Here is a 55,897-nt window from a genome sequence, read left to right on the forward strand (position 1 = left end):
GGTGATTGCCGGCGCCAACCAAGGTTGGCGTCTACCAAAGCTGGCCCGGGTAGAATGCCCCCATGAAGATCGCCTCGTGGAACGTCAATTCGCTCAATGTCCGCCTGCCGCACCTGGAGCAGTGGCTCAAGGACTTCGGCCCGGACATCGTCGGTATCCAGGAAACCAAGCTGGAGGACCACAAGTTCCCCGATTCGGCGCTGATCGCCGCGGGTTACCGCAGCGTGTTCGCCGGCCAGAAGACCTACAACGGTGTGGCGCTGCTGTCGCGTGAGCCGGCGCAGGACGTGCAGATCGGCATTCCCGGCTTCGAGGACGAGCAGAAGCGCGTCATCGCCGGCACCTTCGGCGACCTGCGGGTGATCAACCTGTACGTGGTCAACGGCCAGGACATCGGTACCGACAAGTACGACTACAAGCTGCGCTGGCTGGAAGCGGTGCATGCCTGGATCGCCGAAGAGCTGCAGCGCCACCCGAAGCTGATCGTGATGGGCGACTTCAACATCGCCCCGGACGCGCGCGACGTGCACGACCCGGAGGTGTGGAACGACAACCACATCCTCACCTCCACCGCCGAGCGCGGCGCATTGAACAAGCTGCTGCAGCTGGGCCTGCACGATGGCTTCCGCCTGCACAATGACGAGGCGGGCACCTTCAGCTGGTGGGACTACCGTGCCGCCGGCTTCCGCCGCAACCTGGGCCTGCGCATCGACCTGACCCTGGTCTCCGATGCGCTGAAGGGCGGTGCAGTGGCTTCGGGCATCGACCGCGAGCCGCGCACCTGGGAACGCCCGAGCGACCATGCGCCGGCGTGGGTGCAGATCGGTTGAACGAACGGGGCCCGGCATCGCCGGGCCCGTTCTGGAGGGCCGCCGGCCAGCGGCCGGCGCTACCGCCGCGTCAGCGTATGCTCTTGCGGGTGAACAGGTTGACGATCGCCAGCAGGATCACCGCACCGATCAGCGAGAACAGGAAGGTGCGAATGGTGATCGCCTCGTTGATGCCGCCGCCGAACAGCCAGCCGGAAATCAGCGCGCCGACGATGCCTACCACGATGTTGAGGATGATGCCCTGCTGGGCATCGCGCTTCATGATGATGCTGGCCAGCCAGCCTACGATGCCGCCGACGATCAGCCAGATGATGATGCCCATGATCGAACCTCCGGTGGGGAACAGTGACCAGTTGACGCGCAGGGCCGTGAACCCGTCGTGCAATCGTGTGACGGGCGCGTGCGCATGAGCCTGCCAGCCACCCTCGACGGCCCGTGGCGCTTCGGTCCGGTGACGGTCTGGCGGCGCCCGCACGTGCCCGGCCACCGCGGCGAACCGCAGGCACGCCAGGTGCTGGCGCAGGCCCTCGGGGCCGATCCGGAGACGCTGCCACTGGTCCGCGATGACAAGGGCCGGCCGGAACTGAGCGGCCCGTTGGCCCACTACGGCACCGGCTGGAGCCACAGCGGTGAGGTGCTGCTGGTGGCGCTGGGCGAAGGCGTCCGGCTGGGCGTGGACCTGGAGCTGCTGCGGCCGCGACCGCGCCTGCTGGAAATCGTGCGGCGCTTCTTCCACCCGCAGGAGGTGGCCTGGCTGGAACGCCTGGATGAGGCCGGGCGCGAGCACTGGTTCTTCCGCGTGTGGTGCGTCAAGGAGGCTATCCTCAAGGCGCATGGGCAGGGCATCTCGTTCGGCCTGCACCGCCTGCAGCTGGCGCCCGGGCCCGATGGCGCCCTGCACCTGCGCTGGTGTGACCCGGAACTGGGCGAGGCCGCGCGCTGGCACCTGCACGAGTGGCAGGCCAGCGGCCAGTTCCGCGCCGCATTGGCCTGGTATCCACACTGAAGCGGGGAATCGGCGCGCAAAACCGGCGATAATGCCGGCATGAGCGAACACCCACTTCCCGCCAGCGTGTCTGCCACGCTGGAACAGGGCCTGGCCAGCATGGGCCTGGACGCCGCGCTGGCGCCGCCGTTGCTGCGCTACCTGGCCCTGCTGCACCGCTGGAACGGCACTTACAACCTCACCGCCATCCGCGACCCGCAGGAGATGGTCACCCGCCACCTGCTCGACTCGCTGGCGATGCAGCCGTTCGTGGCCGACGGCAGCCTGGCCGACCTTGGCACCGGCCCCGGGCTGCCCGGCATCCCGCTGGCGATCGCCTGCCCGGGCCTGCAGGTCACCCTGGTCGAGAGCAACGGCAAGAAGGCGCGCTTCATGCGCGAAGCCGTGCGCCAGCTCGGCCTGGGCAACGCCCGCGTGGCCGAGTCGCGCGCCGAGGCGCTGGACGAGGCCGGCCGCTACGACCAGCTGACCGCGCGCGCGATGGACACCCTGGCCGGCATCGTCCGCGTCGGTGGCCACCTGCTGCGCCCCGGCGGCGTACTGCTGGCCATGAAGGGCGTCTACCCGCATGAGGAGATCGCGGACCTGCCGGCGGGCTGGCAGGTGCGTGAGGTGACCCCGTTGAGCGTGCCCGGCCTGGCCGGCGAACGCCACCTGGTCACTGTTACAGGCCCCTGATTCCCGCCGCCAGCCCCTTGTGGAACAACGGGTTGGCGATCCACGATTTCCGCAAGGGGCCGGTTGTACGCATAATGACCGGTCCCAGCACACGTCGACGAGGCACACCCGCATGGCCCGCATCATCGCCATCGCCAACCAGAAGGGTGGCGTCGGCAAGACCACGACCGCCGTCAACCTGGCCGCTTCCCTGGCCAACGCACCCAAGCGCGTGCTGTTGGTCGACCTGGACTCGCAGGGCAACGCGACCATGGGCAGCGGCGTGGACAAGCGTGAGCTGGCGGCCTCCACCTGCGATCTGCTGCTGGGCGAGAACAGCGCCGCCGATGTGCGCGTGCAGACCGCCGAAGGCTACGACCTGCTGCCGGGCAACATCGACCTGACCGCCGCCGAGATCCAGCTGATGGGCCAGAGCGAGCGCGAGCAGCGGCTGAAGCGCGCGCTGGCGCCGATCCGCGACGAGTACGACTACATCCTGATCGATTGCCCGCCGGCGCTGTCGCTGCTGACGCTCAACGCGCTGGCCGCCGCCGATTCGGTGATCGTGCCGATGCAGTGCGAGTACTACGCACTGGAAGGCCTGAGCGCGCTGGTGGAAACCATCGAAGCGCTGCGCACCAGCCTGAACCCCGCGCTGGAGATCGAAGGCGTGCTGCGCACCATGTTCGACGTGCGCAACAACCTGGCCAACGCAGTGTCGGCCGAGCTCACCGAGCACTTCGGCGACCGCGTGTTCCGCACCATCGTGCCGCGCAACGTGCGCCTGGCCGAGGCACCCAGCCATGGCCAGAGCATCGTCGGCTACGACCGCGCCTCGCGCGGTGGCGTGGCCTACCTGGGCCTGGCCGGCGAGATCATCCGCCGCAACAACGAACGCAACAAGGCCGGCAAGGCCGTGGAGACCGTCTGATGACCAGCAGCAAGCCGGCAGCCAAGAAGCGAGGCCTCGGCCGTGGCCTGGACGCGCTGCTGGGCCCGAAGGGCGCGGTCAGCCAGGTGCAGGCCACCACCGCGGTGATCGAGCCGCTGCCGGGTGAAGTGCTGCGCAAGTTGCCGGTCGGCCAGCTGCAGCCGGGCAAGTACCAGCCGCGCCGCGAGATGGACGAGGGCAAGCTGTCCGAGCTGGCCGACTCGATCAAGTCGCAGGGCGTGATCCAGCCGATCCTGGTGCGCCAGCTGCCGGCGGGCAACTACGAAATCGTCGCCGGTGAACGCCGCTGGCGCGCATCGCAGCTGGCCGGCCTGGACGAAGTGCCGGTGGTGGTGCGCGAGCTGGAAGACCGCACCGTCATCGCGATGGCGCTGATCGAGAACATCCAGCGTGAAGACCTCAACCCGCTGGAAGAAGCCGAGGCGCTGCAGCGCCTGATCAGCGAGTTCACCCTGACCCATGCCGAGGCCGCCGAGGCCGTCGGCCGCTCGCGCGCGGCGGTGTCCAACCTGCTGCGCCTGCTGGAGCTGCCGGTCGCGATCCGGCTGCTGCTGGAAACCCGCCGCCTGGAAATGGGCCACGCCCGCGCGCTGCTGACCTTGGCTCCCGAGCTGGCTGGCAAGCTGGCGCAGGAAGCGGCCGATGAAGGCTGGTCGGTGCGCGAGGTCGAGCGCCGTGCGCAGGCCTTCGCCGCCGGCAAGGTGCCGAGCAACCGCCCGGTGGCGACGCCGAAGGTGCAGCAGGCCGACATCGCCTCGCTGGAAACCGAACTGTCCGAAGCGCTGGGTGCCAAGGTGGCGATCAACCACGGCCGTGGCGGCAAGGGCAAGCTGATCATCCACTACACCGATCTGGACACCCTGGACGGCGTGCTGGAAAAGCTGCGTACGCGCCAGGGCTGAACCCGGCGCCACATCACGCCGGCCGACGCATCCCCGCGACGTCGGCCACGCCGATGGCAGCGGGGTGCTTTGATCGAGACCCGCGATGACCATCCTGCTTACCGGCGCTGCCGGCTTCATCGGTGCCTACACCGCCCGCGCGCTGCTGGAGGCCGGCCAGGCCGTGGTCGGCCTGGACAACTTCAACGATTACTACGACCCGCAGATCAAGCGTGACCGCGTGGCCGCGCTGTGCCCGGCGCTGGACCTGCGCACGCTGGACCTGACCGATAACGAAGGCCTGGCCGCGCTGTTCGACGAAGTGAAGCCGACCGCCGTGATCCATCTGGCTGCACAGGCCGGCGTGCGCTATTCGCTGGAAAACCCGCAGGCCTACGTCGACAGCAACCTGGTCGGCTTCGTCAACATGCTCGAGCTGTGCCGCCACCGTGGCGTGCAGCACCTGGTGTATGCCTCCAGCAGTTCGGTGTATGGCGACTCGGCCACGCCGCCGTTCTCCGAGGACCAGCGCGTGGACCAGCCGCGCTCGCTGTACGCGGCGACCAAGGCGGCCAACGAGCTGATGGCCTACACCTACGCACAGCTGTACGGCCTGCATGCCACCGGGCTGCGATTCTTCACCGTGTATGGCCCGTGGGGCCGGCCGGACATGGCACCGCTGCTGTTCTCGCGCGCGGTGCTGGCCGGTCGGCCGATTGACGTGTTCAACGAAGGCCGCATGCAGCGCGATTTCACACATGTCTCCGACATCGTGTCCGGTATCCTCGGCGCCCTCGCGCATCCGGCCGACGGCCCGGTGCCGCACCGGGTGTTCAACCTCGGCAACCATACGCCGGTCGAGCTGGAGCGCTTCATCAGCGTGATCGAGCAGGCGGCCGGCCGCCCTGCGCAGAAGGTCTACAAGCCCATGCAGCCGGGCGACATGGTGCGCACGATGGCCGATACCCGGCGCGCACATGACGCTTTCGGCTTCGATGCGGTGACCCCGATCGAACAAGGCCTGCCGCCTGTGGTGCTGTGGTGCCGCGAGTATTTTGGCGATCGCGCCTGAGGACGGATCCTCACGCCGCCGGGTTCATCTTCGGATAACCTCGGTTTCGGAGAATGCGCGGTCTTTGTCCCCCCTTTGGCCGAGTGCCTTATGAGCCAACCCGAGCTTTCCGTTGTCGTCCCGGTATTCAACGAGCGCGACAATGTCGCCCCGCTGGTCGCCGAAATCACCGCTGCGCTGCGTGGCCGGCTGCCGTTCGAGATCGTCTACATCGACGATCACTCGCGCGATGACACCCTGGCCGTGCTGCAGGGACTGAAGGCGACCACGCCGGAACTGCGGGTGCTGCACCACGTGAACCAGAGCGGGCAGAGCACCGCCGTGCGGACCGGCGTCAAGCATGCGCGAGCGCCGTGGATCGCCACCCTGGATGGCGACGGCCAGAATGATCCGGCCGATATTCCCAAGCTGCTCGCCGCACGCGACGCAGCCGATGCGCAGGTGAAGCTGTTCGCCGGCTGGCGCGTCAACCGCCAGGACAGCGGCAGCAAGCGCTGGGCCAGCAAGTGGGCCAACGCCATCCGTGCGCGCATGCTGCGCGACGACACGCCCGATACCGGTTGCGGCATCAAGCTGTTCGAACGCAGCGCGTTCCTCGACCTGCCGTACTTCGACCACATGCACCGCTACCTGCCGGCGCTGATGCAGCGTGCCGGCTGGAAGACCACCAGCGTGCCGGTCAACCACCGCCACCGTACCGCCGGGGTGTCCAAGTACAACAACCTCGGCCGCGCGCTGGTCGGCATCCGCGACCTGCGTGGCGTGGCCTGGCTGATCACCCGAAGCAAGCGCACCGCCGTGGAGGAGCGCTGATGGATCTGGAGCTGCATTGGCTCGACCAGCCGCTGACCTGGCTGTACTGGACCGGCCTGCATGTAACCGGCTGGAAGCTGATCGGTTACACCGGCGCACTGATGTTCGGCGGCCGCTGGCTGGTCCAGTTCATCGCCTCCAGGCGCGCCGGCAAGCCCGTCATCCCGCGCCTGTTCTGGTACATGAGCGTGATCGGCAGCCTGATGACGCTGAGCTACTTCCTGTTCTCGGCCAAGCAGGACTCGGTGGGTGTGCTGCAGAACCTGTTCCCGGCGTTCACCGCGCTGTACAGCCTGCACCTGGACATCAAGCACCGCGGCTGGAAGCGCGACAAGGCCAGCCACTGAAGCTGCGCCGGGATGCGGTCTGCCGTGGGTAGAGTCGACTGTCAGTCGACTTTCGCGCGGAGCGCGGGCTTTGCCACGTCTGGCCGAAGAGCAGCCGACTGACAGTCGGCTCTACCACGCGCCTGCGGCGCTGGGGCCCCGGCCTGCGGGCGGTTCCCGGTCCTGCCTGCTGCGCAGGCAGGACCTTCGTCCCATGCCGTGGGCGGTGGGCGGTGCCATCATCGGGGTCTGCCTTTCCGGGAACCTGTGCTCGTGAAAACCCGTCTTGCCGTTGCCCTGCTGATCGCCCTGTCCGCCCCCACCGTGGCCCTGGCCGCGCCGCCCGCCACCGCCGCACCGTCCGGCGTGGCCACTGAATCGCCCGCCGACGCCGCCTTCCGCGCGCTGTACGAGAAGGAATGGAAGTGGCGCCAGGATGGCGGCGGCGAGGCCAGCGAGGACGAGGACGCCCCGGCCAATGCCACCCGCATGCCCGACGTCGGCCCGGCCGCGCAGCAGGCGCGCCTGAAGGTGTGGGACGAGACCCTGGCCGCGCTGAAGAAGATCGACCCGAAGACCCTGTCGCCGGACAACCAGGTCAACTACGCGATCTACCACGACCAGGTGTTCAACCTGGCCGAAGAGACGCGCCTGCGCGGCTACGAAATGCCGTTCAACGCCGATTCCTCGTTCTGGTCCAACCTGTCCTTCATGGCCCGGCGCGAGATGAAGACCGTGCAGGACTACCAGAACTACATCGCACGGCTGAACGATGTGCCGCGCTATTTCGGGCAGCAGACAGAGAACATGCGCGCTGGGCTGAAGCGTGGCTTCAGCGTGCCGCGCGCGGTGCTCGATGGCCGCGAGGTGTCCATCGCCACCGTCGCCGAGTTGAAGGACCCGACCGAGTCGCCGCTGTACGCGCCGTTCAAGAAGCTGCCCAACACCATGCCGGCCGCAGAACAGGCCAGGCTGCAGGCGCAGGCGCGTGAAGCGATCAGCGGCAAGGTGGTGCCGGCGTTCCAGCAGCTGCGCACCTTCTTCGTCAACGAGTACGTGCCGCAGGCGCGCACCACCCTGGCCGCCGAAGCGATGCCCGACGGCAAGGCGTACTACCGGCAGCAGATCCACGAATACACCACGCTGGACCTGTCACCGGAGGAGATCCACCGCATCGGCCTGGAGGAAGTCGCTCGCATCCAGAGCGAGATGAACGACATCATCAAGCAGGTGAAGTTCAAGGGCAGCTTCGCCGAGTTCCTGGCCTTCCTGCGCACCGATCCGCAGTTCTATGCCAAGACACCGGAAGAACTGCTGTCGCGTGCCGCGTGGATCTCCAAGCGCGCCGATGGCCAGCTGGGCAAGTACATGACGTTGCCGCGCGCGCGCTTCACCATCGTGCCGGTGCCGCCGGACATCGCACCGTTCTGGACCGCCGGTCGCGGTGGCATGGGCACCTACTGGCTCAACACCTACAACCTGCCGTCGCGCCCGCTGTACAACCTGCCGGCGCTGACCCTGCATGAATCCGATCCGGGCCACGCGTTGCAGGGTGCCATTGCCGCCGAGCAGAAGAACCTGCCCGAGTTCCGCCGCAACGCCTACATCTCCGCCTATGGCGAAGGCTGGGCGCTGTATTGCGAGAAGCTGGGCGTGGAGATGGGCATCTACGAAACCCCGTACGAGGATTTCGGCCGCCTGACCTACGAGATGTGGCGCGCCGCGCGCCTGGTGATCGACACCGGCGTGCACAGCAAGGGCTGGACCCGCGAGCAGGCGCTGGCCTACCTGCGTGACCACACCGCGCTGAGCGAGCATGAAGTGACCACCGAAGTGGACCGCTACATTTCCTGGCCAGGCCAGGCGCTGAGCTACAAGCTGGGCGAGATCGCCATCGTGCGCCTGCGTGCGCAGGCGGAGAAGGAGCTTGGCGACAAGTTCGACATCAAGGGCTTCCACGACACCCTGCTCAAGCAGGGCTCGGTGCCGCTGCCGGTGCTGGAACAGCAGATCCAGGCCTACATCGCCGAACGCAAGAAGGCCTGACCGCACCAGGGGAGTGCCGGCCGCTGGCCGGCAACCTGCATGGACCGCAATCGTTCGGCATTGCCGGCCAGCGGCCAGCACTACCCCGGATCGGAAAACGGGGTCGGATCACAGGAACCGACCCCGTGGTCTTTCAGCCCACCGCCCGCGGTTTGGCCACCCGTGCTGCGAAGGTCGGCAGCACCAGCAGGGTCAGCACGGTGGCGGTGATCAGGCCACCGATCACCACCGTGGCCAGCGGCTTCTGCACCTCCGCACCGGAACCGCTGGCGATCGCCATCGGAATGAAGCCGACGATCGCCACAAGCGCCGTGGTCAGTACCGCACGGATACGGCTGGAGGCACCGTTGATCGCTGCCTGCAGCGGCACGTCACCGGCGTCCAGGCGTTCGCGTATCGCCTGCATCAGCACCAGGCCGTTCAACGTGGCCACGCCGGAGACCGCGATGAAGCCAACTGCCGCCGATACCGAGAACGGCATGCCTCGCAGCAGCAGCGCGAGGATGCCACCGACCAGCGCCAACGGCACGCAGCTGAACACCAGTACCGCTTCCTTGCCACTGCGCAGGGCCATGAACAGCAGACTGCCGATCAGCAGGAACACCACCGGTACCACCGTCGCCAGCCGCTTCTCCGCGCGCTGCAGGTTCTCGAACTGACCGCCCCAGGTCAGGTAGGCACCCGGCGGCAGTGCCACGTCGGCCACCGCTGCCTGTGCCTCGCCGACGAAGCCGCCCAGGTCGCGGCCACGCACATTGGCCTGCACCACCACACGGCGGCTGCCATTGTTGCGGCTGATCTGGTTCGGCCCTTCGCTCACCGTGATGCGCGCCACCGACGACAGCGGAATCACCAGCCCCGACGGCGTGGCGATCGGCAGTGAAGCCAGCTGGTCCGGATCGTTGCGCGCGGCATCGTCCAGGCGCACCACCACGTTGAAGCGGCGGTCGCCTTCGAAGATCTTGCCGGCGGCGGTACCGCCGATGCCGGTGGACAGTGCATCACTCACATCCGCTGCAGTCAGCCCGTACTGCGCCGCCGCCACATGATCGATCGCCACGTTCAGCGTGGGCAGGCCGGAGATCTGCTCCACCCGCACGTCGGCCGCGCCCTCCACCGCACGCAGCTTCAGCGCCACCTGGTCGGCCACCTTCTGCAGCTGGCTGAAGTCATCGCCGAAGATCATTACGGCCAGGTCGGTACGCACGCCGGAAATCAGCTCGTTGAAGCGCAGCTCGATCGGCTGGCTGAACTCGAAACTGTTGCCCAGCTGCTGCCCGGCCAGCTTTTCGAAACGGGCCACCAGCGCGTCCTTGGCCAACTTCGGATCAGGCCAGTCCTTGCGTGGCTTCAGCACGATCACGCTGTCGGAGATGTTGGTCGGCATCGGGTCGATGGCCGCCTCGGCGGTACCGGTGCGCGAGAACACGGTTTCCACTTCCGGCTCTTTGGCGATCGCCTTCTCCAGCGCCAGCTGCATCGCCAGCGACTGCTCCAGCGAAGTCGACGGCACGCGCAGGGCCTGCATCGCCACGTTGCCTTCGTCCAGCGTCGGCATGAACTCGCGGCCCAGCAGCGAGAACGCGCCGATGCCCACCACCACCATCATCACCGCACCGGCCAGCACCGTGCGCGGGTGCGCCACGGCCTTGCGCACCACCGGTTCGATGCGCGCACGCAGCACGCGGATCGGCCTGGTTTCGTGCTCGCCGTCGTCCGCATGCGCATCGCCGTCCTTCACCTTGGGCTCGCGCACCAGCAGCGCGGCCATCGCCGGCACGAAGGTGAAGGAGAACAGGAAGGCACCGACCAGGGCCAGCATGAAGGTCGCCGCCATCGGGTGGAACGTCTTGCCCTCCACGCCTTCCAGCGTGAGGATTGGTGCGAACACCAGCAGGATGATCAGCTGGCCGAACGCCGCCGGTCGCGCCATTTTCAGCGCTGCATCGGCGGCCACGCGCAGCCGTTCCATCGCGGTCAGCGCACGACCCAGTTCGGCGCGGCGCTGGCCCAGCATCAGCAGCGTCGACTCGACCACGATCACCGCACCGTCCACCAGGATGCCGAAGTCCAGTGCACCCAGGCTCATCAGGTTGCCACTGATGCCGAAGCGGTTCATGCCGATCACTGCGAACAGGAACGACAGCGGAATCACCAGGGCGGTGATCGTCGCCGCACGCAGATTGCCCAGCAGCAGGAACAGCACCACCACCACCAGCAGTGCGCCCTCGGTGAGGTTCCTGGCCACGGTCTTGATGGTGGAATTGACCAGCACGCTGCGGTCCAGCACCGGTGCCGCCACGATGTCGGCCGGCAGCGATTTGTTCACCTGTTCCAGGCGCGCCGCAGCGGCCTGCGCCACGGTGCGGCTGTTGCCACCGGCGATCATCAGCGCGGTACCCAGCACGGCTTCATGGCCATTGCGGCTGGCCGCACCCAGGCGCGGCGCGCGGCTCAGGTCGACGTCGGCCACATCGGCGACGCGCACCACCACGCCATTGCGGGTCGCGACCGGCGCCTGTGCCAGGTCGTCGGTGGTCAGCGCCAGGCCGTCGGCACGTACCACCAGGCCCTCGCCGGCACGCTGCACGAAACCGGCACCGGCCTGCACGTTGGAACGCTGCAGGGCAGTGACCAGGTCGGCCAGGCCGAGGCCGTGCGCGGCCAGCTTGGCGCTGTCCGGATGCACGCCGTACTCCTTGACGTAGCCGCCAACCGTATCGACCCCGGCCAGCCCCGGGCTGGAACGCATCTGCGGCGCGATGATCCAGTCCTGCACGGTGCGCAGGTAGGTCGCACGTTCTTCGGGCGTACGCAGCAGGTTGCCTTCCGGCGTGCGGTAGACCTCGCCGGCCTGCCAGCCCGCTTCACCGGGCTTGGCCACCTTGGCCGGGTCGAACGCGGCGAAGTCCACCGTCCACATCAGCACCTCGCCAAGCCCGGTGGTGACCGGCGACAGCATCGGCGATGCACCGTCGGGCAGGTCTTCGGACGCCTCGCGCATGCGCTCGGCCACCTGCTGGCGGGCGAAGTAGATGTCGGTGGCATCGGTGAAGATCGCGGTGACCTGCGAGAAGCCATTGCGCGACAGCGAACGCGTGGTGGTCAGGCCGGGAATGCCGGCCAGCGCGGTTTCCAGCGGATAGGTCACCTGCCGCTCGATCTGCTCCGGGGTCAGCGCCGGTGCCACCGTGTTGATCTGCACCTGGCGGTTGGTGATGTCCGGCACCGCGTCGATCGGCAGCTTGCCCAGCTGGAACAGGCCCACGGCGGCGATCAGCGCGGCCATGAACACCACCAGCCATCGGTGTCGCACCGCTGTTTCAATGATCAGCTTGAACATGGTCGCCTCCTCAGTGGCCGTGCTCGGCTTCGCCCTTGGCCAGTTCGGCCTTGAGCAGGAAGGCATTGGCACCGACGATGCGCTCGCTGCCGGTCAAGCCACCAAGGATCTCGATGCGGTCACCGGCGCGGCGCCCGGGCAGCACCGGCTGCGCCTTGAAGCCGCCTTCGACGGCGACGAACACCGCGCTGCTGCCATCGACGTTCTGCACCGCATCGGCCGGCACGTTGAGCGAACCGGCCTGGCCTTCGGTGACGACCACGGCCGATACCGGCGAACCGGCCGGCGGCAGCGCCGCATCCACCGGCGCGGCGCGGATCACCGCGACACCGCCCTGCTGCCGCACATCGGCGGCCGAACCGGTGACGGTGGCGGTGAAGCTGCCACCCGGCGCGCTCACTTCCAGCGTCATGCCCGGCGTGACCTGTGCCGCCAGCGCTGGCGGTGCTGTGAACACCAGTTCGTTCATCGTCGGGTCGGCGACATCGGCCACCGCGCTGCCGGCGGCGACTACGCCACCCGGGGTGACCTGCACGTTGCCGACGATGCCGGCCACCGGACTGGTGATGCGCACACGGCCGCTGCTGTCCGGCGAACCATTGGCGGCGGCCTGGGCCTGCGCGGCGGCGGCCTGGGCCTGTGCCGCCAGCGAACGTGCGCGCGAGGCTTCCAGCTCTTGGCGGGCGACCACGCCCTGGTCGACCAGTGCCTTGTCGCGGCCATAGGCCAGCCGCGCGGCTTCGGCTTCGGCCGCTGCGGCCAGCGCATTGGCGCGGAACACCGCCGCTTCGCCGCTGACCACGATCGCCAGCGTCTGGTTCTGCTTCACCGCGGTGCCCGGCGCGACCAGCACGCGCTCGACGCGGCCGGTCACCGTGGAGGCCACCGACGCGCGTGCGCCGACCGACGGTTCGACCCGGCCGGACAGGCGCGTGGAACCACCGCCACCGCGACCGATCGCGACCACTTCAATACCGGAGGCCTTGATCTGCTCCGGGGTCAGCTGCACCACGCCTTCGTCGGCGTCAGCAGCTGCCTTCGCGGTTTCTGCCTTGGCTTCCTTGCTGCCGGCGGCATGGCCGTGGCCATCGTCGGTGCCGGCCTTGGCCGCAGCCGGGTCTTCATTGGCAGGTGTCTGCGCGTTGCCAGCGCAGCCGGCCAGCAGCGCGGCCAGCAGCACGCCGCCGATCAGCGGGAAAGTACGGGAGAGCGTCATGGGACCTCCACAAAAGGTGCGCGCCCTTCCAGGCGGGCAAGATCGATTTCCGCGCCGACGCGCGACAGGCGCGCATCCACGGCGGCGGCGCGGGCGGCGATAAGGGCGCTGCGCGTGCTGCGCAGTTCCAGCTGCGAGATGCGTCCGGCGTCGAAGCCGATGCGGGCCAGGCGATACGCCTCTTCGGCGGCGACCACGCTTTCATCGGCGGCGCGGGTGCGGCTGCCGGCCGCCTTCAGTCCGGCCACGGCGGAGAGGCGTGCGGCCTCGCTGTCGCGGCGCTGCTGGTCCAGGCGTGCTTCGGCTGCGCGCTGGTCGGCATTGGCGGCGCGGATGCCACCGCGGTTGCGGTCGAACAGCGGGATGCTGAGGCTGACGCCGAGGTTGTAGGCACGCTCGCCCCCCTCGCGGAAGCGGGTCTGCGCGGCGGTGACACTGAGGTCGGGCAGGGCACGCTTGCGCTCCACCTCGACCAGTTTGCCCGCCGCATCGGCTTCGGCTTCAGCGATGCGCACCGCCAGTGCGGTATCGGTGGCGTCGCGCGGCAGCGGCGGCGCACGGTCGAGCAGGCTGTCATCGATCGACTGCACCGGTGCATCCAGCAGTGCAGCACCGGCCAGGCGGGCCAGCGCGGCATCGCGGAACGCCTGCGCTTCATCCAGCGCGGCGCTGGCGTTGGCCACCTCGCTCTGCGCCTGCACCGCGCGCAGCTGCGGCTCGCGGCCCTGCTTGACCATCGCGTTGACGGCGTTGGCGTCAGCGCGGGTGAGGGTCAGCGCTTCTTCGGCCAGGGTGTAGCGGCGCAGTGCACTTTCCGCCTGTGCGTAGACCACCGCCAGCTGGCTGGCCACGTCGCTACGGCTTTGGGCACCACGCAGGTTGGCGGCCTGTGCTTCGGCCCGGGCTGCACGGACGCGCGCACCACGCTGGCCCCAGACCTCCAGCGGCTGGGACAGGGTGAGCACGCTGTCGGCCTTGCCCATGCCGCCATAGGAGCCGGTACCCCAGGCGTTCTCGGCGGAGTAGGAGAGTGAAGGGTTGGGCAACGCACGGGCCTGGTCGGCGCGCGCATCGGCGGCCTCGGCCAGCGCCGCACCGACGCGGGTGCCGGGCAGCTGGTCCAGGCGTTCAAGCAGGGTGTTGTAGGAAGGGGCGGCTTGTGCCGACGCCTGCATTGCCGGGGCCAGGCCCAGCAACACGGCGACGACCTGCCCGGCCGCACGCAGCGACCGAGGTGTCAGGATCGACATAGGGGGATTCCGGTTGTGAGTGAAACGGGAGCCCGCAATCGCGGGACGCGCTCAACTCACGCCCGGGGGGGACGCGTCAATTCATCCTGGGCGACCGCATAGGTCGCCGCGTCGCCGGCATTCATCCAGCGCGCCGGCAGTGGCGCACCGAAGGCGGCGAGGGTACTGGCCGGCAGGCTCAGATTGGAGTGGTGGCAGTGGTTGTGGCTGCAGGCACCGGTGTGCTTGCCGTCACTGTCACCCTCGGCATCATTGGCGTTGCTTTCCACGTGCACCGCCGTGGTGTCGTGCGGCTCGACCGCGCAGGCCAGCACGTCGGCCACCGGCACGACCACGAAGGCCGCCATCAGCAGCATCATCAGGTACGTACGCAGTTGGCGGGTGATCCGGCGCATGGACGGGAGGCTAGCAAGCGGTTTTCGCCGGATACAATATCAATGGCCGCTTCGGGAACTCGTCGGAATCTCCCGTTCAGGTGGGCCGGGCGCGGGGTCGGATCCCTTTCCTCCGGAAAGAGCTCTGACCCCACCACATCGTTCGGGTGCGCCGCGCACATGTGCTCTGGTAGGTGTCGACCTTGGTCGACACGCTTTTCGACCCCCGACACATTGCCGGCCAGCGGCCGGCACTACCGGTCTGCAGGCAGCTTCGCGATCACCTTGATCTCGAACTGGAACCCGTACAGCCAAGTCACACCGATGCCGGTCAGGGTCGGGTGCGGCGCCTCGCCCCAGTACTCGGGCACGATCGCCCAGGCCTTCTCGAAGTTGGTTTCCGGATCGACCAGGAACACGGTCACGTCGATCACGTCATCGAACGTGCAGCCCGCAGCAGCCAACACCGCATTGAGATTTTCGAAGGCGCGGCGCACCTGCGCCTCGAAGTCCGGCTCGGGCGAACCGTCCTCGCGGCTGCCGACCTGGCCGGACACGAACAGGAAGCCGTTGGAACGGATCGCCGGCGAGTAGCGGTTGCGCGCGTACAGGGCCTGGCGGCCGGCGGGGAAAACGACATCACGCTGTGACATGGGGAAGATCCCGTGGGAGAGAACGCCATCCTCCGCGCCAGTGCTGTCTGGATAAACCGCCATGATCGGCCTAGATTGATTGCCAATTCCAAACAATCATGGCCCGCCATGGACCGTTTCGAGGCGATGCGGGCGTTTGCCCGCGTGGTGGAAACCGGCAGCTTCACCCGCGCCGCGCACACGCTGCAGATCAGCCGCACCACGGCCACCCAGCTTGTGCAGCAGCTGGAGGCGCACCTGCGGCTGCGCCTGCTCAACCGCACCACGCGCCGGGTCAGCGTCACCGCCGACGGCGCGGCCTACTACCCGCGCATCGCCCGCCTGCTGGCCGAGCTGGAAGAAGTGGAGGGCGGGCTGGGCGATGCGGCCACCCAGCCACGCGGGCGGCTGCGCGTGGATGTGCCCGGGCCGTACGCGCGGTTGCGGCTGGTGCCGGCGTTGCCGGATTTCCAGGCGCGCTACCCGGAGATCCAGCTGGACATCGGCGTCAGCGACCGCGAGGTCGACGTCATCGCTGACAACGTCGATTGCGTGATCCGGGGTGGCACCCCGGCCGACCCGGCGCTGGTAGCGCGGCCGCTGGCGGCGCTGCCGATCGGCTTCCACGCAAGCCCCAGCTATGTGCAGCGTTTCGGCCTGCCGACCGATCCGCGGGCGCTGGAAGGGCCCGATCACCACATGGTCGGCTTCCTCAGCCCGCGCAGTGGCCGCGCACGCGTGTTCGTTGCACAGCGCGGCGATGAGCGCATCGAAGTGCAGGGCCGCTACACGGTCGGTTTTGACGACGGCAATGCCTATCTGGCCGCAGCGCTGGCGGGCCTGGGCGTGGTGGCGCTGCCCAGCTACATGGCCGAACCGCACGTGGCGCGCGGTGAGCTGCTGCCGGTGTTGCAGGACTGGCAGCTGCCGCCGATGCCGATGCACGTGATGTTCCCGCCGAACCGGCACATGAGCCAGCGGCTGCGGGTGTTCATCGATTGGGTGGTGGAAGCGCTGGGCTGACGCACACGCTCCCGTAGCGCCGAGCCCACGCTCGGCTGCTTCTGACTCCAACGCTCAAGGCCTGCGCCTAGCGCGTGAGCCGAGCACGGGCTCGACTCTACAGGAGCGGCTTCCCGCTGCAGGCATGCGAAAATCACCACCGCACGCAACAGGACACATCGCCACGCATGAGTCGCATCGTCGCACTGGATACCGAAACCACCGGCATCTCCCACCGCCTGGGGCACCGGGTGATCGAAATCGGTGCCGTCGAACTGATCGATGGCCAGCTCAGCGGCCGCCAGTTCCACACCTACCTGCAGCCGCAGCGCAGGGTCGATTGGGGCGCACAGCGCGTGCATGGCATCAGTGATGCGATGCTGGTGGGCAAGCCACTGTTTTCCAGCAAGGCCGCCGAACTGCTGGACTTCCTGCGCGGCAGCGAGATGGTCGCGCACAACGCCACCTTCGATGTGGGCTTCCTGGACAACGAGCTGCGTCTGTCCGGTATCCCCGGCACGCTGGCCCAGCACTGCCGCATCACCTGCAGCCTGAAGCTGGCGCGCGGGCGCTGGCCGGGCCAAGGCAACAAGCTGGATGATGTGCTGCAGCGCCTGCGCATTCCCAGCCAGCGCGGCCTGCACGGCGCGCTCAAGGATGCCCATCTGCTGGCGCAGGTGATTCCGCACCTGCGCTGAGGTCTGGCCGCTGTTACACCGGCCGCAACCAGCGCTCGATCATTGCCACGCCACGTGCCACTCCGTCCTCATGGCTCATCGCCGCGCCCAGGGCCGCCGCGCGTGCGCGTGTTGCGTCGGTTTCAGCGAAGGTGATGGCTGCCGCCAGCGTTGCTGCATCCAGTCGCTTCGGTGACAACGGTGCCGGTGCCACGCCCAACCGATGCAGGCGATCGGCCCAGAAGAACTGATCCGCGGCGAACGGCATCACCAGCGAGGGAATGCCGGCGCGGCAGGCCGAATGCGTGGTGCCACTGCCACCATGGTGGATGGCGAGTGCGCAATGCGGGAACAGTGCTTCGTGTGGCGTCGGGCCGAGCACGAACACATCTGCTGGCAGCGCGCCCGTCGGCAGCCCGGCCCACCCCGGAAACAGCAGCACCCGACGCGGCGCCAGCGCCTGCAGCAGGGCCGGCAGCACGCGCTCGCGATCAAACCCGGTCATGCTGCCAAAGCCCAGGTACACCGGCGGCGGCCCGGCATCGAGGAAGGCCTGCAGATCGACCGGGGGCGTCCACGGCGCATCAGGAAGCCGCCATTGGCCACAGACGATGTGGTCGGCCGGCCAATCCGCCGGTGGCGGCAGCAGCTGCGGCGAGATGCCATAGAGCATCGGCAGGCCGGGCCACAGCGAGCGGCGCGGCGATTGCCCTGACTGCTGGCGTGCCGCGTTGATCGGCCGACGGAACTGGCGCCAGATCAGGCCGTTGACCCACCCATAGCTGGCGCGGTTCAACCAGCCCGGCGAGCGTCCCGGTGGCAGGAACGGAGAGCGGAAGGCCCGCGTCGGGGTGAGCGGGATCATGCCGGTGCCGATGACCGGCATTCCGCGGCGTTCGCCCACGCTCATGCCGACAAAGGCCGCCAGGCCACCGGTCAGAATCGCATCGCAGCCTTCTGCGGCCGCATCGGCCTGGCGCATCCAGCCGCTGACATGCTGCAGCGCCATCCGTGCCAGACCGGAACTGGCGGCGGCAACACCGTTGCCACGCGACACCAGGGCGACCACTTCGTCATGGATGTCACCTTCAAGGGCCGCATGGGGCACATCCAGGGCCTGCGCGCTGCCCAGGGTGCCGCCATCGGCAAGCAGTGTCACCTCGTGGCCTGCGCCGATCAGCCCATGGCAGAGCATGGCCAGGGGCCGCGTATCGCCTTCGGTTCCGTAGGTCAGGGCCAGCAGCCGCATGGAAAGCTCCGCAGTGATCCGGGCCAGTATGCCGGTTGGCGGGCTCCCGGCCCTGCCGGTTCAGCCGCAGCCTGTGGGTAACTTGCGCAAGTGCTTGAACCCGTGCATAATGCGCGGCTCGCTGTGTCCGGTTTTCTACCGGGCGGCGCCCCCGGGAGCACGTCCCCGGCCGCCCAACGCCAGCGTAACCCTTTGATTCTCTTGACGTGTGGTGGGCAACCATCGAGGCCGCCGTCGCCCGGGCTACGGGCTGACAACTACTACTATCGAGGTGCGCAATGTCCCGCGTATGCCAGGTTTCCGGCAAGCGAGTGCAGACGGGTAACAACGTCTCGCACGCCAACAACAAGACCCGTCGTCGTTTCCTGCCGAATCTGCACGAGCGCCGTTTCTGGGTGGCCAGCGAGAACCGCTGGGTCAAGCTTCGTGTTTCCGCGCATGCACTGCGCACCATCGACAAGAACGGCATTGATTCCGTTCTGGCTGAGCTGCGTGCGCGCGGCGAAAAGGTCTGAGGAGTAAAGCATCATGGCAGGCAAGCGCGATAAGGTCCGTATGATTTCCTCGGCCGGTACCGGCCACTTCTACACGACCGACAAGAACAAGAAGAACACCCCGGGGAAGATGGAATTCCTGAAGTACGATCCGGTCGTGCGCAAGCACGTCCTGTACAAGGAAGGCAAGATCAAGTAATCCGCAAGGATTGCTGGTCCCCGCGAAGAAACCCGCCATTGTGGCGGGTTTTTTCATGTCTGGCATCCAGGTGGTGGTGCCGATCGTTGGTCGGCACGCTGTTCCCACACCCGGTGGCTGCCAACCTTGGCCGACACGCTGTCCCCGTGCTCGGTAGGTGTCGACCTTGGCCGACATGCTGTCCCCGTGCTCGGTAGGTGTCGACCTTGGTCGACACGCGGTCCCCACCCCCGGTAGGTGCCAACCTTGGTTGGCACGCTGCTTCAACGCAATCGAGCGCGGCTCGACTCTATAAAGGCCGCTGGGCAGAATGGCCCATCACCTCCCGACGGGCGACACGATGCTGTTCGAGTGGTTGCTGGGTTCCTACCTGCTGCTGATCGACTGGCTGATCCGGCTGGTCGCGCTGTGCTGGATTCCCACCCGCACCACGCCTGGCGCGGCGCGCAGCTGGCTGCTGCTGGTCGGCTTCGTACCGCTGCTGGGCCTGCCGCTGTACCTGCTGTTCGGCCACCCGTGGCTATCGCGCGAGCGCATCCGCCGCCAGGCCGAGGCCTCGCAGGTCATCCGCGAGGAGCAGGCGCTGCAGCATCGCCTGCGCTGGACCCCACAGCCCGACACCGCCAGCGCTGAGATCGTGCCGCTGGTGCAGCGCCAGGGCGATTTCATGCCGGTGCACGGCAACGCCGTCGATCTGCTGACCGACTACGACGAGTCGCTGCACACGCTGATCGCCGACATCGACCAGGCCGAAGACCGCGTGCACCTGCTGTACTACCTGATGTTCGACGACGCGGTCGGCGAGGCCATTGTCGAGGCCCTGCAGCGAGCGGCTGCACGTGGCGTGCAGTGTCGCGTGCTGCTCGACGCGGTGGGCGCCAAGCGTGGCCTGCGCGCCTATCGCAAGCGCCTGCAGGCGCGCGACATCGAAGTGCGTGCGATGCTGCCCGGTGGCCTGCGCTGGCGCCGTAGCGGGCGCATGGACCTGCGCAACCACCGCAAGATCGCGGTGATCGACAACGAAGTGGCCTATGTCGGTTCGCAGAACCTGGCCGGTCCGCAGTTCGTGCCCGGCCACCCGAACCGCGAGCTGGTGGCGCGCGTGCGTGGCCCGGCCGTGGCGCATCTGGAAGCGGTGTTCGCCAGCGACTGGTACATGGAAACCGGCCAGCGCCTGGACGTGATAGCCGATGTGCCCGAGTGCAGCGACGACATCGCCACCCAGCTGCTGCCCAGCGGTCCCGCCTATCCCTACAGCAACGCACGCGATGCGGTGGCGGCGCTGATCCACCTGGCGCGGCGCCGGCTGGTGATGGTCACCCCGTATTTCGTGCCCGACGAAGCCACGCTGAGCGCCTTGCGCATTGCGGCCTTGTCCGGCGTGCAGGTGCAGCTGATCCTTTCGGCCAGCAACAACCAGCGGCTGACGTCATGGGCGCAGGAGGCCTACTACGACGAGCTGCTGCGCTGTGGCGTGCACATCGCGCTGTACGAGCCGCAGTTCCTGCATGCCAAGCACATGAGCGTGGACGAGGACATCGCCGTGCTCGGCTCAATCAACATGGATATCCGCTCGTTCGCGCTGAATGCCGAGATCGGCCTGGTCTGCTACGACCGTGCGCTGGTGCAGCAGCTGTGTGCGATCGAGGATGGCTACCTGCGCGAGTCGCGGCAGCTGGACCTGCAGCAGTGGCGCAGTCGCCCTACGTGGCGGCGCAGCCGCGAAGGCATCGCACGGCTGGCCGATGCGTTGATGTGAAACGGTGGCAACCGCCCGCTTCGGCAATCCGGCCCGTCATCGCCGATGGCCTACAATCGGCGCATGACTGATTCACCGCGTAATGGCGAACTGGACCTGGCAATCATCGGTGGTGGTGCGGCCGGGGTGCTGGTGGCGATCCAGATGTTGCGCCAGGCCCAGGCGCCGCTGGTGCTGGCCATCTTCGAACCGGCTTCGCAGCTGGCGCAGGGCATCGCCTATGCCACGCCGTGGCCGGAGCACCTGCTGAACGTGCCGGCGGCGAAGATGAGTGCGTTTGCCGACCAGCCTGGCGATTTCCTCGACTACCTGATGGCCGCCAACGCCTACCCGGGCGAGGCGCGCGAGGTGCTGGGCGAGCGTTACGTGTGCCGCCACTACTTTGCAGCGTACCTGCAGCAGCGCCTGCAGGAGGCCGCCGCGGCCAGCCCGGCACAGCTGCAGGTGATCGTGCAGCCGGTACTGGGCCTGCAGCCGGATGACCATGGTTACCGGCTGCAGCTGGGTGATGGCCAGACGCTGCATGCCGCGCAGGCGGTGCTCGCCACCGGCAACAGCATGCGGCCGCTGCCGGTGGCCGGTGCCGAGGCACTGCCCGCCGATGACGTGATCGAGGCCTGGGACTACGACGGCGTGCGGACCCTGGCCGGCGACCATGCCGTGGCCATTGTCGGCTCCGGCCTGAGCATGGCCGACACCGTGCTGGCGCTGGTTGCTGCCGGTCACACCGGCCCGCTGCATGTGATCTCGCGCCACGGGCTGCTGCCGCTGCCGCATGCGCATGGTGGCCTGCCCACGTTCGACCCGGCTGCGCTGCTGCCGATGAGCCTGCGCCAGCGCCTGCGCGCGTTGCGCGGGTTCGCGCGCCAGGCGCAGGCCGACGGCCTGCCGTGGCAGGGCGTGATGGACCGCATCCGTCCGCACGGGCAGGCGCTGTGGTGCAGCCTCGACGCGGCCGACCAGCGCCGCTTCCTGCGCCATGTGGTGCGCTACTGGGACGTGCATCGCCACCGCATCGCCGAAGAGGTCGACGCACAGCTGCAGGCGCTGATCGAAAGCGGCCAACTGCGTATTCACCGGTCCCGCCTGCAACGCGTCGGCCGCGAAGGCGATGCCCTGCGGCTGTCGGGTCGCGATGCCTCCGGCAACGATCAGCAGTGGACGATCAGCGGGGTGATCAACGCCACCGGTGTGGAGACCCGCGCCAGCGCGCTGCGCAATCCGCTGCTGCAGCAGCTGCAGGCCGATGGCCTGGCCCGCCCCGGCCCGCATGGGCTGGGCCTGGACAGCACGGTGCCGGGCGACCGCCTGCGTGCGGCCGGTGGCCAGTCGCAGGCACGGCTGGGCGTACTCGGCAGCCTGCGCATCGGCAGCCTGTGGGAAAGCCTGGCGGTGCCTGAACTGCGTCAGCAGGCGCAGGCACTGGCCACCCAGGTGGTCGCAGGAGCCGCGACGGCGATGCCGTAAAATGGGGGCATGGATGTCTCCCACCTGCTTGATGGCCTGAACCCGGCCCAGCGCGAAGCCGTCTCCGCTCCCCCCGGCCACCACCTGGTGCTGGCCGGTGCCGGTTCCGGCAAGACCCGCGTACTCACCCACCGCATCGCCTGGCTGCATGAAGTCGACGGCGTGCCGACCCACGGCATTTTCGCGGTGACCTTCACCAACAAGGCGGCTGGCGAAATGCGCCACCGCATCGATGCCCAGCTGCCCCATGGCAGCCGTGGCATGTGGATCGGTACCTTCCACGGCCTGGCCAACCGTCTGCTGCGCCTGCACTGGCAGGACGCCAAGCTGCCCGAAGGCTTCCAGGTGATGGACTCGGACGACCAGCTGCGGCTGGTCAAGCGCGTGGTGCAGGCGCTGGAGCTGGACGACGGCAAGTACCCGCCCAAGCAGATCGCGTGGTGGATCAACGCGCAGAAGGACGAAGGCCGCCGCCCGCAGCACATCCAGCCCGAACCGCACGACGCGTGGCTGGAAACCATGCGCCAGGCCTACATCGAGTACCAGGCACGCTGCGACCGCGCCGGGCTGGTGGACTTCGCCGAGCTGCTGCTGCGCGCGCACGAACTGCTGCGCGACAACCCGGCGCTGCTGGCGCACTACCGCGCCCGCTTCCGCGAAATCCTGGTGGACGAGTTCCAGGACACCAATGCCATCCAGTACGCCTTCGTGCGCGTGCTGGCCGGTGATTCCGGCCACGTGTTCGTGGTCGGCGACGATGACCAGGCCATCTACGGCTGGCGTGGTGCCAAGGTCGAGAACGTGCAGGGCTTCCTGCGCGACTTCCCGGGTGCGCAGACCATCCGCCTGGAGCAGAACTACCGCTCCACCGCCAACATCCTCGGCGCCGCCAACGCGGTGATCGCGCACAACCCGGACCGCATCGGCAAGCAGCTGTGGACCGACAGCGGCGACGGTGAACCGATCGACCTGTACGCGGCGTATAACGAGATGGACGAGGCGCGCTACATCGTCGAGCGTGCCCGCCAGTGGGTGCGCGACGGTGGCAGCTACACCGAAGTGGCCGTGCTCTACCGCAGCAACGCACAGTCGCGCGCGCTTGAAGAGGCGCTGCTGAGCGAACAGGTGCCCTATCGCGTGTACGGCGGCATGCGCTTCTTCGAACGTGCCGAAATCAAGGACGCGCTGGCTTACCTGCGCCTGCTGTCCAACCGCAACGATGACGCCGCCTTCGAGCGCGCGGTCAACACGCCTACCCGGGGCATCGGCGACCGCACGCTGGACGAAGTGCGCCGCGAGGCGCGTGCGCAGGGCATTTCGTTGTGGGAAGCGACGATGCTGGTCACTCAGGGCAGCGCGCTGGCCGCACGTGCGCGCAATGCACTGGCCGGCTTCCTGGGGCTGGTCAACGAGCTGCAGGCCCAGACCGTGCACATGACCCTGGCCGAGCGCGTGGACCACGTGCTGGCCCGCTCGCAGCTGCGCGAGCACTGGAGCAAGGAAAGCCGCAATTCGCTGGATTCGGAATCGCGTACCGACAACCTCGACGAACTGGTCTCGGTCGCCTCGCGCTTCGTGCGCCGCGCCGACGACGTCGAGGAAGTGGGCGAGGACATGGACGAGCTGGTCGCGTTCCTGGCCTATGCCGCGCTGGAGGCCGGTGAAGGCCAGGCGCAGGCCGGCGAGGACGGTGTGCAGTTGATGACCCTGCACTCGGCCAAGGGCCTGGAATTCCCGCTGGTGTTCCTGGCAGGCATGGAAGACGGCCTGTTCCCCAGCGCACGTTCGCTGGAAGAAAGCGGGCGGCTGGAGGAAGAGCGTCGCCTGGCCTACGTCGGCATCACCCGCGCGCGCCAGAAGCTGGTGCTGAGCTACGCCGAATCGCGCCGCATCCACGGCCAGGACAACTACAGCCTGCCGTCACGCTTCCTGCGCGAGATTCCGCGCGAACTGCTGCACGAAGTGCGCCCGAAGGTGCAGGTCTCGCGGCCGGCATCGATGGGCGCCAGCCGGGTGATGGGCCATGCTTCGATCGAGGCGCCGCCAGTCAAGCTCGGCGCGCTGGTTACCCATCCCAAGTTTGGCGAAGGCATGGTGACCGACTACGAAGGCAGCGGCGCACACGCCCGCGTGCAGGTCGAATTCGCCGACGCCGGCAGCAAGTGGCTGGTGATGGCCTACGCCAACCTGACGGTGATCTGATCACCGTCGAGGGGGCGGGAATTCCTGTAGAGCCGAGCCATGCTCGGCTGCTTTTACCGCCAAAAGCAGCCGAGCATGGGCTCGGCTCTACAATAGGTGGCACTTCTACCAGGACCGCTCCCATGACCGAACCCACGCTGCACGTCACCGTGAAGTTGAATGCCCGGCTGCAGCCGGAGCATCGCCACGAACTGTTCGAGGATCCGCTCGACGCGCTGCTGCAGGCGGCCCAGGTGGGCGAGCTCACCGGCGGCGGCACTGCGATGTCCGATCTGGGTGAGGCCGAATACGGCGACATCGAAGTGGCGCTGGTCGATGCGGGTGGCGTGCCGAAGCTGATCGACCTGCTGGAGCAGCTGGGTGCACCGAAGGGTTCGCAGCTGCAGGGGGCTGGCGAGGCCGACCGCAGCTTCGGCGTGACCGAGGGGCTGGGCATCTATCTGGATGGCCTGAACCTGCCGGACGAAGTCTACGAACAGTGCGATTCCAACCACGTGTTCGAGCAGCTGTCCGAGCGCATTGATGGCCTTGGCGAGATCTGCAGCTGGTGGCAGGGCCCGACCGAGACCGCGCTGTACATGTACGGCCAATCGTTCGAGGCGATGCGCGATGCGATTGACGAGTTCGTGGCCAGCTACCCGCTGTGCCAGAATGCGCGCATCGTGCAGATCGCCTGAAGGTAGGGGCGCTGTAGAGTCGAGCAAGCTCGACTCTACGGCAGCAGGTTATCGGCCGGCTGACTGCCGGGCGTTGTCGCGCAGCGCCATGTCCTTGCCGATCTGGTAGCCGCCGAACAGCACCGCCAAGGCGATGATCGCGGCGACCATGATGGACTTCTGGGAACTCCAGACGGGCGGCTTGTCGTCCTGCATGTCGGTCGTCCTTGGGCGCGGCAGTGCGCCGCCCGCCGAGCATGCGCCGCCCGACCGGTGCGTGCAAGCGGGCGGTGCGCACGCCCCTGCGCGGCGCCGGATTGATCCTGCTCAAGGCGTGGCCTGCACATCCGGTGTGCAATGGTGTTGTTCCCATCTGGCAGACCGCCACGGAGCCCCACCATGTACAAGCGCATCCTGATTGCCACTGACGGGTCCGAGCTGGCCGACAAGGGCCTGGCCAAGGGCCTGGAGCTGGCCAAGGACCTCAATGCCGAGGTCGATATCGTCACTGTTTCCGAGCCGTGGGCCGTCGGCATGTATGACGCCATGGGCTGGAGCGTGGGCTACATGAACAGCCCGGAATACAAGGCCGACCGCGAGGAAGGCGCGCAGAAGGTGCTGCAGCCGGCGCTGGCCAAGGCCGCCGAGCAGGGCATCACCGCCAACCCGGTGCACGTGCTGGACCGCTACGCGGCCGACGGCATCATCGAGACGGCGGCCGAGCGCAACAGCGACCTGATCGTGATGACCTCGCATGGCCGCCGGGGCGTGACCCGCGTGCTGCTGGGCAGCCAGACCGCCGAGGTGCTGGCGCGCAGCACGCTGCCGGTGCTGGTCATCCGCTGATCCACACCCACTGATCCAAGCGTTCCCGGGGAGGGGACCCGACGCCGGCCGCAGGATGCGCGCCGGCGTTGCTTTTTTGTCGGGGATCGGGGGGCGGATCCACGCATGGCGTGGATCTACTGATAGGCGGTCACCCACGCATGGCGTGGATCCACGTTCGTTGTCCCGGTAGATCCACGCCATGCGTGGATGGGCCGTGCCGATGGCCTTGAGGGGTCAGAGCCCTTTCCTGTGGAGAGGGATCCGACCCCGGTCACCTCACCAGCTGTACAGCTTCCAGTACACCGGCGACACGCCATCCTTGTCGTTGTCGAATCGGCCATCGCCGTTCTTGTCATACATGTAGAACGGGGCACCGCGCGACGGGGTCACCTTGACCATGCGCAGCTGGCCGGACACACGGTATTCCTCGATGACATCGCCGTTGTCCATGGTGCGCTTGGAGACATCGGCGCCCTTGACGTCCACCGGGGGAGCACCTGCGCCACCCATGCTGGCGCAGCCAGCGAGCAGGAGCAGGGAAGCCAGCATCAGGGTCTTCATCGGCGGGGGCCTTTGCCTGGAGAGAGCCCTGATTATGCCCCATCGCCAGGTGCGGGCCGTGTCGTCGCGCTGCAGGCACGGGCGCGTAGAATCGGCGCATGAGCAGATTAGTCCTGATCGACGGGTCCAGTTACCTGTACCGCGCGTTCCACGCGCTGCCGCCCCTGTCCAATGCACAGGGTGAGCCCACCGGCGCGCTGTTCGGCGTGGTCAACATGCTGCGTTCGACGCTGAAAGAACGCCCGGCCTACGTCGCGTTTGTGGTCGATGCGCCCGGCAAGACCTTCCGTGACGACCTGTACGACCAGTACAAGGCCAACCGCCCGCCGATGCCCGATGAGCTGCGCAGCCAGGTCGAGCCGATGTGCCGCATCGTCGAAGCGCTGGGCATCAGCATCCTGCGCATCCCCGGCGTGGAAGCCGACGATGTGATCGGCACGCTGGCGCTGCAGGGCCTGGCGCAGGACCTGAAGGTGACCATCTCCACCGGCGACAAGGACTTCGCCCAGCTGGTGCGGCCGGGCATCGAGCTGGTCAACACCATGACCGGCAGCCGCATGGATTCGGATGCGGCAGTGATGGAGAAGTTCGGCGTGCGCGCCGACCAGATCATCGACCTGCTGGCGCTGATGGGCGACGCGGTCGACAACGTGCCGGGCGTGGAGAAGTGCGGGCCGAAGACCGCCGCCAAGTGGCTGGCCGAGTACCAGCACCTGGACGGCGTGATGGCAGCCGCGCCGACCATGAAGGGCAAGATCGGCGAGAACCTGCGCGCTGCACTGGGACGCCTGCCGCTGAACCGCGAGCTGGTGACCATCCGCACCGACCTGGCGCTCGAGGCCAGCCCGACCAGCCTGGCGCTGCGCGAGCAGGACGTGCCGGAGCTGACCGAACTTTATACGCGCTACGGCTTCACCCAGGCGTTGAAGGAACTGGGTGCGCCTGTGCCGGCGCCGGCAGTGGCCAGCGAGGCCACCCCGAGCCTGCGCGGTACCGCGGCCGGCTTCGCGCGGGGCAGCGCCGAGGCACCGGCAGCGGACACGCTGGATCCGGCACTGTCCGCGCCGGGTGAATACGAGACCGTTCTGACCGCCGAGCAGCTGCAGGCCTGGGTCGAGCGCCTGCAACAGGCCGACCTGATCAGCTTCGACACCGAGACCGACGCACTGGATGCGATGCGCGCGCGCCTGGTCGGCATCAGCCTGGCCGTCGAGCCGGGCAGGGCGGCCTACATTCCGGTGGGCCACGATTACCCGGGTGCGCCGGCCCAGCTGCCGATGCAGCAGGTGCTGGACGCACTGCGCCCGGCGCTGCAGGACCCGGCGAAGAAGAAGCTGGGCCAGCACGGCAAGTACGACCTGCATGTGCTGCGCCGCCACGGCGTGGACGTGCAGGGCTACCACGACGACACCATGCTCGAGAGCTTCGTGCTCAACTCCACCGCCACCCGCCACGACATGGATTCGCTGGCCCTGCGTTACCTGGGCTACAGCACCATCAAGTTCGAGGACGTGGCCGGCAAGGGCGCCAAGCAGATCCCGTTCTCGCAGGTGGGCATCGACGAAGCCAGCCGCTATGCGGCCGAAGACGCCGACATCACCCTGCGCCTGCATCGCGCGCTGCAGCCGCAGCTGCTGGCCGAGCCGGCGCTGGACAGCGTGTACCGCGACATCGAGATGCCGCTGGTGCCGGTGCTGGCCAGCATCGAAGCCAATGGCGTGCGGATCGACACCGACGAACTGCGCCGGCAGAGCCAGGACCTGTCCTCGCGCATGCTGGCCGCGCAGCAGAAGGCCACCGAGCTGGCCGGCCGCAGCTTCAACCTGGATTCGCCCAAGCAGTTGCAGGCGGTGCTGTTCGACGAGTTGAAGCTGCCGGCGGTGGTGAAGACCCCGAAGGGCCAGCCCAGCACCAATGAAGAGGCGCTGGAGGCGATTGCCGACCAGCATGAACTGCCGCGGGTGATCCTCGACTACCGCGGATTGGCCAAGCTGCGCAGCACCTACACCGACAAGCTGCCGGAGATGGTCAATCCGGACACCGGCCGGGTGCACACCAGCTACCACCAGTCCGGCGCCGCTACCGGCCGCCTGTCCTCGTCGGACCCGAACCTGCAGAACATCCCGATCCGCACCGAAGACGGTCGTCGCATCCGCCGCGCGTTCATCGCCCCGGAAGGCTGCCAGCTGCTGGCCGCCGACTATTCGCAGATCGAGCTGCGGATCATGGCGCACCTGTCCGAGGACCCGGGCCTGGTGCGCGCCTTCGAGCAGGGTGCCGACGTGCACCGTGCCACCGCCGCCGAGGTGTTCGGGCGCACGCTGGAGGAGGTGACCCCGAACGAGCGCCGCGCCGCCAAGGCGATCAACTTCGGCCTGATGTACGGCATGAGCGCCTTCGGCCTGGCCCGCAACCTGGGCATCGACCGTGGCCAGGCGCAGGACTACGTGGCGCTGTACTTCAGCCGCTACCCGGGCGTGCGCGACTTCATGGAGCGGATGCGCCAGCAGGCCCGCGACCAGGGCTATGTGGAAACTCTGTTCGGCCGCCGCCTGTACCTGAACGACATCCACGCCCGCAACCAGGGCCTGCGTGCCGGGGCCGAGCGCGCCGCGATCAACGCGCCGATGCAGGGCACAGCCGCCGACATCATCAAGCGCGCGATGGTGGATGTGGACCAGTGGCTGCGCGACAGCGGGGCACCGGCACGGATGATCCTGCAGGTGCACGATGAACTGGTGTTCGAAACCGAAAGCAGTTTCGTGGAAGACTTGCGCTTGCAGGTGGTGGAACGCATGTCGCAAGCGGCCAAACTGCGGGTGCCGCTGGTGGTCGATACGGGCGTCGGCAGCAACTGGGATGAAGCGCACTGACCGCATTCCGGGCCGAAAACGACGTGAATTTGTTCATGAGTCGGGGGTTTCTGACTCGACCATGAATGTTGTCCCGATTGAATTTCATTAAATGGGGCCCCTTCACGAACCGTTAGTGTTCGGAGTGCTTCTATAACTCCCGACAGGCGCAATGCCTGTTGTGGATCTCTCCCATCCCCTGGAGCAGATCTCGGAACGGGGACTCCTCCCCAAGTGCCCGTTCCCCGGCCCCGTTGACCTCCCCCTGGTCAGCGGGGCTTTTTATTTGTGCCGATGGCATACCCCGGGCGCTGATGGGGCAGAGGGATCTGACCCCAGGTGCTAGGCTGGGCCACCGTTCCGCAGGGGAAGACCATGCCCGACCTGTTCGCCCTGGCCATGCCGTGGTGGGAATTCATCCTGCGCGCGGTGGTGGTCTACGTCGTGGTGCTGGGCATGGTCCGGCTGGGCGGCAAGCGGGCTCTGGGGCAGATCACGCCGTTCGACGTGCTGCTGATCGTGCTGCTGGGCAACGCGGTGCAGAACGCGCTGCTGGGCACGGATACCTCGCTGGGCGGCGGCCTGCTGCTGGCGGCGACCCTGATCCTGCTGAACTACGGGGTGGGCTGGCTCACCACCCGGAATCGGCGCATGGAGCGGTTGATCGAAGGAGAACCCACCGTAATCGCGCGCGATGGTCGCCTGTACGAGGCGGTACTTCGGCGCGAGCTGATCAGCCGCGCCGACTTCGATGCCGCGCTGCGCCAGCAGGGCGGGCTGCAGATTGAAAATGTGCAGATTGCCCTGCTGGAGACGACAGGGCACATCACCATCATCGCGCGGAAGGGCAGCTGACCAGCGCCCAGCCCACGCCCCGCGCGACGACACCCCTCAGAGCCAGTCGCGCGGCACCAGGTAGTCGGCCAGGCGCGATTCGGGGCTGCCGGGTTCGGGCGAGAAGCCGTATTCCCAGCGCACCCGCGGCGGCAGGCTCATCAGGATGCTTTCGCTGCGGCCGCCGCTCTGCAGCCCGAACAGGGTGCCGCGGTCATAGACCAGGTTGAATTCCACGTAGCGGCCGCGGCGGTACAGCTGGAACTCGCGTTCGCGCTCGCCATAGATGGCGTCCTTGCGCTGCTGCACGATCGGCAGGTAGGCGTCGAGGAAGCCATCGCCGACCGCGCGCAGATAATCGAAATCGCGCTCGAAGTCGCCGTGCAGGTCGTCGAAGAACAGACCGCCGACGCCGCGCGTTTCGTTGCGGTGGCGCAGGAAGAAGTACTCGTCACACCAGCGCTTGTGCGCGGCGTAGCGCTCGTCGCCGAACGGTGCACACAGATCGCGTGCGACCCGGTGCCAGTGCTGCACGTCCTCGTCGAACGGGTAGAACGGGGTCAGGTCGAAGCCGCCGCCGAACCAGCTGGCCACCACTTCACCGTCGCGCTGCGCCTGGAAAAAGCGCACGTTGGCATGGGTGGTCGGCACGTACGGGTTGAGCGGGTGGAACACCAGCGACACGCCGGTGGCGCGCCAGGAGGCGCCCGCCAGTTCCGGGCGGTTGGCCGAGGCCGACGGCGGCAGGCGGCTGCCAGCAACGTCGGAGAAGCCGATGCCGGCCTGCTCGAACACCGCACCGTCGCGCAGCACGCGGGTACGCCCGCCACCGCCCTCTGCACGCTGCCACAGGTCTTCCTGGAAGCGGCCCCGGCCATCGACGGCCTCGATCGCCCCACAGATGCGGTCCTGCAGGTCGGTGAGGTAGGTGCGCACGCGCTCGAATTCATTCATGGCGCGTACTTTACCGCAGGGCCCGGGCAGGCAAGCCCCTTACTGCTTGTGGTTGGGGGTGCGTGGCGCCGGTCCGGTCTGATCCTCGTCCGCCGACTGCTCCTGGACAGCACGCTGCAAGGCCTGGCCGAAACCCAGCAAGCTCCAGTTGCGCGTCGCCAGCACGTCACATGCCACGTGGCGGCCACTGCCCTCGGCCTCGCAGACGGCCTCAAGCATGGGGCGGACGTCCACACTGCTGCTGTTCTCCATCACGCTGGCCAGGTTTTCACAGCCTTCGCGGATGCCGGCCTGGCACACCTTCTGGTAGTGCTGGCTGGCCTCGACCCACTTCCCGCCCAGCGCGGCGCGGCTGCCCAGCACATTGCAGCCCTGCATCCTGCCGGCCGCGCAGCAGGCTTCTGCTTCGCCGTCGACCGACGCGCGTGGGCAATCCTGCGGGAATGGGATTTCGTCGAACACCAGCGGTGCGCTGCACTGGGCACTTCCCGGCTGTCGCTGGAAGCGCTCAAAACGCATCGAATCGTCCAGCCCCAGCAGGTCACCGTTGGCCAACGGTTGCAGCACGTAGTCACCCCCCAGCTCGTGGCGCATGCGGATCTGGCCGTCCTGCACGCGTGCACGCACCCGCGAACCGTAGCCCACCTCCACCAGTCCACCATCGCCGAACGTCAGTTCGTCCAACAGCCCGCCGGAGGCCACGTAGTGGCCACAGGGCACGGCGCTGGCGGCCTGCGGCAACAGCTCCCCATCCAGCGCCCGCAGTGCAGCCGCCTGCCGGCAGGACGTCTCGTTGCCGCCTTCGCAGGCCATCTGCAACGCCGCCCTGCCGTCCTGCAGATTGCCGGCGGTCCACTGCAGGGTGGCAACCTCCATGCAGAAGTCACTTTCACCCACCTGCGTGCATAGGTCCTGCAGGCGCTGCAATCGCGCGTCGGACAGCGCAGGCTTGGCTGCAGGCGAGAACACTTCAACCATCTTGGCCGCCATCGAGGCCGTGCGGATGGCAGTGGCGACGGCCTCGACCAGCTCTGGCCGCTCTTCCAGGATGGCCATGCAGGCCTCGGTGTCGGCCGCAGGGTCATCCTTGCGACACTGGCGGGGGAAGTCCATCTCGACCATCTCCTTTTCCATCGTGGCCTGTATCACCGCGATCTGTGCTTCGGTCGGTGTATCGCTGCCGGGGGCCTGGTCAGCCTCGCGATAGCGATCGGGCAGGCGCTGGCACAGAAATGGAACCCCTTCGGCACAGGCCGATTCCAGCGCCGTCAGGCTCAGCTCATGATGATGCCTGTCAAGGCAGCGCTGGGCATCTGCCAGGCAGCTGCCTGGCGCGTGCTCGACCGGGGGCAGGCACGCCGCTGGCTGGATCAGGCGGTAGCGCGTGTTGCCCTGCTGCAGGACGCGACCGCCACGCTGGACGTTCAGTCCAGATGTAACTCCGAAGGTGAGGTTGACGAGGCTCAGCTCGCCATCGATCTCTTGGACAACGAAGGGCCGATCAGAGATGTGCGTGTTCTTCGCCACCCCGCGGTCAGGCCCATCCACGCGCAGCTGGTTGCCACCGCCTTCGGCCGCGAATAGTCCACAGCGTGGCAGACCGGTTGCGGCCGCCTGCTGCGCCCAGGTCAGCAGCAACAAGGCAATGAAGGCCGGAATCAGGTGACGTGGGGCGAAAGGAGGCATCTTGGAGCCAGGGCAGAAAGACGCGGGCCACGATAGCCAACCGCCACCGATCCGCAATCAAACCCGCTGGAACGCCTGTGCTGCGGTCACGGCGTCTGTGCCGGGCAGGTCGTTCGCGTCAAAAATGCCGGGGGCGAGAGCTCAGCGGAAGCGCGCGCGCACGTCGGGGCGCAGCAGGCGCCAGGCCAGCCAGCCCTGCAGGCCGAGAAGCACGAACGACATGCCGACCACGGTCAGCGTGATCAGCCAGCGTTTCAGCTGCAGCTCCTGCAGCAGGGCCGGGTCATCGGCCAGCAATGGGATGAGGTCGCGCATGAACACGTCCAGCCACCAGGCGACTGCGAAGTTGCTCAAGCCGCTCAACAGCAGCAGCACCACGAAGCTCCACAGGCCCCAGCGACGTTCACGCAGCAGGCCCCAGCTGGACACGGTCGAGGCCAGGCACAACAGCGCGACGACCATTGACGCGGCCACCGGGTGCGCCAGCAGCCAGACCAGGCTGTGCAGCTGCTGGTGCTGCACTTCGCTTTCCACCAGGTGCCACAGCGTGAGGTTCTGCAGCGGCCACAGCACCAGTCCCTGCAGCACGAAGTAGGCCGTCAGCAGCAGTGACAGCCAGAACGAAGCCTGTGCCACCGGGCGCACCCAGGCGTGATAGGCCGGGGACGGCGGCGAGGGGATCGACGGGATCGACATTGACATCCGATGTCCTTGCAGTCGGCGCCCGCCTGCTCAGCGGACCGTCACCCGGGTGGCGACCGCCGGCAGGATATGGTGTTCGCTCAAGGGTGCCAAGGGCAGGCCATGCGGCGCCTGCAGCGGCACCCAGGCCAGCTCGGCGATCTCGGCGCGGGCCTGTGGCGTGCCGTCCACCCGCACCCACCAGGCCTGTGCCTGCACGCGATGGCCGGGCTCGTTCACCGCCCAATCCTCAAAGGTGCCCAGCGCGATGGCGGTTTCGGCGCACAGCTGCACACCGAGTTCTTCGTCCAGTTCGCGGGCCAGCGCCTGCAGCGGCGCCTCGCCGGGTTCGGGCTTGCCACCTGGCTGGATGAAGCGGCGTGCACCGTGCTTGCGCACCACCAGCGCCTGGCCGCGGTCATCCAGGATGACCGCAGCCACGATCCGGATCGTGGCTGCGGCGTTGCTCACTTCAGGTTCTGCTCGAACAGCTTGAGGATGCGCTTGTACTGGTCCAGCCAGGAATCGGCGCGGACGTAGCCGTGGCGCTCCAGCGGATATAGTGCGATCGACCAGTTGTCCTTGTGCAGTTCGATCAGGCGCTGGGTCAGGTTCACCGAATCCTGGAAGAACACGTTGTCATCCATCATGCCGTGGGCGATCAGCAGGTTGTCCTGCAGGTTCTGTGCATACTCGATCGGCGAGGAAACGCGGTACGCCTCCGGGTCGATGTCCGGGGTGTTGAGGATGTTGCTGGTGTAGCCGTGGTTGTAGTTGTGCCAGTCCACCACCGGGCGCAGCGCGGCGCCGGCCTTGAACGTGCCCGGTGCACGGAACAGCGCCATGAAGGTCATGAAACCGCCATAGGAACCACCGTAGATGCCGGCGTGGTCGCGGTCACCCTGCTGGGTGTCGACCAGCCAGTCCAGGCCGTCCTTGTAATCTTCCAGTTCCGGGTGGCCCATGTTGCGGTAGATGGCCGTGCGCCAGTCGCGGCCGTAGCCCTCGCTGCCGCGGTAATCCATGTCCAGCACGATGTAGCCCTTCTGCACCAGCAGGTTGTGGAACATCTGCTCGCGGAAGTAGGCCGGGTAGCGCTGGTGCACGTTCTGCAGGTAGCCGGCGCCGTGCACGAACATCACGATCGGGTACTTCTTCCCCGGCTCCTTGTTTTCGGGCTCGTAGTACTTGGCCCAGACCACGCCGGCACCGTGCTTGGATGGCACTGCCACCAGCTTCGGCTGGATCCACTGGCGTGCCTTGTAGTCGGCGGTGCGGGTGTCGGTCAGCACGCGGGCCTGGCCTGCGCCAGTGCTCGGTACCACGGCCAGCTGTGCCGGCAGGTAGGCGCCGGAGTAGCGCACCAGCAGTTGCTGGCCGTCCGGCGACAGCGAGAAATCCTCCACGCCGTTGAGGCTGGTCAGCTCGCGCACCTGGCGGCTGCCGGTGTCGACCGCGCAGACTTCGTAGTCATGCGGCGCCTGCTGGTTGCACAGGAAGTAGAAACCCTTGCCATCGGCCGACGGCACCGGCGCCGACGTTTCCCACTTGCCGCTGGTCAGCGCCTGCGGCTTGGCGGTGCCGGCCTGGGTATACAGGTGCGAGAAGCCCGATTCCTCCGACAGCAGCCACAGCGTGCGGCCATCGGCCATCCAGCCGAAATCGTTGAAGCCCCAGTTGATCCAGGCGTTGTCGGTCAGGCGGTGGCGGTTCTGCACACGGCCGTCGGCAGCGCTGACGCTGATGATCCAGCGGTCCTTGTTGTCGTTGGCACGCAGCATCACCGCGGCCTGCTGGCCATCGGCGCTCCAGCGGATGCCGCCGCCCATGAAGTCGCTCATCACCTGCACGCTGCGCTCACCCTTCAGCGCGTCCTTGCCGGCCTTGCGGCGCAGTTCGGCCAGCGGGTCGGTGCTGATGCCCGGCAGGCTGGCCAGCGAGACCTTATCGGCCTTGCCGGTGCGCACGTCCACGTACCACAGCGTGTGCGGCTCGAAGCCATTGCGGCCGACGCGGGTGCGGGTGTCCTCGGTTTCCTCGTAACCCGATTCGGTCACGTACAGCGGCATCTTGCTGGTGCGGCCGTCGTCGAAGTCCTTCGGCTTGGTCACCACGATCAGGTGGGTGAGGTCCGGCGACAGCACGCTGTCGGCGATCTCCACGTCGGCGCCCAGGTACACCGGGCCCGGCGCACGCGTCGGGTCGGCCTGGCGCCAGCGCTGGTCCTGGTCCTTCAATGCCTCGCGCTGCTCGCGGTCGCGGCGCAGGGTTTCCAGCGTGCGCAGCTGCTGGTCGCGCAGCACGTCGGCCTTCGGCGGCGTACGCGGGTCCTTTTCGGCCTTCAGGCTGGCCACCTGCTGCACGCCGCTGGCGGCAGTCCAGTGGAACCAGTTCTGGCCGACGCGCCAGATCACGCCGCTGTCGGCAGCGAAGTTCACGTTGCCCGCGCGCTCGTTGCTGCGGGTCAGCTGCGTCAGCGCGCCGCTGCGCAGGTCGCGCACGAACACGTCGCCATTGCGCACGAAGGCGCTGCGGCTGCGGCTGCGGTCGTAGACCGGCTCGGCCACGTCCAGGGTGCCGCGCTGGTCATCGGCCACCTGCGCGGCCACGCCACCGGCTACCGGCTGGCGGAAGGTATCGCGTACCGGGCTGCCGTTGCGCTTGAGCTGGTATTCCACCTGCTGGCTGTTCCACGACCACCAGGCCTTTTCGACCGGCGGACCGATCCAGTCCGGGTCGGCCATCGCCTGTTCAATGGTGATCGGCGTCGGCGCGGCGTGCGCGGCCGGTGCGGCCAGCACGGCCGACAGCAGGAGGGACAGGGGCAGCACTCGGGACATGGGCGGACGGCACCAGTAGAGGAAACCGGGCAAGCGTAGCAGCCGCACGGGCCCGGGGCAGGGGCCACAGGTCATGGCAGCGGGATTGGCAAAGTAGTGCAACCGCTGGCCGGCCTCGCGCATCCATTCTCCTGAACCCGCATCATCCACCGGACAGGAGCCCGACCATGCAGGAACTGATCCCGATCACCCTCTTCATCTGCATCGCCTACGCGATCCATGCCATTGCCGATGCCCGCGCGCGCAGCAAGCTGGTGGCCCCGCACGTGCCCGAGGAAGTGATCCGCTCGCTGGCCTTGCTGGAAGAAGAGCGCCGCCGCCAGGGTGCGCTGCGCTGGGGCATCAGCCTGGTCAGCTTGGCCGTGGCGATGGGCCTGCTGGAGGCGATCGGTGCGCGTGACCTGACCTTTGGTGCCGCTGCCGCGCTGGTCGGCAGTGCCGGCCTGGGCCAGCTGCTGGCCTGGCACTTCACCCGCCCCGCCGCACGCAAGGGCTGAGCCGGCGCATGCCACGGGCACAGGGGGCGCCCCGTAGATGAGCCTGCTCGGCGAAGCACTGTCGGCACTGCGGGGCCGTCGCCGCCACGATGCAGTATCGGCGGCACCGCCCGCCGAGCCGCTGGACGCGGACCAGGCCCTGGTGCGGGCCATCATCGATGGCTCGCAGTCGGCCTTCGCGCAGCTGGTGGCGACCCACCAGCGCACCTGCGCGCATGTGATCGGGCGCATGGTGGGCGACCGCGACCAGGTAGCTGACCTGCTGCAGGAAACCTTCCTGGCCGTGCTGCGCCAGCTGCACCGGTTCCGCTTTGAATCTTCGTTGCGTACCTGGGTTTCGCGGGTGGCCTACACCACTGCACTACAGCACCTGCGCCGGCGGCGGCTGGAGGCGCAATGGATGGTGGCGGTGGAGGTGCCGGAGGAATTGGGGATCGGCGATGAAGGCCCCGGGCCCGCCGAGTTGAGCGAGGCGCTGCAGGCCGGGCGCCATCTTGGCGAGGCGCTGGAACGGCTGAGTGCACCGCAGCGGCTGATCGTCGGCCTGCATTACCTGGAGGATTTCGATCTGGCCGAGATCGAGCAGGTGACCGGGCTGGCACGCGGTACCATCAAGAGCCACCTGTACCGCGCGCGCCAGGTCCTGAAGCAGGAACTGACGCGGCATGCCACCGCCGGAGAACTGCTGTGAACCCACCCACCGACCCTCGCGATGCGGAAGAGCGCGCGCTGGCGCAGGCGTTGCGTGAGCAGGCTCGGCAGGAAGAAGCGCCGGACGTGAGTGAGGCGCTGCAGAAGCGCATTGCCGCTGAGTCGCGCGACAGTGGCGTGGGCTATGTGGTGGTGCAGGTGCTGTTGCTGGGGGCGTTGGTGGCAGGGGCTGTCTGGTACTTCTGGGTCTAGAAGAACATTGACGCCCGCAACTGCTTTGGGACGTTTCTTCCTCCAACTTCCGATCAGATATCCAAGCGTCGGGCGTTGTCTCCACGTCGGCAGTTGGCCTTTCCCGTCAGACTCCGTCACGTCGGCCTCGTCATCAGTGGCAGTCGCTCTATCCAGGGGCCGCGAGCTACGTGTGTTTCCTGAGAAAAGTTGCAAACTCCATGCCTCCGCTTGAGTCGGAGTTTCACAATCAGAGACTCTCAACCATCAGCTTCCACGGGTATGGAGTGAGAATCACATGGACAGGTGCGCCAGTAATCCAACGCCGGATGCAGTTGGATGATGCTCTACTACATCCAGCTTTCGCTTGCCCGATTCAAGCAACGAATCGGCACTCATCTGGCAATCGCTCTCATGCTGGGTGCGGGGGTAGGGATCACCACCGTGATGCTCTCCATTGTTCTCCAGGCATCGTCGGATCCCGCACCAGGCCGGAGCTCCGCATTGTTCCGCCCGTACCTTGACGCGCGTCCAGATGCCCTGCGCAGTGGTTCCCCGGATCCGGGACAGGCACTGACCTGGCCAGATGCGAAGGCGCTTCTGGGCCAAGGTGGGACGTGGAAACAGGCAGCAATGGCAGGGGGGGCGGTGACGCTCTCCCGGCCGGGAGAGTCCAGCGCAAGGCTGCGTGCGAGGTTCGCTACGTCGGAAGTCTTCAGTGTGCTTGGCATTGCCGTTGTTCAAGGACGGGCATGGACCGGCGAGGAGGGGCATGCTGCGAGTCGAATCGTGGTGCTTTCGCGTGCGCTCGCCGCGCGTGAGTGCGCACAGGACTGTGTTGGTCATCGGTTGGAACTGGGCAGGCGCACCTATACCGTTGTGGGTGTCGCGGAGGACTGGCATCCGGTGCCGATGTTTCAGGGAGATCTCACACGCCGGCCGTTTGTGGAACCTGACGAGATCTACCTGCCGGTTGAGACCGCAATCGCAGACAGGCTGACTGTTGTGGACGGGACGGCGATCTGGGGGGGGGACCAGGACACGGATCCTGCAGGGGCCAACGTGTCATGGCTTCAATTGTGGGCGTGGCTGCCCACTGCGGATGATGTCGCCGCCTACCGTGCGAATCTGAATGCCTATGCACAGGCAAAGGGTCTTCGGATCGAACCAGGCACCCAGCAGGTGGCACTCTGGCCTTTGAAGGATTGGCTGGACAGGCTGGGATTGGTTCCAGAGCGGGCCAGGATGCAGCTTCGGCTGTCACTGATCCTTCTCGGTGTGTGCATCGTCAACGCGGCGGCGCTGCTCAGCTTCAGTCTGGGGCGCCGTCGGCGGGAGCTCGCGATACGACGTGCACTGGGCGCGCGACGCCGGGACGTGTTCATCCAGCTCATGTGGGAATCCATCGCGGCGGGAGCCGCAAGCAGTGCGCTCGCTGTCGTCACCTATATGCTGGGAATCCGGGTGGTTGCTGCGGGAGACGTTCTGCCCAGCGCGATAACCGCGATGCATGCTGGGGCATTGCTGATGGCCGCTGGCCTGGGAGTCGTCACGACGTTGCTCTGTTCATTGGTCCCGTCGTTTGAAATCTGCAGGGTCAGCTCCCTGTCGAATGCCTTTGCGAAGGGGGCTGCCTAAAATGTTCGAATCGATGAGGGAGATCCGACGGCATTTGGGAAGCGCCGCACTGCTTGCAGTGCAGGCAGCGCTTGCAAGCCTGGCATGTGCGTTCGCACTGCAATCCGCGCTGGACAGCTTCGCCAGATTGAACACCGGGAGCATCCGGGAGGCAGCATCGATTGGTGTGGTCAGGGTATCCGATGTCGAAGAAGGCGCGGATGCAGCAGTGCTGCGGGCAGACCTGTCCGCGATCCGCCTGCCCGGTGTTCAGGACACGGTTGTGAGCGACGCTGTTCCGTTCGGAGGAAGAGCCCATCGATACGGCGTATGCACCAGCGAGTCGGCCATGCTGTATTCGATGAATGCGGGCACGGCAGACGTTGCCGGATGCGATCGCATTCCCGTGGTAACTGCAAGCTCTGGCCTGCTGGCGATGCTGGGCGCGGGAATCGTCCTGGGGCAGGACGCCACGGAGGACGACATGGTTGAAGGCACTCCGGTGGTGCTGATCAGTGAATCGCTGGCTGCCCGACTGTTCGGAACGGAGAGTGCTGTTGGCCGCCACCTGTATTTCGGCCCCGGCAGCAGCCGGGTCATCATGGGCGTATTTGCCTCTGTTGCTGGACCGGCACCAGGTGGTAATGAGCGGGACTCGCAGTGGGCGCTACTTCCGGGCCTCCCCATGGGCGCCAGTCGCTACTATCTGGCGAAGTGGAGGTCGGAGGTTGATCGTTCATCGCTTGATGGTACTGTCGATGCGCTGCAGCGGCCTTATCGGATCGTGACTCCGGCCGGTGTCGAGACCCTGGCGGGATATCGCGATGCCTACGTCAAAGCCGATCGCTTTGCTACGACCGTGCTCGCGGTCATGACGGCCGTTGTTCTCGGTGTGCTGATGGCCGGCGTTTCCGGAGTTGTAGGCGCGTGGCTTGACCGGCGCCGGTACTCCATCGGGGTTCGACGGACATTAGGTGCTCGCAGGTCCGTGATCTTCGCCGAAATCATGTTCGAGGTTTCACTGTTCACCACGCTGGGCGCGCTGCTCGGCGCGTTGTCGTTGCAGTGGGTAGGGGCGCCGCAGGACGGCATCACAGGTTCACCGTGGTTCTCGATATCGAGCGCTGTCGTGCTGGTGATGGCGGCCTGCTTGACTGCAGTGGTACCCCGGGCCCTGCGAATCGCCAAGGAGCCGCCCTTGACCCTGCTGAAGCCCCTGTAGCCCATTCATCCTGTCACCCGGCTTCACCTGCGACAAAGTGAAGCAGCGCGTCACCCGGTCGCATCCCGTCTTAACGAAATCCTCCTAAAGTGGTCCGGTATCCCACCGGTCACAGGCAGGAGGCGTCCCTTGGACGCGTTGTTGTTGTCCCGGATCCAGTTCGGATTCGTCATCAGTTTCCATGTGCTGTTCCCCGCCTTCACCATTGGCACGGCCAGCTGGCTGGCCTTCATCGAATGGCGCTGGCTGCGCACGAAGTTGCCCGTGTGGCGCGAGCTGTATTTCTTCTGGCAGAAGATCTTCGCGGTGTCGTTCGGCATGGGCGTGGTCAGCGGCATCGTCATGGCCTTCCAGTTCGGAACCAACTGGCCACGGCTGAGCGAGGTGGCCGGCACGGTCATCGGCCCGCTGCTGACCTACGAAGTGCTGACCGCGTTCTTCCTGGAAGCCAGCTTCCTCGGCGTGATGATGTTCGGCTGGGGCCGCGTTTCGCCGCGCCTGCATTTCCTGTCCACCTGCATGGTGGCGCTGGGCACGCTGTTCTCCACGTTCTGGATCCTGTCGTCCAACAGCTGGCTGCATACGCCGGCCGGCTACGAGATGGTGAACGGCGTGGTGCATCCGGTGGACTGGTGGCAGGTGGTGTTCAACCCCTCGTTCCCCTATCGCCTGGCGCACATGGCGCTGGGTTCGTTCATCACCACCTGTTTCGTGATCGGTGGCGTGGGCGCGTGGTACCTGCGCAAGGGCACGCACGTGGAAGCGGGCCGGCGCATGTTGATCGCAGCGGTGGCGTTCGCGGCACTGACCGTGCCGGTGCAGATTTTCGTCGGCGACATGCATGGCCTGAACACGCTCAAGCACCAGCCGATGAAGATCGCGGCGATGGAAGCGCACTGGCATGAAACCAAGGAGGGCGAGGGCGTACCGCTGGTGGTGTTCGCGCTGCCGAACGAGAAGGAAGAGCGCAATGATTTCGAAGTTGCCATCCCGAAGCTGGGCAGCGTGATCCTCACCCACTCGCTGGATGGCACCTTCGACCCGCTGACCTCGGTACCGGCCAGCGAGCGGCCGCCGGTGACGCCGGTGTTCTTTGCCTTCCGCATCATGGTCGGGCTGGGCACGCTGATGCTGCTGTTGGCCTGGGTGTCAGCGTTCCAGCTGTGGCGCAGGAAGCTGCTGGATTCGCCGTGGCTGCTGCGCGGCTGGAACTGGATGCTGCCCAGCGGTTTCATCGCGCTGCTGTCCGGGTGGTTCGTCACCGAGATGGGCCGCCAGCCGTGGGTGGTGTATGGCGTGCTGCGCACCGCTGATGCGGTCGGCCCGCAGAGCGCGTGGATGACCGCGCTGTCGCTGGCGGTCTACGTCGTTGGCTACGCCTTCGTGTTCGGCTGGGGCATCTGGTACCTGGTGAAGATCCTGCGCCACGGACCGCGTCCGCACGATGATGGGCCGTCGCTGGACCACGGAAGCCACACCCCGGCACGCCCGCTGTCTGCGGCCGACGAACCGCTGGAGGAGCGCTGACATGGACCTGATGACCTGGCTGCCGGTGGCGTGGTTTGCGGTGATCGGCTTCGGCGTGCTGATGTACGTGGTGCTGGATGGCTTCGTGCTCGGTATCGGCATCCTGGCCCCGTTCGCCGAGGACGAGGAGCAGCTGGACCTGATGATGAACACCGCCGCGCCGATCTGGGACGGCAACGAGACCTGGCTGGTACTGGGCGGCGCCGGGCTGCTGGCGGCGTTCCCGAAGGCCTATGCGGTGCTGTTGTCGGCGCTGTACCTGCCGGTGCTGTTGCTGGTGGTGGCGCTGGTGTTCCGCGGCGTGGCCTTCGAGTTCCGCTTCAAGGCACATCGATCGCGCCGGGTGTGGAGCGTGGCGTTCGGCCTCGGTTCGCTGCTGGCGACCTTTGCCCAGGGCGTGATCCTCGGCACCCTGGTGCAGGGCATCCCGCTGGTGGACGGCGTCTACCAGGGCGGCGCATTCACCTGGTTCAGCCCGTTCGCGATGCTGACCGGTGCTGCGTTGGTGGCTGGCTATGCGTTGTTGGGCAGCACCTGGCTGATCCTGAAGACCGAAGGGCGCGTGCAGGCGCTGGCCCGGCAGATGACCCGGCCGCTGGTGGTGGCGGTGATCGCGGCGATGGGCCTGGTCAGCAGCTGGCTGCCGTTCCTCGATTCGCGGTTGATGGCGCGCTGGTTCAGCGACGGCAACTTCTGGTGGCTGTCGCCGGTGCCGCTGTTGACGCTGGCGGTGGCCGCCGCGCTGTGGCGCAGCGCGACCCATCCGCGCCGCGACCTGCCGCCGTTCCTGCTCAGCCTGGCCTTGTTCGTGCTTGGCTTCCTCGGCCTGGTGCTGGGCATGTGGCCCTATCTGCTGCCGCCGTCGATGACCCTGTGGCAGGCCGCCGCGCCGGCCTCCTCGCTGGGCTTCAGCCTGGTCGGGCTGGTCATTCTGCTGCCGGTCATCCTCGGCTATACGGCGTGGTCGTACCGGGTGTTCCGCGGCAAAGTGCGCGCCGATAGCGGTTACCACTGATCGATTGAAGCGGGGCCCGCTGGTGCCGGGCCCCCTGTTGTGGAATGTGAAATCTGCACACCCCGGGCGGGACGTGCTAGCGTGCGCTCCTTTCCGGCAGCCAGGGGGGCAGCCGGCGACGTCCTGGACGGACGCACGGCTGCAGGAACGGGGGGCCGCCGCGCGTCGCCGTAATGGCTCGTGCCTATCGTTCTCCCGTTGAAGCACCTTCGCTAATGATCGAATTCTCCATCGTCGACTGGGCCGCCTGGGCGCCCGGCCTGAGTGAGCGCAGCCAGTGGCTGGGCTGGGCCGATGCGCCGTATCCGCCGGTTGGCGAAGACACGCCGCCGCTCGCCGAAATCCCGGCAATGCAGCGCCGCCGCATCGAGCGGCTGGGCCGGATGGCGATCCAGGCTGCCTGCTGGTGCGAGGACGGGCAGGGCGCTGACAGCCAGGTGCCGCTGGTGTTCGCCAGCCGCCACGGCGACGTGGCCCGTTCGATGGAGCTGCTGGGCGCGCTCGCCAGCGATCAGCCCCTGTCACCGACGGGGTTCGGCCTGTCGGTGCACAACGCGATCGCTGCGCTGTACTCGATCGCGCGCGGTCACCGCGGCAACTACCTGGCGCTGGCCGCCGGCCAGGCCACGGTCGAGACCGCCTGCCTGGAAGCGGCCGGTCTGCTCGCCGATGGCGCCCGCGAAGTGCGGGTGGTGGTCTATGAGTCGCCGCTTCCTGAAATTTACGCGACGTTTGCCGACGAACCTGACCCGTTCTTTGCCTGGTGCTGGCGTTTGACGGCGCCGATGCCGGGCCAGCCGATCCTCTCCCTGCAGTGGGAGGCGGCGCCGGGGGCCACTGCCACCGCCTCGGGCACGCTGCCGCACGCGCTGGACCTGCACCGCTTTCTGCTGTCCGGCGCGCCGGCGCTGGAGCACGTGGCTCAGGGCCAGCGTTGGCGCTGGGGGCGCCGTGGCTGAGGCGCTGCGCCGTCTCGATCATGCTTGGCGGGTGCTCGGCACCGGCCTGAGCTTTGCCGCATTCGGTTTGGGCGGGCTGCTGCTCGGCGTTCTGGTGATGCCGGTGCTGCTGCTGATGCGTGATCCGGTGGCGCGGCGCCGCCGTGCCCGGCGCGTGGTCCAGGTCGCGTTCGCCAGCCATCTGCGGCTGATGCGCGGGCTGGGGGTGATGACCTACGAGATCGAGGGCGGCGAACGCCTGCAGCGCGACGGCCTGCTGGTGCTGGCCAACCATCCGACCCTGATCGACGTGGTCTGCCTGATCTCGCTGCTTCCCAACGCCGACTGCGTGGTCAAGCGGGCGGTGGCCTGCAACCCGTTCATGCGCGGCCCGGTGCGGGCTGCCGGCTACATCTCCAATGACGATGGCGCCGGCCTGGTCGATGACTGTGTGGCCGCAGTGCGCGCCGGAGGCACCCTGGTCATCTTCCCGGAAGGCACCCGCAGCGTGCCGGGGCAGCCACCGCAGCTGCAGCGCGGGGCCGCCAACATCGCCGTACGGGGCCGCATCGACGTCACCCCGGTGCGGATCACCTGCAGCCCGCCAACGCTGACCAAGGGGCAGAAGTGGTATCGTGTCCCCTCACGTCGCTTTCACGTTCGGCTGCAGATCGGCGAAGATATCCCGATCGCGCCATTTCTGGCCGAAGACGACTCGCCAAGGGGGGATGCCTTGGCGGCCCGTCGCGTCACCGAGCACCTTTCTCGTTATTTCGACCTGTCTGGAGATCCGAACCGTGCAAGCACTTGAGCACGAGATCAAGGAATTGATCATTTCCTCCCTTTCGCTGGAGGACATCACGCCGGAGGACATCGATCCGACCGCGCCGCTGTTCGTCGAGGGCCTCGGCCTGGATTCGATCGACGCGCTGGAGCTGGGACTGGCGCTGCAGAAGAAGTACGGTGTCAGCCTCTCGGCCGATTCGGAAGAAACCCGTCGCCATTTCTCCAGCGTGCGCGCGCTCGGCGAGTTCGTCGCCGCCCGCCAGTCGTAACGGCGCCAGGAATTGCCATGACCAAGAATGAACTGTTCGAACGCATCGTCAGCATCCTGACCGACAGCTTCGAGATCGAAACGGCCCGGATCACCCCGGAAGCCCGCCTGTACGACGACCTGGACATCGACAGCATCGATGCGGTGGACCTGATCGTGCAGCTCAAGCCGCTGCTCGGCCGCAACCTGCAGCCGGAAGCGTTCAAGGCCGTGCGTACCGTGCAGGACATCGTCGATGTGGTGCACAGGCTGCTGCCGGACCAGGCAGCAGCCTGACCGCAGCGCCGACGGCTCCACCATGGCACGCGCACGCACGGTCGTGGTGGCTGCGATCTCGCTGGCCTACCCGGTACTGGTGTACCTGGCGATGGGTCGTTTCGAGCCACGCTGGCTGTCGCTGCTGCTGTTCACCCTGGCCCTGCTGCGCGCGCTGAGTTCGCGCCAGCCGCTGTGGTGGGCCGCAGCGGCGGGCACCGGCCTGCTGGCGGTACTGGCTACCGTGCTCAACCAGGCCCTGCCACTGAAGCTGTACCCGGCGCTGGTCAATGCGGTGATGCTGGCAGTGTTCGGCACCAGCCTGCGCTTCGGGCCACCGCTGGTGGAGCGCCTGGCGCGGCTGCAGGAGCCGGACCTGCCCCCGTTCGCGGTGGCCTATACCCGACGCGTCACCCAGGTGTGGTGCGGGTTTTTCGTTCTCAACGGCAGCCTGGCCCTGCTGACCGCGCTGTACGCGTCGGACCGGGCCTGGATGCTCTACAACGGATTGTTGGCGTACGTCATGATGGGCGTGTTGTTCGCAGGTGAGTGGCTGGTGCGGCGGCGGGTGAAGGCGGCGCACGCGCATGGCTGAGTGGATTGCCCTTGACAGGCTGCTGCTGGCGGCGCTGCCGCATCGAAGCGTTGGCGTCTGCGATGGCGAGGTGATCGACCACGCCCACTTCCGCCAGCGCGTGCTGGCCTGGCGCGCCGCCTTTGCGGCGGCCGAAGGCCGCGACTGGGCCCTGTACTTCGATGACGCCGTGGCCTTTGCCGCGGCGTTGTTCGGTGCCTGGCATGCCGGCAAGCGGGTGTTCCTGGCCGCCGACAACCTGCCGGCCACGCTGCAGGCGTTGCAGCCGCAGGTGAACGGTTTCGCAGGCGACGTGTCGGCCGACTATCGCCCGCTGGCGGCGCTGGACGCCACGCTGGACGACGAACTGCAGATGCTGGACGAACGCGCCTGCGAGCTGAGCGTGTTCACCTCCGGCAGTACCGGCCAGCCGAGCGCGATCGGCAAGCGCCTGGACCAGCTGGCGCGCGAGGTGGATGCGCTGCAGGCTGCGTTCGGCGCACAGATGGAGGGCGTGCAGGTGCATGGCACGGTATCCCACCAGCACATCTACGGCCTGCTGTTCCGCGTGCTGTGGCCGTTGGCCGCCGGCCGCCTGATCCATCCACGCCGGTTCTTCCATGAAGACCTGGTGGGTGCGCTGGCCGGTACCGACACGGTGCTGGTGGCGACGCCAGCCCACCTCAAGCGCCTGCCCGAGCAGCTGGACTGGGCCAGCCTGCATGGCCGCCTGCGCGCGGTGTTCTCCTCCGGCGGCCCGCTGCCGGAAGAAGCCGCACGCCAGGTGCGGCAGTGGCTGGGTGTGGCGCCGACCGAGGTTTACGGCAGCAGCGAAACCGGTGGCATCGCCTGGCGCCGCTGGGACACCGGCCTGCCACCGTGGCAACCGTTGCCGGGCGTGCAGTGGCGCATCGAGGATGGCTGCCTGGCCGTCGCCTCGGCGCATCTGGAAACCCTCGACTGGTGGCGTACCCAGGACCGCGTGGAAGCGTTGGCCGATGGCCGGTTCCGCCTGCTGGGCCGGGCCGATCGCATCGTCAAGATCGAAGAACGCCGCGTCTCGCTGGATGCACTGGAGCGCGCGCTGCGCGAAGACGCCGAAGTGGACGACGCGCGCGTGCTGGTCCTGCCCGGCCAGCGCGAGCAGCTGGCGGCCGTGGTGGTACCGGCTGACCGGGCGCTGCTGGCGGGTGGTGACACCGCGCGCCGCGCCCTGGGCCAGCGCCTTGGCGCGCGCCTGGCGCACGCGCATGACGCAGTGACCCGTCCGCGCCGCTGGCGCCTGGTGCAGGCGCTGCCGATCAATGCGCAGGGCAAGGTGACCCAGGCCGCGCTGGCGGCGCTGTTCCAGCCGTTGATGCCGGTGCCGGCGTGGGATCACCGCGATGCCGCCAGCGCCACCCTGCGCATGACCCTCGACCCGGCGCTGCGGCCGTTCCAGGGCCACTTCCCGCAGGCGGCGATCCTGCCCGGCGTGGCGCAGCTGGACTGGGCCGTGCGTTTCGGCCGCCAGGTGTTCGCAATGCCGGCAGCGTTTCTGCGCATGGATGCGGTGAAGTTCCAGCATGTGGCCCGCCCCGGCGATGAGCTGACCCTGCAGCTGGACTGGGATGCCGCGCGCAATGTGCTGGCCTTCCGCTACACCTCCAGCCACGGTGTGCATGCCAGCGGCAAGGTGGTTTTCGCCGATGCGGACTGATCCGGCCGTTGCCGGTGCCGCATTCGCGCCACTGGTGGTGATTCCCGTCTACGACCACGAGCACGCCATCGCGGCGGTGGTCGACGGCGTGCAGGCCGCGGGACTGCCCTGCCTGCTGGTCGACGATGGTTCGCACGATGGGTGCGCGGCGGTGCTGCGCGCGCTGGCACAACGCCAGGGTATCGACCTGCTGCGTCTGGACGTGAACCAGGGCAAGGGCGGGGCAATGCTGGCCGGTTTCGCCGAGGCCGGCGCGCGAGGCTACAGCCACGTGCTGCAGATCGATGCCGACGGCCAGCATGATACGGCTGACCTGCCACGCTTCATCGAAGCCGCGCGCCTGCACCCGGGTGCAGTGATCTGTGGCATTCCGGCCTACGACGCCAGTGTTCCCAAGGCGCGCCTGTACGGTCGCTACGCCACCCACATCTGGGTCTGGATCAACACGCTCTCGCTGCACCTGCGCGACACCATGTGCGGCTTCCGCGTGTATCCACTGCCGCCGGTGCTGCGCGTGATCGGTGAAGAGACCATCGGCCGGCGCATGGATTTCGATACCGAAATAATGGTGCGCCTGTACTGGCGTGGGCTGCCGGTCGAGCACCTGGCCACGCGCGTGACCTATCCTGCCGATGGCGTGTCGCACTTCGATGTGTGGCGCGACAACGTGCGCATCAGCCGCATGCATACCCGTCTGTTCTTCGGCATGCTCTGGCGCGCGCCGCGCCTGCTGTGGCGCCGCCTGCGGGGGCAGCGCTGAGATGACGGCCGCGCAGGGCGCCCCACACTGGGCCGACATCGGCGAATCCACCTCGGTGGCCGGCGTGCTGTTCCTGTGCTGGGTGCACCGCTGGTTCGGGCGCTGGCCGTTCCGCCTGTGCGTGTGGCCGGTGGTGGCCTGCCATTGGCTGGGCAACCGTGTAGGGCGCCAGGCCTCGATGCAGTACCTGCAGCGGCTGCAGGCGCACAGCGGCGTGCTCGGCCGCGCGCCGACACGGCGTGACAGCCTGCGCCACTTCTTTACCTTCGCCGACACGATGCTGGACAAGATCCTCGGCCTGGGCGGGCGCTACCCGGCCGAACGCATCCACCTGCACCGCGACCTGGTGCTGCAGAAGATCGCGCGCCGCGAAGGCGGGTTGATCCTCACCGCGCACATCGGCTGCCTGGAGCTGTGCCAGGTGCTGGCCGAGCAGGTGCCGGGATTCCGCATCACCGTGCTGGTGCACACCGCGCATGCGCAGCGCTTCAATCGCCTGCTGCAGCGGCTGGATCCGCTGGCAGCGGTGGAACTGGTGCAGGTGACGGAAATGGGGCCGGCCACGGCGGTGATGCTGGCCGAGCGCGTGGCGGCGGGAGGCTTCGTCGCCATCGTTGGCGACCGCACGCCGGTACAGGGCGGCCGCAGCGTCACCGCCGATTTCCTGGGCCACCGCGCGCCGTTCCCGATCGGCGCCTATGTGCTCGCCGCCGCGCTGGGGTGCCCGGTCTACACCATGGCCTGCCTGCACCAGGGCGACGGCTATCGGGTGGCATTCGAACAGTTCGCCGGACGCATCGTGCTGCCGCGTGGCTCGCGCGACGCCGCGCTGGCCGAACAGGCACAGCGCTTCGCGCGCTGGCTGGAACTGCAGGTCATCCAGTCCCCGTTGGACTGGTTCAATTTCTTCCCCTTCTGGGATCAGGCTCCGCATGACGACTGACGCCGTACCCGTGTGCCGCTTTGGCGATGCACCGTTGACCATCGAAGACGTGGTTGCCCTGGCCCAGCGCCAGTGTGAGGCCGCACTGAGCGACGCGCCGGCATTCCGCGCGCACATCCAGCGCGGCGCCGACTTCCTCGACCGCCTGCTGCGCGAGGACGGCGTGATCTACGGTGTAACCACCGGCTATGGCGACTCGTGCACGGTGAACATCCCGCCGGCACTGGTGGCTGAACTGCCGCACCACCTGTACACCTACCATGGCTGCGGCCTGGGCCGTTACCTGGACCCGGTCGAGACCCGTGCGGTGCTGGCCGCGCGCCTGGCGTCGCTGGTGCGCGGCATGTCCGGTGTCAGCCTGCCGCTGCTGGAAGGCCTGGCCACGCTGCTGCAGCACGACGTGCTGCCGATGATTCCGGCCGAAGGCTCGGTCGGTGCCAGTGGCGACCTGACCCCGCTGTCGTACGTGGCGGCAGTGCTGTGCGGCGAACGCGAGGTGCTGCACGAGGGCCGCGTGCAGCCGGCCGCCGAGGTGCTGGCGAAGATCGGCATGACCCTGCTGAAACTGCGGCCGAAGGAAGGCCTGGCGATCATGAACGGCACCGCGGTGATGACCGGCCTGGCCTGCCTGGCCTGGCAGCGCGCCGATTACCTGGCCCGCATGGCCACGCGCCTGACCGCGTTCAACGTGCTGGCCAGCGACGGCAACGCGCACCACTTCGACGAGACCCTGTTCGCGGCCAAGCCGCACCCGGGCCAGGGCCGCATCGCCGCGCGCCTGCGCAGCGACCTGCACAGCGAGCGCCCGCCGCGCAATGAACAGCGCCTGCAGGACCGCTATTCGCTGCGCTGCGCACCGCATGTGATCGGCGTGCTGGAGGACAGCCTGCCGTTCCTGCGCCAGCTGATCGAAACCGAGCTGAACAGCGCCAACGACAACCCGCTGATCGATGCCGATGGCGAGCGGATCCTGCACGGCGGCCACTTCTACGGCGGCCACATCGCGCTGGCGATGGACACCCTGAAGAACACCGTGGCCAACGTTGCCGATCTGCTCGACCGGCAGCTGGCGCTGGTGGTCGATGCCCGCTACAACCATGGCCTTCCGGCCAACCTGTCGGCGGCCACCGGCCCGCGCGCGGCCATCAACCATGGCCTGAAGGCGCTGCAGATCAGCGTGTCGGCCTGGACCGCCGAAGCGCTGAAGCAGACCATGCCGGCCAGCGTGTTCTCGCGCTCCACCGAGTGCCACAACCAGGACAAGGTCAGCATGGGCACCATTGCCGCGCGCGACTGCCTGCGCGTGATCGAGCTGACCGAGCAGGTGGTGGCGGCAATGCTGATCGCCGCGCGCCAGGGCCTGGCGCTGCGTGAACGGGTTGGCCTGAATGCGCAGCTGCATGGCAGTCTGGCCGACATGTACGCCGACCTGGGGCAACGCATCGCCCTGGTCGAGGAAGACCGCGCGCTGGATCGCGAACTGCGGGAACTGCTGGTGGAGATCCGCGCGCAACGTTGGGAGCTGTATGCCGGTGAATGAGGCCATTGAACGGGTTGGCGAGATTGCGTTGACCCCCGCCTTCCATGACTGCGATCCGATGAACGTGGTCTGGCATGGCAACTACTTCAAGTACTTCGAGATCGCGCGCTGCGCGCTGCTCGGTCGCTACGACTACGACTACCCGCAGATGCTCGAATCGGGCTACCTGTGGCCGGTGGTCGATGCGCGGGTGAAGTACGTGCGCCCGCTGCTGTTCAACCAGGCGCTGCGTGTGGTCGCGCGCATCGTGGAATGGGAGAACCGGCTGAAGATCGAGTATGAAATCCTCGATGCGGAAAGCGGCCAGGTGCTGACCCGCGCGATGACCATCCAGGTCGCGGTGGACGCGGCCAGCAAGGAAATGCTGTACCAGTGCCCGCCGGTACTGTGGGAACGCCTGGGAGTGCCTGCACCGTGAACACCCTTGTCCGTCTTTCCAGCGCGCTGCTGTGCGCGCTGATCTTCGTTGCCGCACCGCAGGTGCAGGCGGCCGACCCCGCCATTGATGCGATCACCCAGGCGGTGGCGCGGCCGGACGTGATGCGTGGCCAGTTCAGCCAGGAAAAGCAGGTCAGCGGCTTCAGGAACCCGCTGCGCTCGCAGGGCCAGTTCGTGGTCGCGCGCCAGCATGGCGTGATCTGGACCACGCTCAAGCCGTTCCCCTCCGAAGTGGTGGTCACCGCCGACCGCATCCTCAGCCGCCAGCGCGATGGCAGCACCCGTGTCGAGCTCGATGCACGGCAGCAGCCGGCGATGCGTTCGGTGAACGCGATCATGTTCGCGCTGATGAGTGGCGACGTGCAGGCGCTGTCCGGCCAGTTCAACGTGGCGGCCAGCCGTGAAGGGCAGGGCTGGCGGCTGCGGCTGACGCCGAAGTCGGCGATGCTGGCCAAGGCATTCCAGTCGCTGACCCTGCAGGGCGACCGCTACGTGCGCCAGGTCGAGATCGTCGAGGCCAACAAGGACCGCACGCAGATCCAGTTCAGCGCGCTGAGCGAAGCGCCGGCCACGCTCACCGCCGACGAGGCACGCCGCTTTGAGTGAGGGGGCAGCATCGAACGGGCCGGACCGGTTGCGGCGCTGGTGGCACTGGCTGGGCATCGCCTGGCTGGTGCTCCTGCTGGTGTTGGGTGCGCAGCAATGGCGCCTGTGGAGCCAGCAGTCGCGGATCGACACCGACATCCTCGCCCTGCTGCCGCAGGATGCGCATGACCGCCTGTTGAGTGACGTCACCCGGCGCATCGCCGACGGCAGCTCGCGCCAGGTGGTGGTGCTGCTGGGCAGCAAGGATGGCGCCGCCGCCAAGCGCGCACAGGCGGCGTTCGCTGCGGCGATGGCGGCGGATGCCGACAGCGCGTTGCTGGTGCCCAGCGGTTCGATCGAAGGCTGGTTCGACGAGGCGCGCGCGTTCTACGCACCGTACCGCGACCGCCTGCTGACCCCGGCCCAGCGCGAGCAGCTGCAGGGCAGCGAACCGGGCGCGTTGGCCGAGCAGGCGTTGGCTGCGCTGTACGGCCCGATGGGCGCCCCGCGCCTGACCGACTGGCGCCAGGACCCGCTGTCGCTGTGGCCGCAATGGTGGCAGCAGCAGGCGCAGGGGTCGGGGTTGCGGCTGGGCGATGACGGCCTGCTCGAAGCCGAGGGCAGGCATTGGGCCGTGCTGCAGTTCGATACACCTGGTTCGGCATTCCAGCTTGACGGCGAACGCCATCTCGATGGCCTGCTGGAACGCGCCGGAAAGGCGGCCAAGGCCGTAGCACCGGAGCTGGAGATCCTGCACGCCGGCGTGCCGCTGCATGCGGAGGCAGCCGCAGTGCAGGCCAACCGTGAGATCAACACGATCGGCTGGGGCTCGCTGGCCGCGGTGCTGCTGCTGGTGTGGCTGGCGTTCCGTTCGCTGCGCCCGATCCTGCTGGTCGCCGCGTCATTGCTGATCGGCTGCGGCGTGGCACTGGCGGTGACCGTGCTGGTGTTTGGCAAGGTGCACGTGCTGACCCTGGTGTTCGGTGCATCGCTGGTGGGTGTGGCCGAGGATTACGGCATCCACTGGTTCGCCTCGCGCCAGGCCGAGCCGGCCGATCGTCGCTGGAAGCTGCTGCGGCACCTGCTGCCCGGCCTGTGGCTGGCCCTGCTGACCAGCGCGCTGGCCTACCTGGCACTGGGCCTGGCCCCGTTCCCGGGCCTGCGCCAGATGGCGCTGTTCTCGGTGGTCGGCCTGGCGGCTGCTTTCCTCACGGTGATCTTCTGGTTCCCGTGGCTCGATGGCGGCGGGATCCGCCAGACCCGGTTCTCGCAGTGGCTGGGCAATACGCTGGAACGTTTCCCGCGCCTGCATGGCCGTCGCGCGGTGACGATGTTCGTGGTGATCACGCTGGCACTGCCTGCAATCGGCATCGCACGCCTGCACAGCAACGACGACCTGCGCAGCCTGCAGTCATCACCGCCAGCGTTGATGGCGCAGCAGATCCGCCTGAGCCAGCTGCTGGGCATGCCCAGCCCGGCGCAGTTCTACCTGGTGCAGGGCGCGGATGCTGCGCAGCTGCTGCAGCGCGAGGAAGCACTGACCGAGCGCCTGCGTGTACTGGCCAACGACAAGCGCATTGGTGGCTATCGCGCGATCAGTGACTGGCTGCCATCACCGGCACGCCAGCAGGCCGATGCCGCGCTGACCGCGAAGGTGGAACCTGGCGTGCTGTCGGCCGTGTCCGAGGCGGTGGGAGAGCCGCTGCAGCGTCCGCAGTTCGCCGCAGCGCCGCTGACCGCCGAAGCCTTCCTGGCCTCGCCGGCCTCGCAGCCATTCCGCCACCTGTGGGTGGGTGAAGTCGGTGGGCAGATGATCAGCGTGGTGATGGTCGACGACCTGTCGCGCGCCGATGCCCTGGCCACGCTGGAAGGTGCCGCCGAGGGCCTGCCCGGTGTGCGCTGGGTGGACCGCACCGCCGACTTCTCGCAGCTGCTGGGCCACTACCGCAAGCTGATGGGCGGGCTGCTGCTGGTCGGCATCGTACTGGTGTTCGGTGCGCTGTGGTTGCGCTACCGCCGCCAGGCCTGGCGCGTGTTTGCCCCGACCCTGATTGCCGGCGCATTGACCTTGGGCCTGCTGGGCCTGTTCGGCCAGCCGCTGCAGCTGTTCAACGTGCTGGCACTGATGCTGCTGCTGGGCATGGGTATCGACTACGGCATTTTCCTGATCGAGCACCGCGGCGATGCCAGCGCCTGGCTGGCCGTGTGCGTGGGCGCGGCCAGCACCTGGCTGTCGTTCGGCCTGCTGGGCCTGTCGCAGACCCCGGCGTTGCGCGCGTTCGGCCTGACCCTGCTGTTCGGCATCGGCCTGGTCTGGCTGATCTCGCCGCTGTTCCGTCCGCCGCCGCACGATCTGCCGCCGGCCTGAGCCTGTTTTCCGACTTCCTTCTTTCCACTTGATCGAGCAACAAGGACGCACCGATGAACACTGCTGTGGATGCTGTCGAACGTACTGAAATCCTGATCATCGGCGCGGGCCCGGCCGGTTCGGTGGCTGCGGCGATGCTGCGCCAGCAGGGCCGCCAGGTGCTGATGCTGGAACGCCAGCAGTTTCCACGCTTCTCCATCGGCGAAAGCCTGCTGCCGCAGAGCATGGAGTACATCGAGGCGGCCGGCCTGCTGCAGGATGTGGTCGAGGCGGGCTTCCAGTACAAGAACGGTGCCGCCTTCGTGCACGGCGAAGCGCGCACTGCATTCGACTTCAGGAAGAAGTTCTCGCCGGGTTGGGGCACCACCTACCAGGTGCAGCGCGCCGACTTCGACAACGTGCTGGCACGCGGTGCCGAGCGCATGGGCACCACGCTGCGCTTCGGCGACGAAGTGCTTGCTGTCGAGCCGGGCGAGCAACCGGCGGTGACGGTGCGCCGCCCGGACGGCAGTGAATACCGCATCGAGGCCGATTTCATCCTCGATGCCTCCGGCTTCGCGCGCCTGCTGCCGCGGCTGCTGCAGCTGGAGTCGCCGTCCAACTTCCCGGTGCGCGGCGCGATCTTCTGCCACGTGCGCGACAACATTCCGGCCGAAGCGGACTTCGACCGCAACAAGATCCTGATCACCACCCATCCCGAGCACATCGACGTCTGGTACTGGACGATCCCGTTCTCCAACGGCTGCTGCTCGCTGGGCGTGGTCGCCGAGCCGTCGTTCTTCGAGCGCTACGAGGGCGACGACCTGCAGAAGCTGCAGGCCATCGTCGGCGAGGACCCCAACCTGACCCGCCTACTGGCCAACGCCGAATGGGCGGTGCTGCCGGTGCGCCGCATCACCGGCTACTCGGCCAACGTCAGCTCGCTGTGGGGGCCCGGCTATGCCCTGCTGGGCAACGCCGGCGAGTTCCTCGACCCGGTGTTCTCGTCCGGTGTGACCATTGCCTTCAAGTCCGCGCAGCTGGCCAGCGAATGCCTGGCGCGCCGCTATGCCGGTGAAACCGTCGACTGGGAAGCTGAATTCTCGATCCCGCTGCGCGCCGGCGTGAAGACCTTCCGCCGCTTCGTCGAAAGCTGGTACGAAGGCGGCTTCCAGAAGATCATCTACCACCCGCAGCAGCAGCCCGAAGTGCGCGACATGATCAGCTCCATCCTGGCCGGCTACGCCTGGGACACCAACAACCCGTATGTGGCCGACGAAAGCGGCCGTCGCATGCGCGTGCTGGAGGAACTGTGCAGCGCCTGATCTTCCGTACTGCGGCCCTGCTGCTGTGCCTGCTGCTGGCCGCCTGTGCCGGGCGCATGCCCAAGCCACAGGTGCAACTGCCGCCGCTGCGCCTGTCGCCGGCCAGCCTGCCGGCGCCGCTGGCGCTGCAGCAGCAGCTGCACTTCCGTTTCGGCACGCATGAGCGCGACCTCGATGCGCTGCTGGAAGCCGATGCACAGCGGGTGCAGCTGGCGGTGCAGGCGATGGGCCAGACCGGCGTGCGCCTGCAGTGGGACGGCCAGCAGCTGACCCAGCAGCGTGCGCCATGGTTGCCGCCGCAGGTGCGTGCCGAGCGTGTGCTGGATGACCTGCAGTTCGC

55 protein-coding genes (1 of these 55 cut by a window edge) are annotated in these 55,897 nt (G+C 67.7%); 41 read left to right on the forward strand and 14 right to left on the reverse strand.

Features of this window, described 5'->3' with window-relative positions:
• Positions 1-62 precede the first annotated feature (62 nt).
• Positions 63-830, forward strand: coding sequence for an exodeoxyribonuclease III (xth, locus tag N5C25_RS07715; RefSeq protein WP_058979238.1), 768 nt, complete (start codon positions 63-65; stop codon positions 828-830).
• A 70-nt stretch (positions 831-900) separates the two neighbouring features.
• On the opposite strand, the gene N5C25_RS07720 is transcribed toward xth, so the two are convergent.
• Positions 901-1,152 carry a GlsB/YeaQ/YmgE family stress response membrane protein gene (locus N5C25_RS07720; RefSeq protein WP_005411656.1) on the reverse strand — a complete coding sequence of 84 codons (252 nt, stop codon included), beginning with the start codon at positions 1,150-1,152 and terminating at the stop codon, positions 901-903.
• An 84-nt stretch (positions 1,153-1,236) separates the two neighbouring features.
• Here N5C25_RS07720 and N5C25_RS07725 point away from each other — a divergent pair, with 84 nt between their 5' ends.
• The 8 genes from N5C25_RS07725 to N5C25_RS07760 all read left to right on the forward strand — a co-directional run bounded on the left by N5C25_RS07725 (position 1,237) and on the right by N5C25_RS07760 (position 8,583).
• Positions 1,237-1,836: a 4'-phosphopantetheinyl transferase superfamily protein gene (locus tag N5C25_RS07725; protein ID WP_058979236.1), complete on the forward strand. Its 600-nt coding sequence runs from the start codon at positions 1,237-1,239 to the stop codon at positions 1,834-1,836.
• 39 nt (positions 1,837-1,875) lie between these two features.
• A complete protein-coding gene (gene rsmG, locus N5C25_RS07730) occupies positions 1,876-2,514 on the forward strand; it encodes a 16S rRNA (guanine(527)-N(7))-methyltransferase RsmG (RefSeq protein ID WP_014648885.1) in 639 nt (212 codons plus the stop codon).
• A gap of 112 nt (positions 2,515-2,626) precedes the next feature.
• Positions 2,627-3,424: a ParA family protein gene (locus N5C25_RS07735; RefSeq protein WP_019661751.1), complete on the forward strand. Its 798-nt coding sequence runs from the start codon at positions 2,627-2,629 to the stop codon at positions 3,422-3,424.
• Positions 3,424-4,347, forward strand: a complete 924-nt coding sequence (locus N5C25_RS07740) for a ParB/RepB/Spo0J family partition protein (RefSeq protein WP_005411652.1) — start codon at positions 3,424-3,426, stop codon at positions 4,345-4,347. Before N5C25_RS07735 ends, N5C25_RS07740 begins: the two co-directional genes overlap by 1 nt.
• 85 nt (positions 4,348-4,432) lie before the next feature.
• Positions 4,433-5,398 carry an NAD-dependent epimerase/dehydratase family protein gene (locus N5C25_RS07745; RefSeq protein ID WP_019661750.1) on the forward strand — a complete coding sequence of 322 codons (966 nt, stop codon included), beginning with the start codon at positions 4,433-4,435 and terminating at the stop codon, positions 5,396-5,398.
• Positions 5,399-5,488: 90 nt separating this feature from the next.
• Positions 5,489-6,211 (forward strand): glycosyltransferase family 2 protein, encoded by a 723-nt coding sequence (locus N5C25_RS07750; RefSeq protein ID WP_049415938.1) that lies wholly within the window; start codon positions 5,489-5,491, stop codon positions 6,209-6,211.
• Entirely contained in the window at positions 6,211-6,558 is a 348-nt protein-coding gene (locus tag N5C25_RS07755) for a lipid-A-disaccharide synthase N-terminal domain-containing protein (protein WP_180876319.1), read from the forward strand. Before N5C25_RS07750 ends, N5C25_RS07755 begins: the two co-directional genes overlap by 1 nt.
• A 252-nt stretch (positions 6,559-6,810) precedes the next feature.
• Positions 6,811-8,583 (forward strand): DUF885 family protein, encoded by a 1,773-nt coding sequence (locus N5C25_RS07760; RefSeq protein ID WP_262214551.1) that lies wholly within the window; start codon positions 6,811-6,813, stop codon positions 8,581-8,583.
• 133 nt (positions 8,584-8,716) lie between these two features.
• Here N5C25_RS07760 and N5C25_RS07765 read toward each other — a convergent pair whose 3' ends face one another.
• The 5 genes from N5C25_RS07765 to N5C25_RS07785 all read right to left on the reverse strand — a co-directional run bounded on the left by N5C25_RS07765 (position 8,717) and on the right by N5C25_RS07785 (position 15,419).
• A complete protein-coding gene (locus N5C25_RS07765) occupies positions 8,717-11,926 on the reverse strand; it encodes a CusA/CzcA family heavy metal efflux RND transporter (protein ID WP_279936730.1) in 3,210 nt (1,069 codons plus the stop codon).
• Between the two features lie 10 nt (positions 11,927-11,936).
• The gene (locus N5C25_RS07770; protein ID WP_251102442.1) at positions 11,937-13,142 is read right to left on the reverse strand and encodes an efflux RND transporter periplasmic adaptor subunit; all 1,206 of its coding nucleotides are present in this window, start codon (positions 13,140-13,142) and stop codon (positions 11,937-11,939) included.
• On the reverse strand, positions 13,139-14,392 hold the full coding sequence (locus N5C25_RS07775; RefSeq protein ID WP_279936731.1) for a TolC family protein: 1,254 nt from the start codon (positions 14,390-14,392) through the stop codon (positions 13,139-13,141). Before N5C25_RS07775 ends, N5C25_RS07770 begins: the two co-directional genes overlap by 4 nt.
• Positions 14,393-14,448: 56 nt before the next feature.
• Positions 14,449-14,787 carry a hypothetical protein gene (locus N5C25_RS07780; RefSeq protein WP_058979222.1) on the reverse strand — a complete coding sequence of 113 codons (339 nt, stop codon included), beginning with the start codon at positions 14,785-14,787 and terminating at the stop codon, positions 14,449-14,451.
• Positions 14,788-15,020: 233 nt separating this feature from the next.
• Positions 15,021-15,419 (reverse strand): RidA family protein, encoded by a 399-nt coding sequence (locus N5C25_RS07785; protein ID WP_058979220.1) that lies wholly within the window; start codon positions 15,417-15,419, stop codon positions 15,021-15,023.
• A 108-nt stretch (positions 15,420-15,527) separates the two neighbouring features.
• Between N5C25_RS07785 and N5C25_RS07790 the strand changes: the two genes are divergently transcribed.
• A complete protein-coding gene (locus tag N5C25_RS07790) occupies positions 15,528-16,421 on the forward strand; it encodes a LysR family transcriptional regulator (protein WP_251102441.1) in 894 nt (297 codons plus the stop codon).
• Between the two features lie 167 nt (positions 16,422-16,588).
• A complete protein-coding gene (gene dnaQ, locus N5C25_RS07795) occupies positions 16,589-17,098 on the forward strand; it encodes a DNA polymerase III subunit epsilon (protein ID WP_058979216.1) in 510 nt (169 codons plus the stop codon).
• Positions 17,099-17,111: 13 nt separating this feature from the next.
• Here the strand turns inward: dnaQ and N5C25_RS07800 are convergent, their stop codons facing one another.
• Positions 17,112-18,326 carry a glycosyltransferase gene (locus N5C25_RS07800; protein ID WP_058979213.1) on the reverse strand — a complete coding sequence of 405 codons (1,215 nt, stop codon included), beginning with the start codon at positions 18,324-18,326 and terminating at the stop codon, positions 17,112-17,114.
• 278 nt (positions 18,327-18,604) lie between these two features.
• Here N5C25_RS07800 and rpmB point away from each other — a divergent pair, with 278 nt between their 5' ends.
• The 6 genes from rpmB to N5C25_RS07830 all read left to right on the forward strand — a co-directional run bounded on the left by rpmB (position 18,605) and on the right by N5C25_RS07830 (position 25,124).
• Positions 18,605-18,841: a 50S ribosomal protein L28 gene (gene rpmB / locus N5C25_RS07805; RefSeq protein ID WP_005411638.1), complete on the forward strand. Its 237-nt coding sequence runs from the start codon at positions 18,605-18,607 to the stop codon at positions 18,839-18,841.
• 10 nt (positions 18,842-18,851) lie between these two features.
• A complete protein-coding gene (rpmG, locus tag N5C25_RS07810; RefSeq protein ID WP_169411268.1) occupies positions 18,852-19,019 on the forward strand; it encodes a 50S ribosomal protein L33 in 168 nt (55 codons plus the stop codon).
• Between the two features lie 340 nt (positions 19,020-19,359).
• Positions 19,360-20,778 (forward strand): cardiolipin synthase, encoded by a 1,419-nt coding sequence (cls, locus tag N5C25_RS07815; RefSeq protein WP_251102458.1) that lies wholly within the window; start codon positions 19,360-19,362, stop codon positions 20,776-20,778.
• 45 nt (positions 20,779-20,823) lie between these two features.
• Positions 20,824-22,245, forward strand: coding sequence for an FAD/NAD(P)-binding protein (locus N5C25_RS07820; protein WP_251102440.1), 1,422 nt, complete (start codon positions 20,824-20,826; stop codon positions 22,243-22,245).
• Positions 22,246-22,254: 9 nt separating this feature from the next.
• Complete coding sequence (gene uvrD / locus N5C25_RS07825) at positions 22,255-24,447, forward strand: DNA helicase II (RefSeq protein ID WP_251102439.1); 2,193 nt, start codon at positions 22,255-22,257, stop codon at positions 24,445-24,447.
• 122 nt (positions 24,448-24,569) lie between these two features.
• Entirely contained in the window at positions 24,570-25,124 is a 555-nt protein-coding gene (locus N5C25_RS07830; RefSeq protein ID WP_058979204.1) for a hypothetical protein, read from the forward strand.
• Positions 25,125-25,172: 48 nt separating this feature from the next.
• On the opposite strand, the gene N5C25_RS07835 is transcribed toward N5C25_RS07830, so the two are convergent.
• On the reverse strand, positions 25,173-25,319 hold the full coding sequence (locus tag N5C25_RS07835) for a hypothetical protein (RefSeq protein ID WP_186008945.1): 147 nt from the start codon (positions 25,317-25,319) through the stop codon (positions 25,173-25,175).
• Between the two features lie 183 nt (positions 25,320-25,502).
• Between N5C25_RS07835 and N5C25_RS07840 the strand changes: the two genes are divergently transcribed.
• Positions 25,503-25,949, forward strand: a complete 447-nt coding sequence (locus N5C25_RS07840) for a universal stress protein (RefSeq protein ID WP_005420335.1) — start codon at positions 25,503-25,505, stop codon at positions 25,947-25,949.
• A 258-nt stretch (positions 25,950-26,207) separates the two neighbouring features.
• On the opposite strand, the gene N5C25_RS07845 is transcribed toward N5C25_RS07840, so the two are convergent.
• Positions 26,208-26,492 (reverse strand): DUF2782 domain-containing protein, encoded by a 285-nt coding sequence (locus N5C25_RS07845; RefSeq protein WP_005411628.1) that lies wholly within the window; start codon positions 26,490-26,492, stop codon positions 26,208-26,210.
• A gap of 98 nt (positions 26,493-26,590) precedes the next feature.
• Between N5C25_RS07845 and polA the strand changes: the two genes are divergently transcribed.
• Together polA and N5C25_RS07855 are read left to right on the forward strand one after the other, a co-directional pair.
• Entirely contained in the window at positions 26,591-29,365 is a 2,775-nt protein-coding gene (polA, locus tag N5C25_RS07850) for a DNA polymerase I (RefSeq protein WP_251102438.1), read from the forward strand.
• 354 nt (positions 29,366-29,719) lie between these two features.
• Positions 29,720-30,199 (forward strand): YetF domain-containing protein, encoded by a 480-nt coding sequence (locus tag N5C25_RS07855; protein ID WP_279936732.1) that lies wholly within the window; start codon positions 29,720-29,722, stop codon positions 30,197-30,199.
• Positions 30,200-30,235: 36 nt separating this feature from the next.
• Here the strand turns inward: N5C25_RS07855 and hemF are convergent, their stop codons facing one another.
• The 5 genes from hemF to N5C25_RS07880 all read right to left on the reverse strand — a co-directional run bounded on the left by hemF (position 30,236) and on the right by N5C25_RS07880 (position 36,339).
• Positions 30,236-31,132, reverse strand: coding sequence for an oxygen-dependent coproporphyrinogen oxidase (gene hemF, locus N5C25_RS07860; protein WP_279936733.1), 897 nt, complete (start codon positions 31,130-31,132; stop codon positions 30,236-30,238).
• Between the two features lie 39 nt (positions 31,133-31,171).
• Complete coding sequence (locus tag N5C25_RS07865; RefSeq protein WP_058979199.1) at positions 31,172-32,818, reverse strand: hypothetical protein; 1,647 nt, start codon at positions 32,816-32,818, stop codon at positions 31,172-31,174.
• Between the two features lie 141 nt (positions 32,819-32,959).
• A complete protein-coding gene (locus N5C25_RS07870) occupies positions 32,960-33,520 on the reverse strand; it encodes a hypothetical protein (protein ID WP_058979196.1) in 561 nt (186 codons plus the stop codon).
• Positions 33,521-33,550: 30 nt separating this feature from the next.
• A complete protein-coding gene (locus N5C25_RS07875; protein WP_058979193.1) occupies positions 33,551-33,970 on the reverse strand; it encodes an NUDIX domain-containing protein in 420 nt (139 codons plus the stop codon).
• Positions 33,967-36,339, reverse strand: a complete 2,373-nt coding sequence (locus N5C25_RS07880) for a S9 family peptidase (RefSeq protein WP_279936734.1) — start codon at positions 36,337-36,339, stop codon at positions 33,967-33,969. Before N5C25_RS07880 ends, N5C25_RS07875 begins: the two co-directional genes overlap by 4 nt.
• 167 nt (positions 36,340-36,506) lie before the next feature.
• Between N5C25_RS07880 and N5C25_RS07885 the strand changes: the two genes are divergently transcribed.
• The 21 genes from N5C25_RS07885 to N5C25_RS07985 form a co-directional block, all read left to right on the forward strand.
• Positions 36,507-36,836, forward strand: coding sequence for a hypothetical protein (locus tag N5C25_RS07885; protein WP_058979189.1), 330 nt, complete (start codon positions 36,507-36,509; stop codon positions 36,834-36,836).
• Positions 36,837-36,873: 37 nt separating this feature from the next.
• Complete coding sequence (locus N5C25_RS07890) at positions 36,874-37,527, forward strand: sigma-70 family RNA polymerase sigma factor (RefSeq protein WP_279936735.1); 654 nt, start codon at positions 36,874-36,876, stop codon at positions 37,525-37,527.
• Positions 37,524-37,739 carry a hypothetical protein gene (locus tag N5C25_RS07895; RefSeq protein WP_279936736.1) on the forward strand — a complete coding sequence of 72 codons (216 nt, stop codon included), beginning with the start codon at positions 37,524-37,526 and terminating at the stop codon, positions 37,737-37,739. Before N5C25_RS07890 ends, N5C25_RS07895 begins: the two co-directional genes overlap by 4 nt.
• A 321-nt stretch (positions 37,740-38,060) precedes the next feature.
• Entirely contained in the window at positions 38,061-39,356 is a 1,296-nt protein-coding gene (locus N5C25_RS07900; protein ID WP_279936737.1) for an ABC transporter permease, read from the forward strand.
• A 1-nt stretch (position 39,357) separates the two neighbouring features.
• On the forward strand, positions 39,358-40,557 hold the full coding sequence (locus tag N5C25_RS07905) for an FtsX-like permease family protein (protein WP_279936738.1): 1,200 nt from the start codon (positions 39,358-39,360) through the stop codon (positions 40,555-40,557).
• A gap of 129 nt (positions 40,558-40,686) precedes the next feature.
• The gene (locus tag N5C25_RS07910; protein WP_262214524.1) at positions 40,687-42,084 is read left to right on the forward strand and encodes a cytochrome ubiquinol oxidase subunit I; all 1,398 of its coding nucleotides are present in this window, start codon (positions 40,687-40,689) and stop codon (positions 42,082-42,084) included.
• Position 42,085: 1 nt separating this feature from the next.
• Entirely contained in the window at positions 42,086-43,099 is a 1,014-nt protein-coding gene (cydB, locus tag N5C25_RS07915; RefSeq protein WP_279936739.1) for a cytochrome d ubiquinol oxidase subunit II, read from the forward strand.
• Between the two features lie 215 nt (positions 43,100-43,314).
• On the forward strand, positions 43,315-44,058 hold the full coding sequence (locus N5C25_RS07920) for a beta-ketoacyl synthase chain length factor (RefSeq protein WP_262214522.1): 744 nt from the start codon (positions 43,315-43,317) through the stop codon (positions 44,056-44,058).
• Positions 44,051-44,848 (forward strand): lysophospholipid acyltransferase family protein, encoded by a 798-nt coding sequence (locus tag N5C25_RS07925; RefSeq protein ID WP_279936740.1) that lies wholly within the window; start codon positions 44,051-44,053, stop codon positions 44,846-44,848. Before N5C25_RS07920 ends, N5C25_RS07925 begins: the two co-directional genes overlap by 8 nt.
• Complete coding sequence (locus tag N5C25_RS07930; protein WP_005411610.1) at positions 44,835-45,092, forward strand: phosphopantetheine-binding protein; 258 nt, start codon at positions 44,835-44,837, stop codon at positions 45,090-45,092. Before N5C25_RS07925 ends, N5C25_RS07930 begins: the two co-directional genes overlap by 14 nt.
• A 17-nt stretch (positions 45,093-45,109) precedes the next feature.
• On the forward strand, positions 45,110-45,367 hold the full coding sequence (locus N5C25_RS07935; protein WP_006402206.1) for an acyl carrier protein: 258 nt from the start codon (positions 45,110-45,112) through the stop codon (positions 45,365-45,367).
• Between the two features lie 22 nt (positions 45,368-45,389).
• Complete coding sequence (locus N5C25_RS07940; RefSeq protein ID WP_026347223.1) at positions 45,390-45,941, forward strand: membrane protein; 552 nt, start codon at positions 45,390-45,392, stop codon at positions 45,939-45,941.
• Positions 45,934-47,619: an AMP-binding protein gene (locus N5C25_RS07945; protein WP_279936741.1), complete on the forward strand. Its 1,686-nt coding sequence runs from the start codon at positions 45,934-45,936 to the stop codon at positions 47,617-47,619. The genes N5C25_RS07940 and N5C25_RS07945 overlap by 8 nt, the downstream gene beginning before the upstream one ends.
• Positions 47,609-48,379 carry a glycosyltransferase family 2 protein gene (locus tag N5C25_RS07950; RefSeq protein WP_251102425.1) on the forward strand — a complete coding sequence of 257 codons (771 nt, stop codon included), beginning with the start codon at positions 47,609-47,611 and terminating at the stop codon, positions 48,377-48,379. Before N5C25_RS07945 ends, N5C25_RS07950 begins: the two co-directional genes overlap by 11 nt.
• A gap of 1 nt (position 48,380) precedes the next feature.
• Positions 48,381-49,322 carry an acyltransferase gene (locus N5C25_RS07955; protein WP_279936742.1) on the forward strand — a complete coding sequence of 314 codons (942 nt, stop codon included), beginning with the start codon at positions 48,381-48,383 and terminating at the stop codon, positions 49,320-49,322.
• Positions 49,312-50,862, forward strand: a complete 1,551-nt coding sequence (locus tag N5C25_RS07960) for an aromatic amino acid ammonia-lyase (RefSeq protein ID WP_279936743.1) — start codon at positions 49,312-49,314, stop codon at positions 50,860-50,862. Before N5C25_RS07955 ends, N5C25_RS07960 begins: the two co-directional genes overlap by 11 nt.
• Positions 50,849-51,280 (forward strand): acyl-CoA thioesterase, encoded by a 432-nt coding sequence (locus tag N5C25_RS07965; protein ID WP_005411603.1) that lies wholly within the window; start codon positions 50,849-50,851, stop codon positions 51,278-51,280. Before N5C25_RS07960 ends, N5C25_RS07965 begins: the two co-directional genes overlap by 14 nt.
• Positions 51,277-51,906, forward strand: coding sequence for an outer membrane lipoprotein carrier protein LolA (locus N5C25_RS07970; RefSeq protein ID WP_279936744.1), 630 nt, complete (start codon positions 51,277-51,279; stop codon positions 51,904-51,906). The genes N5C25_RS07965 and N5C25_RS07970 overlap by 4 nt, the downstream gene beginning before the upstream one ends.
• On the forward strand, positions 51,899-54,253 hold the full coding sequence (locus tag N5C25_RS07975) for an MMPL family transporter (protein ID WP_279936745.1): 2,355 nt from the start codon (positions 51,899-51,901) through the stop codon (positions 54,251-54,253). Before N5C25_RS07970 ends, N5C25_RS07975 begins: the two co-directional genes overlap by 8 nt.
• A 53-nt stretch (positions 54,254-54,306) precedes the next feature.
• Positions 54,307-55,557 (forward strand): NAD(P)/FAD-dependent oxidoreductase, encoded by a 1,251-nt coding sequence (locus N5C25_RS07980; protein ID WP_019661707.1) that lies wholly within the window; start codon positions 54,307-54,309, stop codon positions 55,555-55,557.
• A protein-coding gene (locus N5C25_RS07985) for a DUF3261 domain-containing protein (RefSeq protein WP_279936746.1) crosses the window boundary here: on the forward strand, positions 55,545-55,897 show its 5' portion. The gene runs 205 nt beyond the window's last position; the window shows 353 of its 558 coding nt (coding positions 1-353); its start codon is at positions 55,545-55,547; the stop codon falls past the right edge of the window. The genes N5C25_RS07980 and N5C25_RS07985 overlap by 13 nt, the downstream gene beginning before the upstream one ends.

This window comes from Stenotrophomonas sp. GD03958 (assembly GCF_029839005.1).
Lineage (GTDB): Bacteria > Pseudomonadota > Gammaproteobacteria > Xanthomonadales > Xanthomonadaceae > Stenotrophomonas > Stenotrophomonas hibiscicola.

Bases quoted from the DNA above. Each gene is read 5' to 3' on its own strand.
- N5C25_RS07755 (WP_180876319.1), top strand. From the start codon at position 6,211: ATGGATCTGGAGCTGCATTGGCTCGACCAGCCGCTGACCTGGCTGTAC.
- polA (WP_251102438.1), top strand. From the start codon at position 26,591: ATGAGCAGATTAGTCCTGATCGACGGGTCCAGTTACCTGTACCGCGCG.
- N5C25_RS07720 (WP_005411656.1), bottom strand. From the start codon at position 1,152: ATGGGCATCATCATCTGGCTGATCGTCGGCGGCATCGTAGGCTGGCTG.
- N5C25_RS07885 (WP_058979189.1), top strand. From the start codon at position 36,507: ATGCAGGAACTGATCCCGATCACCCTCTTCATCTGCATCGCCTACGCG.
- N5C25_RS07830 (WP_058979204.1), top strand. From the start codon at position 24,570: ATGACCGAACCCACGCTGCACGTCACCGTGAAGTTGAATGCCCGGCTG.
- N5C25_RS07840 (WP_005420335.1), top strand. From the start codon at position 25,503: ATGTACAAGCGCATCCTGATTGCCACTGACGGGTCCGAGCTGGCCGAC.
- N5C25_RS07725 (WP_058979236.1), top strand. From the start codon at position 1,237: ATGAGCCTGCCAGCCACCCTCGACGGCCCGTGGCGCTTCGGTCCGGTG.
- N5C25_RS07780 (WP_058979222.1), bottom strand. From the start codon at position 14,787: ATGCGCCGGATCACCCGCCAACTGCGTACGTACCTGATGATGCTGCTG.
- N5C25_RS07835 (WP_186008945.1), bottom strand. From the start codon at position 25,319: ATGCAGGACGACAAGCCGCCCGTCTGGAGTTCCCAGAAGTCCATCATG.
- N5C25_RS07960 (WP_279936743.1), top strand. From the start codon at position 49,312: ATGACGACTGACGCCGTACCCGTGTGCCGCTTTGGCGATGCACCGTTG.
- cls (WP_251102458.1), top strand. From the start codon at position 19,360: ATGCTGTTCGAGTGGTTGCTGGGTTCCTACCTGCTGCTGATCGACTGG.
- N5C25_RS07820 (WP_251102440.1), top strand. From the start codon at position 20,824: ATGGCCTACAATCGGCGCATGACTGATTCACCGCGTAATGGCGAACTG.
- xth (WP_058979238.1), top strand. From the start codon at position 63: ATGAAGATCGCCTCGTGGAACGTCAATTCGCTCAATGTCCGCCTGCCG.
- hemF (WP_279936733.1), bottom strand. From the start codon at position 31,132: ATGAATGAATTCGAGCGCGTGCGCACCTACCTCACCGACCTGCAGGAC.
- N5C25_RS07865 (WP_058979199.1), bottom strand. From the start codon at position 32,818: ATGCCTCCTTTCGCCCCACGTCACCTGATTCCGGCCTTCATTGCCTTG.
- N5C25_RS07745 (WP_019661750.1), top strand. From the start codon at position 4,433: ATGACCATCCTGCTTACCGGCGCTGCCGGCTTCATCGGTGCCTACACC.
- uvrD (WP_251102439.1), top strand. From the start codon at position 22,255: ATGGATGTCTCCCACCTGCTTGATGGCCTGAACCCGGCCCAGCGCGAA.
- rpmB (WP_005411638.1), top strand. From the start codon at position 18,605: ATGTCCCGCGTATGCCAGGTTTCCGGCAAGCGAGTGCAGACGGGTAAC.
- dnaQ (WP_058979216.1), top strand. From the start codon at position 16,589: ATGAGTCGCATCGTCGCACTGGATACCGAAACCACCGGCATCTCCCAC.
- N5C25_RS07900 (WP_279936737.1), top strand. From the start codon at position 38,061: ATGCTCTACTACATCCAGCTTTCGCTTGCCCGATTCAAGCAACGAATC.
- N5C25_RS07750 (WP_049415938.1), top strand. From the start codon at position 5,489: ATGAGCCAACCCGAGCTTTCCGTTGTCGTCCCGGTATTCAACGAGCGC.
- N5C25_RS07945 (WP_279936741.1), top strand. From the start codon at position 45,934: ATGGCTGAGTGGATTGCCCTTGACAGGCTGCTGCTGGCGGCGCTGCCG.
- N5C25_RS07890 (WP_279936735.1), top strand. From the start codon at position 36,874: ATGAGCCTGCTCGGCGAAGCACTGTCGGCACTGCGGGGCCGTCGCCGC.
- N5C25_RS07880 (WP_279936734.1), bottom strand. From the start codon at position 36,339: ATGTCCCGAGTGCTGCCCCTGTCCCTCCTGCTGTCGGCCGTGCTGGCC.
- N5C25_RS07790 (WP_251102441.1), top strand. From the start codon at position 15,528: ATGGACCGTTTCGAGGCGATGCGGGCGTTTGCCCGCGTGGTGGAAACC.
- N5C25_RS07855 (WP_279936732.1), top strand. From the start codon at position 29,720: ATGCCCGACCTGTTCGCCCTGGCCATGCCGTGGTGGGAATTCATCCTG.
- cydB (WP_279936739.1), top strand. From the start codon at position 42,086: ATGGACCTGATGACCTGGCTGCCGGTGGCGTGGTTTGCGGTGATCGGC.
- N5C25_RS07870 (WP_058979196.1), bottom strand. From the start codon at position 33,520: ATGTCAATGTCGATCCCGTCGATCCCCTCGCCGCCGTCCCCGGCCTAT.
- N5C25_RS07775 (WP_279936731.1), bottom strand. From the start codon at position 14,392: ATGTCGATCCTGACACCTCGGTCGCTGCGTGCGGCCGGGCAGGTCGTC.
- N5C25_RS07955 (WP_279936742.1), top strand. From the start codon at position 48,381: ATGACGGCCGCGCAGGGCGCCCCACACTGGGCCGACATCGGCGAATCC.
- N5C25_RS07950 (WP_251102425.1), top strand. From the start codon at position 47,609: ATGCGGACTGATCCGGCCGTTGCCGGTGCCGCATTCGCGCCACTGGTG.
- N5C25_RS07980 (WP_019661707.1), top strand. From the start codon at position 54,307: ATGAACACTGCTGTGGATGCTGTCGAACGTACTGAAATCCTGATCATC.
- N5C25_RS07735 (WP_019661751.1), top strand. From the start codon at position 2,627: ATGGCCCGCATCATCGCCATCGCCAACCAGAAGGGTGGCGTCGGCAAG.
- N5C25_RS07965 (WP_005411603.1), top strand. From the start codon at position 50,849: ATGCCGGTGAATGAGGCCATTGAACGGGTTGGCGAGATTGCGTTGACC.
- N5C25_RS07920 (WP_262214522.1), top strand. From the start codon at position 43,315: ATGATCGAATTCTCCATCGTCGACTGGGCCGCCTGGGCGCCCGGCCTG.
- N5C25_RS07935 (WP_006402206.1), top strand. From the start codon at position 45,110: ATGACCAAGAATGAACTGTTCGAACGCATCGTCAGCATCCTGACCGAC.
- N5C25_RS07770 (WP_251102442.1), bottom strand. From the start codon at position 13,142: ATGACGCTCTCCCGTACTTTCCCGCTGATCGGCGGCGTGCTGCTGGCC.
- N5C25_RS07940 (WP_026347223.1), top strand. From the start codon at position 45,390: ATGGCACGCGCACGCACGGTCGTGGTGGCTGCGATCTCGCTGGCCTAC.
- N5C25_RS07800 (WP_058979213.1), bottom strand. From the start codon at position 18,326: ATGCGGCTGCTGGCCCTGACCTACGGAACCGAAGGCGATACGCGGCCC.
- rsmG (WP_014648885.1), top strand. From the start codon at position 1,876: ATGAGCGAACACCCACTTCCCGCCAGCGTGTCTGCCACGCTGGAACAG.
- N5C25_RS07905 (WP_279936738.1), top strand. From the start codon at position 39,358: ATGTTCGAATCGATGAGGGAGATCCGACGGCATTTGGGAAGCGCCGCA.
- N5C25_RS07845 (WP_005411628.1), bottom strand. From the start codon at position 26,492: ATGAAGACCCTGATGCTGGCTTCCCTGCTCCTGCTCGCTGGCTGCGCC.
- N5C25_RS07785 (WP_058979220.1), bottom strand. From the start codon at position 15,419: ATGTCACAGCGTGATGTCGTTTTCCCCGCCGGCCGCCAGGCCCTGTAC.
- N5C25_RS07740 (WP_005411652.1), top strand. From the start codon at position 3,424: ATGACCAGCAGCAAGCCGGCAGCCAAGAAGCGAGGCCTCGGCCGTGGC.
- N5C25_RS07765 (WP_279936730.1), bottom strand. From the start codon at position 11,926: ATGTTCAAGCTGATCATTGAAACAGCGGTGCGACACCGATGGCTGGTG.